General features: G+C 72.4%; 58 protein-coding genes (2 of these 58 only partly in view). 48 read left to right on the top strand and 10 right to left on the bottom strand.

The genetic code is table 11. From position 1 onward, the window contains the following. Together CHF15_RS18695 and cofC are read right to left on the bottom strand one after the other, a co-directional pair. Positions 1-162: the 5' portion of a hypothetical protein gene (locus CHF15_RS18695; protein WP_018562077.1), read on the bottom strand. The gene continues 57 nt to the left of window position 1, outside the view; 162 of the gene's 219 nt are visible here — the first part of the coding sequence; its start codon is at positions 160-162; its stop codon lies off the left edge, out of view. 10 nt (positions 163-172) lie between these two features. Then, on the bottom strand, positions 173-886 hold the full coding sequence (gene cofC, locus CHF15_RS18690; RefSeq protein WP_089224977.1) for a 2-phospho-L-lactate guanylyltransferase: 714 nt from the start codon (positions 884-886) through the stop codon (positions 173-175). A gap of 289 nt (positions 887-1,175) precedes the next feature. Between cofC and CHF15_RS18685 the strand changes: the two genes are divergently transcribed. Genes CHF15_RS18685 through CHF15_RS18675 form a run of 3 tightly spaced genes read left to right on the top strand, consistent with a single transcriptional unit; the run spans position 1,176 to position 4,063 of the window. Then, the gene (locus CHF15_RS18685; protein ID WP_089224976.1) at positions 1,176-1,901 is read left to right on the top strand and encodes a lysophospholipid acyltransferase family protein; all 726 of its coding nucleotides are present in this window, start codon (positions 1,176-1,178) and stop codon (positions 1,899-1,901) included. Continuing rightward, positions 1,898-2,899 (top strand): NAD(P)H-dependent glycerol-3-phosphate dehydrogenase, encoded by a 1,002-nt coding sequence (locus CHF15_RS18680; protein WP_089224975.1) that lies wholly within the window; start codon positions 1,898-1,900, stop codon positions 2,897-2,899. The genes CHF15_RS18685 and CHF15_RS18680 overlap by 4 nt, the downstream gene beginning before the upstream one ends. A gap of 27 nt (positions 2,900-2,926) precedes the next feature. Further along, positions 2,927-4,063: a D-alanine--D-alanine ligase family protein gene (locus CHF15_RS18675; protein WP_089224974.1), complete on the top strand. Its 1,137-nt coding sequence runs from the start codon at positions 2,927-2,929 to the stop codon at positions 4,061-4,063. 37 nt (positions 4,064-4,100) lie between these two features. Here the strand turns inward: CHF15_RS18675 and CHF15_RS18670 are convergent, their stop codons facing one another. Then, the gene (locus CHF15_RS18670) at positions 4,101-4,565 is read right to left on the bottom strand and encodes a DUF3515 domain-containing protein (RefSeq protein WP_245938913.1); all 465 of its coding nucleotides are present in this window, start codon (positions 4,563-4,565) and stop codon (positions 4,101-4,103) included. 50 nt (positions 4,566-4,615) lie between these two features. Beyond that, positions 4,616-4,849, bottom strand: a complete 234-nt coding sequence (locus tag CHF15_RS18665; RefSeq protein WP_018562083.1) for an Lrp/AsnC family transcriptional regulator — start codon at positions 4,847-4,849, stop codon at positions 4,616-4,618. A 155-nt stretch (positions 4,850-5,004) separates the two neighbouring features. Here CHF15_RS18665 and CHF15_RS18660 point away from each other — a divergent pair, with 155 nt between their 5' ends. Further along, positions 5,005-5,964, top strand: coding sequence for a thiamine-phosphate kinase (locus CHF15_RS18660; protein WP_089224972.1), 960 nt, complete (start codon positions 5,005-5,007; stop codon positions 5,962-5,964). Positions 5,965-5,986: 22 nt separating this feature from the next. Beyond that, positions 5,987-6,775 (top strand): bifunctional hydroxymethylpyrimidine kinase/phosphomethylpyrimidine kinase, encoded by a 789-nt coding sequence (gene thiD / locus CHF15_RS18655; protein WP_089224971.1) that lies wholly within the window; start codon positions 5,987-5,989, stop codon positions 6,773-6,775. A 125-nt stretch (positions 6,776-6,900) separates the two neighbouring features. On the opposite strand, the gene rpmB is transcribed toward thiD, so the two are convergent. Then, on the bottom strand, positions 6,901-7,086 hold the full coding sequence (rpmB, locus tag CHF15_RS18650; RefSeq protein ID WP_014628431.1) for a 50S ribosomal protein L28: 186 nt from the start codon (positions 7,084-7,086) through the stop codon (positions 6,901-6,903). A gap of 270 nt (positions 7,087-7,356) precedes the next feature. Here rpmB and CHF15_RS18645 point away from each other — a divergent pair, with 270 nt between their 5' ends. The 12 genes from CHF15_RS18645 (at position 7,357) to CHF15_RS18590 (ending at position 19,037) form a co-directional block, all read left to right on the top strand. Continuing rightward, positions 7,357-9,054: a DAK2 domain-containing protein gene (locus CHF15_RS18645; protein WP_089224970.1), complete on the top strand. Its 1,698-nt coding sequence runs from the start codon at positions 7,357-7,359 to the stop codon at positions 9,052-9,054. Between the two features lie 290 nt (positions 9,055-9,344). Continuing rightward, entirely contained in the window at positions 9,345-10,154 is an 810-nt protein-coding gene (locus CHF15_RS18640) for a calcium-binding protein (RefSeq protein ID WP_322975688.1), read from the top strand. A gap of 175 nt (positions 10,155-10,329) precedes the next feature. Beyond that, complete coding sequence (gene recG / locus CHF15_RS18635) at positions 10,330-12,528, top strand: ATP-dependent DNA helicase RecG (RefSeq protein ID WP_089225226.1); 2,199 nt, start codon at positions 10,330-10,332, stop codon at positions 12,526-12,528. Positions 12,529-12,623: 95 nt separating this feature from the next. Then, a complete protein-coding gene (locus CHF15_RS18630) occupies positions 12,624-13,169 on the top strand; it encodes a helix-turn-helix domain-containing protein (RefSeq protein ID WP_089224969.1) in 546 nt (181 codons plus the stop codon). 68 nt (positions 13,170-13,237) lie between these two features. Further along, positions 13,238-13,819 (top strand): 16S rRNA (guanine(966)-N(2))-methyltransferase RsmD, encoded by a 582-nt coding sequence (rsmD, locus tag CHF15_RS18625; protein WP_089224968.1) that lies wholly within the window; start codon positions 13,238-13,240, stop codon positions 13,817-13,819. Between the two features lie 35 nt (positions 13,820-13,854). Then, positions 13,855-14,334, top strand: a complete 480-nt coding sequence (coaD, locus tag CHF15_RS18620) for a pantetheine-phosphate adenylyltransferase (protein ID WP_220093307.1) — start codon at positions 13,855-13,857, stop codon at positions 14,332-14,334. Between the two features lie 10 nt (positions 14,335-14,344). Continuing rightward, positions 14,345-15,421: an ATP synthase F0 subunit B gene (locus CHF15_RS18615; RefSeq protein ID WP_089224966.1), complete on the top strand. Its 1,077-nt coding sequence runs from the start codon at positions 14,345-14,347 to the stop codon at positions 15,419-15,421. Positions 15,422-15,599: 178 nt separating this feature from the next. Beyond that, a complete protein-coding gene (locus CHF15_RS18610; RefSeq protein ID WP_245938912.1) occupies positions 15,600-16,139 on the top strand; it encodes a YceD family protein in 540 nt (179 codons plus the stop codon). Between the two features lie 2 nt (positions 16,140-16,141). Beyond that, on the top strand, positions 16,142-16,315 hold the full coding sequence (rpmF, locus tag CHF15_RS18605) for a 50S ribosomal protein L32 (RefSeq protein WP_026251550.1): 174 nt from the start codon (positions 16,142-16,144) through the stop codon (positions 16,313-16,315). A gap of 19 nt (positions 16,316-16,334) precedes the next feature. Then, positions 16,335-17,084, top strand: a complete 750-nt coding sequence (gene rnc, locus CHF15_RS18600) for a ribonuclease III (protein WP_089224965.1) — start codon at positions 16,335-16,337, stop codon at positions 17,082-17,084. A 94-nt stretch (positions 17,085-17,178) separates the two neighbouring features. Beyond that, on the top strand, positions 17,179-18,078 hold the full coding sequence (mutM, locus tag CHF15_RS18595; RefSeq protein WP_089224964.1) for a bifunctional DNA-formamidopyrimidine glycosylase/DNA-(apurinic or apyrimidinic site) lyase: 900 nt from the start codon (positions 17,179-17,181) through the stop codon (positions 18,076-18,078). An 86-nt stretch (positions 18,079-18,164) separates the two neighbouring features. Continuing rightward, positions 18,165-19,037, top strand: a complete 873-nt coding sequence (locus CHF15_RS18590; protein WP_220093306.1) for an aminoglycoside phosphotransferase family protein — start codon at positions 18,165-18,167, stop codon at positions 19,035-19,037. 156 nt (positions 19,038-19,193) lie between these two features. Here the strand turns inward: CHF15_RS18590 and CHF15_RS18585 are convergent, their stop codons facing one another. Beyond that, the gene (locus CHF15_RS18585) at positions 19,194-20,102 is read right to left on the bottom strand and encodes a CAP domain-containing protein (protein ID WP_089224963.1); all 909 of its coding nucleotides are present in this window, start codon (positions 20,100-20,102) and stop codon (positions 19,194-19,196) included. A 124-nt stretch (positions 20,103-20,226) separates the two neighbouring features. On the opposite strand from CHF15_RS18585, the gene CHF15_RS18580 reads away from it, so the two are divergent. The 3 genes from CHF15_RS18580 to smc all read left to right on the top strand — a co-directional run bounded on the left by CHF15_RS18580 (position 20,227) and on the right by smc (position 24,842). Continuing rightward, entirely contained in the window at positions 20,227-20,508 is a 282-nt protein-coding gene (locus CHF15_RS18580; RefSeq protein WP_089224962.1) for an acylphosphatase, read from the top strand. Positions 20,509-20,920: 412 nt separating this feature from the next. Then, the gene (locus CHF15_RS18575; protein ID WP_018562974.1) at positions 20,921-21,109 is read left to right on the top strand and encodes a hypothetical protein; all 189 of its coding nucleotides are present in this window, start codon (positions 20,921-20,923) and stop codon (positions 21,107-21,109) included. A 175-nt stretch (positions 21,110-21,284) separates the two neighbouring features. After that, entirely contained in the window at positions 21,285-24,842 is a 3,558-nt protein-coding gene (gene smc, locus CHF15_RS18570) for a chromosome segregation protein SMC (RefSeq protein ID WP_089224961.1), read from the top strand. A 19-nt stretch (positions 24,843-24,861) separates the two neighbouring features. On the opposite strand, the gene CHF15_RS18565 is transcribed toward smc, so the two are convergent. Beyond that, positions 24,862-25,851, bottom strand: coding sequence for an LLM class flavin-dependent oxidoreductase (locus CHF15_RS18565; protein ID WP_089224960.1), 990 nt, complete (start codon positions 25,849-25,851; stop codon positions 24,862-24,864). 100 nt (positions 25,852-25,951) lie between these two features. Between CHF15_RS18565 and ftsY the strand changes: the two genes are divergently transcribed. After that, positions 25,952-27,178 carry a signal recognition particle-docking protein FtsY gene (gene ftsY / locus CHF15_RS18560; protein WP_089224959.1) on the top strand — a complete coding sequence of 409 codons (1,227 nt, stop codon included), beginning with the start codon at positions 25,952-25,954 and terminating at the stop codon, positions 27,176-27,178. 95 nt (positions 27,179-27,273) lie between these two features. On the opposite strand, the gene CHF15_RS18555 is transcribed toward ftsY, so the two are convergent. Further along, positions 27,274-27,948 carry a bifunctional DNA primase/polymerase gene (locus CHF15_RS18555; protein WP_089224958.1) on the bottom strand — a complete coding sequence of 225 codons (675 nt, stop codon included), beginning with the start codon at positions 27,946-27,948 and terminating at the stop codon, positions 27,274-27,276. Between the two features lie 233 nt (positions 27,949-28,181). Here CHF15_RS18555 and nsdA point away from each other — a divergent pair, with 233 nt between their 5' ends. The 7 genes from nsdA (at position 28,182) to ftsH (ending at position 38,536) form a co-directional block, all read left to right on the top strand. Then, positions 28,182-29,696, top strand: a complete 1,515-nt coding sequence (gene nsdA, locus CHF15_RS18550) for a transcriptional repressor NsdA (protein WP_375818149.1) — start codon at positions 28,182-28,184, stop codon at positions 29,694-29,696. A 393-nt stretch (positions 29,697-30,089) separates the two neighbouring features. Beyond that, entirely contained in the window at positions 30,090-31,448 is a 1,359-nt protein-coding gene (locus CHF15_RS18545) for an ammonium transporter (RefSeq protein ID WP_089224956.1), read from the top strand. Next, positions 31,445-31,783, top strand: a complete 339-nt coding sequence (locus tag CHF15_RS18540) for a P-II family nitrogen regulator (protein ID WP_018562967.1) — start codon at positions 31,445-31,447, stop codon at positions 31,781-31,783. The genes CHF15_RS18545 and CHF15_RS18540 overlap by 4 nt, the downstream gene beginning before the upstream one ends. 91 nt (positions 31,784-31,874) lie before the next feature. After that, positions 31,875-34,352 (top strand): [protein-PII] uridylyltransferase, encoded by a 2,478-nt coding sequence (locus CHF15_RS18535; protein ID WP_089224955.1) that lies wholly within the window; start codon positions 31,875-31,877, stop codon positions 34,350-34,352. Positions 34,353-34,436: 84 nt separating this feature from the next. After that, a complete protein-coding gene (gene ffh / locus CHF15_RS18530) occupies positions 34,437-35,975 on the top strand; it encodes a signal recognition particle protein (RefSeq protein ID WP_089224954.1) in 1,539 nt (512 codons plus the stop codon). 74 nt (positions 35,976-36,049) lie between these two features. Continuing rightward, the gene (locus CHF15_RS18525; RefSeq protein ID WP_089224953.1) at positions 36,050-36,565 is read left to right on the top strand and encodes a GNAT family N-acetyltransferase; all 516 of its coding nucleotides are present in this window, start codon (positions 36,050-36,052) and stop codon (positions 36,563-36,565) included. Positions 36,566-36,601: 36 nt separating this feature from the next. Beyond that, entirely contained in the window at positions 36,602-38,536 is a 1,935-nt protein-coding gene (gene ftsH / locus CHF15_RS18520) for an ATP-dependent zinc metalloprotease FtsH (protein ID WP_089224952.1), read from the top strand. 70 nt (positions 38,537-38,606) lie between these two features. On the opposite strand, the gene CHF15_RS18515 is transcribed toward ftsH, so the two are convergent. After that, the gene (locus CHF15_RS18515) at positions 38,607-39,446 is read right to left on the bottom strand and encodes a methyltransferase domain-containing protein (RefSeq protein WP_245938911.1); all 840 of its coding nucleotides are present in this window, start codon (positions 39,444-39,446) and stop codon (positions 38,607-38,609) included. Between the two features lie 216 nt (positions 39,447-39,662). On the opposite strand from CHF15_RS18515, the gene proS reads away from it, so the two are divergent. From proS to CHF15_RS18425, 18 genes are all read left to right on the top strand, one after another. Next, positions 39,663-41,075: a proline--tRNA ligase gene (proS, locus tag CHF15_RS18510; RefSeq protein WP_089224950.1), complete on the top strand. Its 1,413-nt coding sequence runs from the start codon at positions 39,663-39,665 to the stop codon at positions 41,073-41,075. 190 nt (positions 41,076-41,265) lie between these two features. Further along, the gene (locus CHF15_RS18505; RefSeq protein WP_089224949.1) at positions 41,266-41,856 is read left to right on the top strand and encodes a hypothetical protein; all 591 of its coding nucleotides are present in this window, start codon (positions 41,266-41,268) and stop codon (positions 41,854-41,856) included. A 227-nt stretch (positions 41,857-42,083) separates the two neighbouring features. Continuing rightward, positions 42,084-42,515: a 30S ribosomal protein S16 gene (gene rpsP / locus CHF15_RS18500; RefSeq protein ID WP_018562959.1), complete on the top strand. Its 432-nt coding sequence runs from the start codon at positions 42,084-42,086 to the stop codon at positions 42,513-42,515. A gap of 2 nt (positions 42,516-42,517) precedes the next feature. Continuing rightward, positions 42,518-42,757 carry an RNA-binding protein gene (locus CHF15_RS18495; RefSeq protein ID WP_018562958.1) on the top strand — a complete coding sequence of 80 codons (240 nt, stop codon included), beginning with the start codon at positions 42,518-42,520 and terminating at the stop codon, positions 42,755-42,757. A gap of 91 nt (positions 42,758-42,848) precedes the next feature. Further along, complete coding sequence (gene rimM / locus CHF15_RS18490) at positions 42,849-43,373, top strand: ribosome maturation factor RimM (protein WP_089224948.1); 525 nt, start codon at positions 42,849-42,851, stop codon at positions 43,371-43,373. A 4-nt stretch (positions 43,374-43,377) separates the two neighbouring features. Next, entirely contained in the window at positions 43,378-44,187 is an 810-nt protein-coding gene (gene trmD, locus CHF15_RS18485) for a tRNA (guanosine(37)-N1)-methyltransferase TrmD (RefSeq protein ID WP_089224947.1), read from the top strand. A gap of 131 nt (positions 44,188-44,318) precedes the next feature. After that, a complete protein-coding gene (gene rplS / locus CHF15_RS18480; RefSeq protein ID WP_018562955.1) occupies positions 44,319-44,669 on the top strand; it encodes a 50S ribosomal protein L19 in 351 nt (116 codons plus the stop codon). Positions 44,670-44,710: 41 nt separating this feature from the next. After that, a complete protein-coding gene (gene lepB / locus CHF15_RS18475; RefSeq protein ID WP_089224946.1) occupies positions 44,711-45,349 on the top strand; it encodes a signal peptidase I in 639 nt (212 codons plus the stop codon). Then, on the top strand, positions 45,342-46,430 hold the full coding sequence (gene lepB / locus CHF15_RS18470; RefSeq protein WP_089224945.1) for a signal peptidase I: 1,089 nt from the start codon (positions 45,342-45,344) through the stop codon (positions 46,428-46,430). Before lepB (CHF15_RS18475) ends, lepB (CHF15_RS18470) begins: the two co-directional genes overlap by 8 nt. Continuing rightward, positions 46,318-47,241: a signal peptidase I gene (gene lepB / locus CHF15_RS18465; RefSeq protein WP_410169645.1), complete on the top strand. Its 924-nt coding sequence runs from the start codon at positions 46,318-46,320 to the stop codon at positions 47,239-47,241. The genes lepB (CHF15_RS18470) and lepB (CHF15_RS18465) overlap by 113 nt, the downstream gene beginning before the upstream one ends. A 43-nt stretch (positions 47,242-47,284) precedes the next feature. Continuing rightward, on the top strand, positions 47,285-48,052 hold the full coding sequence (gene lepB, locus CHF15_RS18460; RefSeq protein ID WP_179279861.1) for a signal peptidase I: 768 nt from the start codon (positions 47,285-47,287) through the stop codon (positions 48,050-48,052). Next, entirely contained in the window at positions 48,049-48,528 is a 480-nt protein-coding gene (locus tag CHF15_RS18455) for an NUDIX hydrolase (RefSeq protein ID WP_089224944.1), read from the top strand. Before lepB (CHF15_RS18460) ends, CHF15_RS18455 begins: the two co-directional genes overlap by 4 nt. Before the next feature lie 39 nt (positions 48,529-48,567). After that, entirely contained in the window at positions 48,568-48,894 is a 327-nt protein-coding gene (locus tag CHF15_RS18450) for a DUF2469 domain-containing protein (RefSeq protein ID WP_018562949.1), read from the top strand. Positions 48,895-48,986: 92 nt separating this feature from the next. Further along, positions 48,987-49,358, top strand: a complete 372-nt coding sequence (locus CHF15_RS18445; RefSeq protein ID WP_089224943.1) for a YraN family protein — start codon at positions 48,987-48,989, stop codon at positions 49,356-49,358. Further along, positions 49,358-50,971 (top strand): YifB family Mg chelatase-like AAA ATPase, encoded by a 1,614-nt coding sequence (locus CHF15_RS18440; RefSeq protein WP_089224942.1) that lies wholly within the window; start codon positions 49,358-49,360, stop codon positions 50,969-50,971. Before CHF15_RS18445 ends, CHF15_RS18440 begins: the two co-directional genes overlap by 1 nt. A gap of 17 nt (positions 50,972-50,988) precedes the next feature. Then, positions 50,989-52,194: a DNA-processing protein DprA gene (gene dprA / locus CHF15_RS18435; protein WP_089225221.1), complete on the top strand. Its 1,206-nt coding sequence runs from the start codon at positions 50,989-50,991 to the stop codon at positions 52,192-52,194. A gap of 166 nt (positions 52,195-52,360) precedes the next feature. After that, positions 52,361-53,197, top strand: coding sequence for an RNA polymerase sigma factor WhiG (gene whiG, locus CHF15_RS18430; RefSeq protein ID WP_018561721.1), 837 nt, complete (start codon positions 52,361-52,363; stop codon positions 53,195-53,197). Between the two features lie 80 nt (positions 53,198-53,277). Beyond that, positions 53,278-53,835 (top strand): TetR/AcrR family transcriptional regulator, encoded by a 558-nt coding sequence (locus CHF15_RS18425; protein WP_089224941.1) that lies wholly within the window; start codon positions 53,278-53,280, stop codon positions 53,833-53,835. Here the strand turns inward: CHF15_RS18425 and CHF15_RS18420 are convergent. Further along, positions 53,804-54,469 carry a murein hydrolase activator EnvC family protein gene (locus CHF15_RS18420; protein WP_179279860.1) on the bottom strand — a complete coding sequence of 222 codons (666 nt, stop codon included), beginning with the start codon at positions 54,467-54,469 and terminating at the stop codon, positions 53,804-53,806. The genes CHF15_RS18425 and CHF15_RS18420 overlap by 32 nt on opposite strands. 285 nt (positions 54,470-54,754) lie before the next feature. Here CHF15_RS18420 and rpsB point away from each other — a divergent pair, with 285 nt between their 5' ends. Together rpsB and tsf are read left to right on the top strand one after the other, a co-directional pair. Beyond that, on the top strand, positions 54,755-55,660 hold the full coding sequence (gene rpsB, locus CHF15_RS18415) for a 30S ribosomal protein S2 (protein ID WP_089224940.1): 906 nt from the start codon (positions 54,755-54,757) through the stop codon (positions 55,658-55,660). Positions 55,661-55,775: 115 nt separating this feature from the next. Further along, positions 55,776-56,068, top strand: the 5' end (the start) of a protein-coding gene (gene tsf / locus CHF15_RS18410) for a translation elongation factor Ts (RefSeq protein WP_018561725.1). The gene runs 544 nt beyond the window's last position; only the first 293 of its 837 coding nucleotides appear in the window; its start codon is at positions 55,776-55,778; the stop codon falls past the right edge of the window.

Here is a 56,068-nt window from a genome sequence, read left to right as displayed (position 1 = left end):
CCCGCTGCCCTCGGTGCGGATGCGCACCCGCTGCCCGGGCCGCAGCAGCCGCAGGCCCCCGGCGTCGAACGCCGCCGCGTCGAACGGCAGCGGCGTCCCGTCGTCCAGCAGCACGCTGCCTGCGCGGGTCTCGGGGTCGTAGGTGTACGCGGTGGCCTGCATGGGCCTCAGCCTATCGGGCACCGCCGCCCGGGGCCGGTGCCCCCGCGGCCGGGCAACCGGCGGGCCCGGGCCCCGTGGCCCCGTCCCGCGGCGCCGCCCGAAGTGCGGGCCGCAGCAGCACCCGCGTGTGCGGCCCGACCCCCAGCAGCAGGGCGGCGGCCAGGTCCTCTCCCGTATCCACGTCCCGGCGTACGGAGTCCACGTCCGGCAGGACGATCTCATGGGCGCCGGAGGCCCGGTGGCGGGCCCGCGAGGGCCCCCCGAAGGCCGGCGCGAGGGCGGTCCCGGCGGTGGCCGCCAGCAGCGTGGTACCGATTCCGGCCGCGTCGGCCAGAAACGACCGCCCTGGGCGCCGTGCGGCCGCGCGGAGCACCGCGGCCAGTTCGGCGGGCCGCAAGGCCGGGAGATCGGCGTTCAGGGCCGCCACGGCCGCCGCGGGGTGGCGCCGCAGGACCGCTTCGGCGCCGTGCCGCAGCGCCGCGTTGAGGCCGGCCGCGGGGGAGTCCGCCTCGACGCGCGCCCCGAGGGCCGCCAGCACGGACCCGGCGAGCGGGTCATCGGTGACGACCGTCACATTTCGTACCACCTCGCAGGCGAGCGCGGCGGCCACCGTGTCCTGCGCGAAGGCCAGCGCCAGCCCCGGCCGCACGGGGCCGACGGCCTCCGCGAGGCGGCTCTTGGCGGCGGACAGCGGCTTCAGCGGGACGACGAGCGTCCATTCCACGGGTGGCGACACCGAACTATTGTGCTCGGGTCCCCCGGGGCCACCGCCACCCTGCCCCAACCCCCCTTCCCGGCGGCCCGTCTCCGGGTGCACGATCTCCCTGGTGCGTGCCCGGGCCTCCTGGTCCCGGCGCTTCCGTCGGGGCGTACCCCGAGGGCCTTTCGCCCTGGCGTTACGGTGGCCCTTCCGGCGACACTTGTGCGGCCGCACCGGCCGTACGATGCCGCCGACCACAGCAGGCCGCGATCCGGTGACCCCCGGGTCGGCGGCGGAACGAGGAGGAGTTCTGGTGTCCCGCCGCAGAATCGGCTTCTGGTACCGGCTCGCAGCCGTCATCGCCAAACCGCCGCTTGTCGTTCTCTTCAAGCGGGACTGGCGCGGAATGGAGCACATTCCGGGCCAGGGCGGATTCATCACGGCGGTCAACCACAACTCGTACCTCGACCCGCTGTCGTACGCGCATTTCCAGTACAACACCGGGCGGGTCCCCCGCTTCCTGGCGAAGGCGCCGCTGTTCAAGCCCGCCTTCGTCGGCGCCATACTGCGCGGCACCGGCCAGATCCCCGTCTACCGCGAGAGCACCGACGCCGCGAACGCCTTCCGGGCCGCGGTGGACGCCATCAACTCCGGCGAGTGCGTCGCCTTCTACCCGGAGGGCACGCTGACCCGCGACCCCGAGATGTGGCCGATGGTGGGCAAGACCGGTGTGGCACGGGTCGCGCTGATGACCAAGGCCCCCGTGATCCCGGTCGCCCAGTGGGGCGCCAACGAGGTCATGCCGCCGTACGCCACGGAGAAGAAGCTCCGCCTCTTCCCGCGCAGGACCCTGCGGGTCGTCGCCGGACCGCCGGTGGACCTCTCGGCCTTCTACGGGCAGGAGGCCAACGCCGAGGTGCTCAGGGACGCCACCGACACCATCATGGCCGCGGTCAGCGAGCTGCTGGGCGAACTGCGCGGTCAGACGCCGCCCGCCGAGCGCTTCGACCCTCGCAAGCAGAAGGGGAACACCAAGTGACGACGCGCTGCGCGGTCTACGGCGCGGGCTCCTGGGGAACCGCCTTCGCGATGGTGCTCGCCGACGCGGGCGCCCAGGTGACCATGTGGGGCCGCCGCCCCGAGGTGGTCGAGGCCATCAACACCACGCGCAACAACCCGTACTACCTCCCCGGGACCGAGCTGCCCGCGACGATCACCGCCACCACCGACCCCGCCGAGGCGGCCCGGGACGCGGAGTTCGTGATCCTCTCCGTACCGTCGCAGACGCTCCGCGGCAACCTGGCCGAGTGGCAGTCGCTGCTGCCCCGGGACTCGGTGCTGGTCAGCCTGATGAAGGGCGTCGAACTCGGCACGGCCAAGCGGATGAGCGAGGTCATCGAGGAGGTCGCCAAGGCGGGCCCGGAGCGCGTCGCCGTGCTGTCCGGCCCCAACCTGGCCAAGGAGATCGCCGCACGGCAGCCCGCCGCCAGCGTCGTCGCCTGCCGCGACGAGGCCGTCGCCAAGCGGCTGCAGGCCGCCAGCCACACCGCGTACTTCCGGCCGTACACCAACACCGACGTCGTCGGCTGCGAACTCGGCGGCGCGGTGAAGAACGTGATCGGCCTGGCGGTCGGCATCGCCGACGGCATGGGCCTGGGCGACAACACCAAGGGCTCGCTGATCACCCGCGGACTGGCGGAGACCACCCGGCTCGGCATCGCGCTCGGCGCCGACCCGCTGACCTTCTCCGGTCTGGCGGGCCTGGGCGACCTCGTCGCGACCTGCTCCTCGCCGCTGTCCCGCAACCACACCTTCGGCTTCAACCTGGGCAAGGGCATGACGCTCGAGGAGACCATCGCCGTCACCCGGCAGACCGCCGAGGGCGTCAAGTCCTGCGAGTCGGTGCTCGACCTCGCCCGCCGGCACGGCGTCGACATGCCCATCACCGAGACCGTCGTCGACATCGTGCACAACGGCAAGCAGCCGGTCGTCGCGGTCAAGGAGCTGATGTCGCGCTCCGCCAAGTCGGAACGCTGACGTCCGGAACGGTAAGGTCAACGCGACATGAGCATTCAGCCTTCTTCCCGCAAGCCGCGCGTCGCCGTCGTCTTCGGCGGACGCAGCTCCGAGCACGCCATCTCGGTCGTCACCGCAGGCGCCGTACTGAGCGCGATCGACCGCGACAAGTACGACGTGCTGCCGATCGGGATCACCACCGACGGCCGTTGGGCGCTCACCGCCGACGACCCGTCCCGGATGGCGATCGCCGACCGCGCGCTGCCGAGCGTCGAGCAGCTCGCCGAGTCCTCCGACGGTTCGGTGATGCTGCCGGTGGACCCGGCCAGCCGCGAGGTCGTCTACAGCGAGCCCGGCTCGGTGCCCAAGGCGCTGGGCGACGTCGACGTCGTCTTCCCCATGCTGCACGGCCCCTACGGCGAGGACGGCACCCTCCAGGGACTGCTGGAGCTCTCCGGTGTGCCCTACGTCGGCTCCGGAGTGCTCGCCTCGGCCGTCGGCATGGACAAGGAGTACATGAAGCGGGTCTTCATCTCCTTCGGCCTGCCGGTCGGCCCGTACGTGGTGATCCGCCCCCGCGACTGGGAGAACGACCCCGCCGCGGCCCGGAAGACGGTCGTGGACTTCGCGGCCGACCACGGCTGGCCGGTCTTCGTCAAGCCCGCGCGTGCCGGGTCCTCGATGGGCATCAGCAAGGTCAACGACCTCGCCGGCCTGGACGAGGCGATCGAGGAGGCCCGCCGGCACGACCCCAAGGTGCTGGTGGAGTCGCTGCTGCGGGGCCGCGAGATCGAATGCGGCGTCCTGGAGTTCGAGGACGGCCCGCGCGCCTCCGTCCCCGCGGAGATCCCGCCGGTCACGGCGCACGACTTCTACGACTTCGAGGCGAAGTACATCGACTCCGCCGAGGGCGTCGTCCCCGCCCCGCTGACCCCGGAGCAGACCGCCGAGGTGCAGCGGCTCGCCGTGGCCGCCTTCGACGCGGCCTCCTGCGAGGGCCTGGTCCGCGCGGACTTCTTCCTGCAGGACGACGGCGAGTTCGTGATCAACGAGATCAACACGATGCCCGGCTTCACGCCGATCTCCATGTACCCGCGCATGTGGCAGGAGAGCGGCGTCGGCTACGCGGAACTGGTGGACCGGCTGATCCAGGCCGCGCTGCGGCGCCCCACCGGCCTGCGCTGAGCCGCGAACGGCGAGGAGCCGTGCCCCCGGGGGCCCGTCAGAGCTCGGAGGGGATCGCCGTCTCCACGGCGTGCCCGAGGTCGGTCAGCGGATTGACCTCGGGCTTGTAGCGGGCGGGTACGGTCACCTCGACGAAGGCCTTGCGGCCGGTCGTCGTGAAGCGGTAGCCGTCGCCGGTCTGCTCGATGAGCCAGCTCACCCCGTTCACCTCCACCGCCTCTGCGGTGGGGTTGTACACCGGGTTGCCCGGGGTCAGCATCTCGGGTCGCGGCACGCCGCAGCGCAGCACCACCGTAGGATCCCCCCATCCGGCGGTGAGGTCGGAGACGGGGCTCACCGACCGCTTCGACAGGCCGTCGACCTTCCCGGGCAGCGCGTCGTGGAGGGCGCCGCACATCCGGGCGGCGGAGGCGGAGGGCGACGGCACGGCGACCCCGCCCGCGGCAGTGCCGGAGGCGGAAATCCAGACCGCCGCCGCGGACAGGCACGCGACGGCGGACACGGAGACTAGCGCTACCCGGCGGTACATCACCCGCCGAGCCTACAGGGGGCCTACAGATGGACGACCGGACAGGTCAGGGTGCGGGTGATCCCCTCCACCTGCTGCACCTTCGCCACCACGAGGCGCCCCAAGTCGTCGACCGTGTCGGCCTGGGCACGCACGATCACGTCGTACGGGCCGGTGACGTCCTCGGCCTGGATGACCCCCGAAATCTTGGAGATCACCTCAGCTACTGCCGAGGCCTTTCCTACCTCGGTCTGGATCAGAATGTACGCCTGTACCACGGAACCTCCAGGGCGGCTACGAGGATCATGTGGGAGGGAACGTCACGGTACCGCGTCGCCGCATGCCGCGGGGAGACCCGCGCGGTACCGGCCGTGCCGAAGCCGCCGCGCAAGCGCACACAGAAGGGGACCGGCCAGGTGAAGGGGACAGTCAGATGAAGGGCACCGTGGGCGAACTGGGGGAGTTCGGGCTCATCAGGGAGTTGACCGCCCGGCTCACCTCCAGCCCCGCCGTCCGGCTCGGACCGGGTGACGACGCCGCCGTGGTCGCCGCCCCGGACCGGCGGGTGGTGGCCACCACCGACGCGCTCGTGGAGGGGCGGCACTTCCGCCGCGACTGGTCCACCGCCTACGACGTGGGCCGCAAGGCCGCAGCGCAGAACCTCGCGGACATCGCCGCCATGGGCGCCGTGCCGACCGCGGTGCTGCTCGCCCTGGTCGTCCCGGCCGACCTGCCGGTGACCTGGCCGGTCGAGCTGATGGACGGCATCCGGGACGAGTGCCAGGTGGCCGGCGCGGCCGTGGTCGGCGGCGACGTCGTCCGCGGTGACACGATCATGGTCTCCATCACCGCACTGGGTGATCTGCGCGACCGAGAACCCATCACCCGATCCGGTGCCCGCCCCGGCGACGTCGTCGCCGTCACCGGCTGGCTGGGCTGGTCCGCGGCGGGACTCGCCGTCCTCTCCCGGGGGTTCCGCTCCCCGCGCGCCTTCGTCGAGGCCCACCGCCGCCCCGAACCGCCGTACCACGCGGGTCCCGCCGCCGCGGAACTCGGCGCGACGGCCATGACGGACGTGAGCGACGGGCTCGTCGCCGACCTCGGCCACATCGCCGCCGCGAGCGGCGTCGCCATAGACCTGTCCTCCGCGGACATCGACATCCCGGCGCAGATGGCCGACATCGGGCAGGCCGTGGGGGTCGACCCGCTGCACTGGGTGCTGACCGGGGGAGAGGACCACGCGATAGTCGCCGCCTTCCCCCCGGACACGAAGCTCCCCGCCCGCTGGCGGGTCATCGGCCGGGTGGTGAAGGCCACCACGGCGCCCCAGGTCACCGTGGACGGCGCCCCCTGGGACAAGGCGGGCGGCTGGGACCACTTCGGGGCCGAGTGACGGCGGCGACTAGATTCGCCGTATGACGATCCCACCACGCGTGCTCACCGTCGCCGGCTCCGACTCCGGCGGCGGCGCGGGCATCCAGGCCGACCTGAAGACCATGCTCGCCCTCGGCGTCCACGGGATGAGTGTGGTCACGGCCGTCACGGCGCAGAACTCGCTGGGCGTCCAGGGCGCCTGGGAACTCCCGGTGGAGGCCGTACGGGCCCAGTTCCGCAGTGTCGTGGACGACATCGGCGTCCAGGCGGTCAAGACCGGGATGCTCTCCTCGGCCGGGCTCGTCACCGCCGTCGCCGAACTCCTCGCCCCGCTCGACGTCCCCGTGGTCGTCGACCCCGTCGGCGTCTCCAAGCACGGCGACCCGCTGCTCGCCGCCGACGCTGTCGAGGTCGTCCGGACGCGGCTGCTGCCGCTGGCCACCGTCGCCACCCCCAACCTGGACGAAGTGCGCCAGATCACGGGAGTCGTCGTGGACGGCGAGCCCGCCATGCGAGAGGCCGCGGCGGCCGTCCTCAAGTGCGGACCCCGCTGGGTCCTGATCAAGGGCGGCCACCTGAGCGGCGACGCCGTCGACCTGCTCACCGACGGCAGCAGCGAGCACTGGCTGCGCGCCCCGCGCCATGACAACCGTCACACCCACGGCACCGGCTGCACCCTGGCGTCCGCCGTCGCCTCGTTCCTGGCACGGGGGCTGGACGTCCCGGAGGCGGCCCACGCCGCCAAGGAGTACGTCACCGGGGCCATCGAGGCGGGCTTCCCCCTGGGCGGCGGCATCGGCCCCGTGGATCATGCCTGGCGGCAGCGCTGACGCATGCCGGTGGATCCCGGTGGGATCCACCGGAATCCGGTGGGAGAGCACACCAGAAAGCCGGTCCACCACGAGGGTGGACCGGCTCAAGTAGCCGCAAAGGCTGCGCTACGACGTCCTATGCGTCAGCGCGCGACCTTGCCGGCCTTGATGCACGAGGTGCAGACGTTGAGGCGCTTCGGCGTCCGACCGACCACAGCACGCACCGTCTGGATGTTGGGGTTCCAACGACGGCGGGTACGGCGGTGCGAGTGCGAGATGTTGTTGCCGAAGCCCGGCCCCTTGCCGCAGACGTCGCAGTTGGCAGCCACGGGTCACTCCAAAGACTTCAGATGCACTAACGGATAAATCCCGGCGGCGCCCGACGTCCGTCCAAGTGCATGAAGGAAGAGCCGGTGGTGCCGAGGGACGGCCCGGGACAGCCCCGGGCAACCGGAGCAGCATACTACGTCCGCTCCTGTCCCTCGAAATTACCATGGTCAGCGGTACGGGGCGGTCGCCCGGAGGGCCCCGGCCCTCAGTACGCTGCGTGCGGACACCTCCCCACCCCAGGTCCCCGGCCGCCCCCGCAGGAGGAACACGTGCCGCCGACGCTCGACCCTCCCGCGGTCCGCGCATGGTGCCGGCTGTCCCTCCAGGCGCTCGGGCGGGCACGCGAGGAGATCGACGCGATCAACGTCTACCCCGTCGCCGACGGGGACACCGGCACGAACCTCTTCCTGACCGTGGAGTCCGCCGCCCAGTCCGTGGACGCGGTCTTCGAGGGCCACGCCGCCTCGGGCGGCACCCCGGACCTCACCTCGTGCCTGCGCTCCATGGCGCACGGCGCGCTCATCGGGGCGCGCGGCAACTCCGGGACGATCCTCGCCCAACTCCTGCGCGGCATGGCCGAGGTCCTCACCGAGGACGCAGGCGACCTGCGGCCCGCCCTGCGCCGGGCCGCCGAGTCCGCGTACCAGGCGGTGGCGCACCCGGTCGAGGGCACGATGCTGACCGTCGCCACGGCGGCCGCGGAGGCCGCCTCCGTGGTGAACGGCGACGTCCACGAGGTCTCCCGGGCCGCGTACGAGGCGGCGCGCCTCGCGCTGGCGGCGACCCCGCGGCAACTGGCCGTCCTCGGCGACGCCGGGGTCGTCGACGCCGGCGGCCGCGGCCTCGTCGCCGTCCTGGGTGCCCTCGCGGACGCGGTCTCCGGCCAGGCCCCCATGGGTCCGCTCGACGACGTCCTGCGGGTGCCGCTGCCCCGGAGCGCGTCCCAGGTCGTGCCGTACGGCTGCGCGACCGGTGAGGACGGTACGGAGGGCGGCGACCCCCACGCGGTGCCCGGGGGGCCGGGCTTCGAGGTGATCTATCTCCTGGAGGCACCCGACCGCGCCGTAGCCGCGCTGCGCACACGGCTGGACCGGCTCGGCGACTCCCTGGTGGTCGTCGGCGGGGACGGGCTGTGGAACGTCCACGTCCACGTCGACGACGTGGGCGCCGCCATCGAGGCCGGGATCGAGGCCGGACGGCCGTACCGCATCAAGGTCACGCACTTCGGCGACCAGGCGCGGGCGCTGGAGCAGGGCCGCCGCGGGACGGCCGGCCCGCACGGTGCGGGCGAGCGGGGGGAACGCGCGCTGCGCGCCGTCGTCGCCGTGGTGCGGGGCGACGGGCTCGCCGGACTCTGCGCCCAGGCCGGCGCCACGGTGGTCGCCGTACGGCCCGGGGAGCCGCCCGCGAGCGGCGACATCGCCGAGGCCATCCGCCGCGCGCACGCCGACGAGGTCGTCCTGCTGCCCAACGAGGTCGAACTGCGGCACGCGGTGGGCGCCGCGGCCGAACAGGCGCGCGCGGAGGGGGTCCGCGTGGCCCTCATCCCCACCCGGTCCGCGGTCCAGGGCATCGCCGCCCTCGCCGTCCACGAGCCCACCCGGCGCTTCGACGAGGACGTCGTCGCCATGACCTCCGCGGCCGGCGCCACCCGCTACGCCGAACTCGCCGTCGCGGAGGCCAGATCCTGGACCATGGCCGGCGTCTGCCAGGCCGGGGACGTCCTCGGCCTCATCGACGGGGACGTCGCGGTGATCGGCGGCAACCTCGTGGAGACCGGGATCATCGTCCTGGACCGGATGCTCGCGGCGGGCGGGGAGATGGTCACGCTCGTCATCGGGGCCCACGCGCCGGCGGATCTGGCGGACCGCCTCGAGGCGCACGTCCGCGACAGCCACCTCGCGGTCGACACGGTCGTCTACGACGGCGGCCAGGAGACATGCCCCCTCCTGATCGGCGTCGAGTAGCCCTGCCGGTCAAGCCGCCGATCTCGCGAAATCGGCGGGCCGCGGCCACGTCCGGCCGTGTTTTCACCGCGAATTCATCAGCCCGCAACCCGCCGGCCCTGCCGTCGCCACCTGCGACGATGTCGACGCCAACCGGTCCCGCCGCGCACGTGTGTACGTCACACGAATGCATTTCCGAACCATGAATGCCGCCCGTACGATGCTTCGACCATTCATGATTCCTGCCAGGGGGAAACGCGGCGGGGGTCTCATCGATGTGGGGGCTCATACACATGCGCATTCGCGCCACAGTGGCAGCCGTTTCGGGCGCCCTGGCTCTGTCCGCACTGGCCGTGCCGGCCGCGCACGCCGACGGCACCGCACATGGTTTCTCCTTCCCGTCCCTCACCAAGCGGACGGCCGCCCCGGCCGACGACGCGGAGGGTGACACGACCATCTCGAGCGTCGTCGTCAACGCCGGGAAGCCCGTCGTGCTCGGCACGACCAGCAAGCTGACCGTCAAGGTCACGCTGACCGCCAACGACCCGTCGGGCATCTACGACGCCGACGCGCTGCTCTACCACGGCACGTACCCCAACGCCGTCGACGGCGCGGAGACGTCCGTCAAGGCGTGCGGAGCGAAGAACGCGGCGACGTACACCTGCACGCTCACCTACAGCTTCACGTCGAAGGAAACCGTCTACAAGAACGGACTGGCGGGCACCTGGAAGGTCGCCGCCTACGCGGTCGGACAGGACGGCGATTTCGTCGAGAAGGACGCGCTCAAGACCTTCAAGGTCCTGCGCACCTCGAAGGTGACGGTCAACGCCGCTCCGGAGCCGGTGAAGAAGGGCAGGACGATCACGGTCACCGGCTCCCTGACCCTGGCGAACTGGGAGACGCACAAGTACGGCGGCTATGCCGGCCAGAAGGTCGCGCTGCAGTTCCGCAAGGCGGGCACGACCAACTACGTGAACGTCAAGGGCATCACGTCGAGCAGGACGGGCTCGCTGAAGACCACGGTCAAGGCCGCCCAGGACGGCTACTACCGCTTCAACTTCATCGGTTCGCCGACCGCCGCCCCCGTCGTCGCCGCGGGCGACCACGTCGACGTCAAGTGACCGGATGACCACGGTGTGCCGGGCCGGGCGCGCGCCTCAGGCGTCCGCCCGGCACACCCCGTGCCGGGCTGAAGGGAAGACGGAGGCGGCCCCAGGTCGGCCGCCGGCACAGCGGCGGCGCCGCACGCGACACACAGGCACCACATTGTCCGCGGGGTGCGCAAAGATGGACGCGATGTCTGCTGCCCTTGACGAACCGCTCGCAAAATCCGTCGGCGGCCGCACCGCAAAGGTGTTCGCCGACCACCTCGACCTGCGCACGGTCGGTGACCTGCTGCACCACTACCCGCGCCGCTATGCGGAACGCGGCGAGCTGACCCGCCTGTCCGACCTTCCGCTCGACGAGCACGTCACCGTCGTGGCCCGCGTCGCCAAGGCGACGAAGAAGACGTACGGCCCAGGCAAGGCGCGCCTGGAGGTGGTCGTCACCGACGGTAGCGGCTCGCTGACCCTGGTCTTCTTCGGCCGGGGGGTCTTCAAACCCGAGCACGACCTCCTCCCGGGCCGGCGCGGCATGTTCGCCGGCAAGGTCTCCGTGTTCAACCGGGCCCTGCAGCTGGCGCATCCCGAGTACCAGCTGCTGGACGCGGAGGACGGCAAGGAGGCCGTGGACGCCTTCGCGGGCCGGCTGATCCCGATCTACCCGGCGTGCAAGCAGGTCAACTCGTGGACGATCGCCAAGACCGTGGACACGGTGCTGACCTCCCTGGGGGCCACGCAGTGGTCCGGCACGGGTGAGCCGCTGCCCGCCGCGCTGCGGGAGTCGCGCGGGCTCGCGGCGCTGCCGGAGGCGCTGGAGAAGATCCACCGCCCGCGGTCCAAGGCGGACATCATGATCGCCAAGGAGCGCCTCAAGTGGGACGAGGCCTTCGTGCTGCAGGTGGCCCTCGCGCGGCGCCGCGCCGCGGACGACGCGCTGCCCGCCGTGCCGCGCGCACCGGCGGAGGACGGCCTGCTGAAGGCCTTCGACGCACGGCTGCCGTTCACGCTCACCGAGGGCCAGCAGAAGGTGTCGGCGGAGATCTTCGCGGACCTGGCGACGGACCACCCGATGCACCGGCTGCTGCAGGGCGAGGTGGGTTCCGGCAAGACGATGGTGGCGCTGCGCGCCATGCTCGGGGTGGTCGACGCGGGCGGTCAGGCCGCGATGCTGGCGCCCACGGAGGTGCTGGCGCAGCAGCACCACCGGTCGATCACGGAGATGATGGGCGACCTCGCCGAGGGCGGCATGCTCGGCGGCTCGGACCTGGGCACGAAGATCGTGCTGCTGACGGGTTCCATGGGGGCCGCCGCCCGCCGCCGGGCGCTGCTGGACCTGGTGACCGGCGAGGCCGGGATCGTCGTGGGCACGCACGCGCTGATCGAGGACAAGGTGCAGTTCCACGACCTGGGTCTGGTCGTGGTGGACGAGCAGCACCGTTTCGGCGTCGAGCAGCGCGACGCGCTGCGGGGCAAGGCCAAGCAGCCGCCGCACCTGCTGGTGATGACGGCGACGCCGATCCCGCGGACCGTGGCGATGACGGTCTTCGGCGACCTGGAGACCTCCGTGCTGGACCAGTTGCCGGCGGGCCGTTCGCCGATCGCGACGCACGTCGTGCCCGCCAAGGACAAGCCGCACTTCCTCTCGCGCGCCTGGGAGCGGGTGCGCGAGGAGGCCGAGAACGGGCACCAGGCGTACGTGGTGTGCCCGCGGATCGGCGACTCGGACGACGAGGCGGACGCGCCGAAGAAGAAGTCCGCGGAGGACGAGGCGGAGCGGCGGCCGCCGCTGGCCGTGCTGGACACCGCCGAGCAGCTCGCCAAGGGGCCGCTGGCGGGGCTGCGGGTGGAGGTGCTGCACGGGCGGATGCAGCCGGAGGCGAAGGACGACGTGATGCGCCGCTTCGCCGCGGGCGAGGTCGACGTCCTGGTGGCGACCACGGTGATCGAGGTCGGCGTCAACGTGCCGAACGCCACCGCCATGGTGATCCTGGACGCGGACCGCTTCGGCGTCTCGCAGCTGCACCAGTTGCGCGGCCGCGTCGGCCGCGGCTCGGCGGCGGGTCTGTGCCTGCTGGTGTCCGAGATGCCGGAGGCGACCTCGGCCCGCGCCCGGCTGGACGCCGTGGCCGGGACGCTGGACGGCTTCGAGCTGTCCCGCATCGACCTGGAGCAGCGTCGTGAGGGCGACGTGCTGGGGCAGGCCCAGTCCGGGACGCGCTCGTCGCTGCGCATGCTGACGGTGATCGACGACGAGGACGTGATCGCCGCCGCCCGCGAGGAGGCCACCTCGCTGGTCGCCGCGGACCCCGAACTGGCGGGCCAGCCGGATCTGCGCAGCGCGCTGGAGAGCCTGGTGGACGCGGACCGCGAGCAGTATCTCGACAAGGGCTGACGGGCCGTCATTGTCAGTGCCCCCTGGGAGAATGGACACAGTCCGCGCCGATCCGCTCGGGAATCGGCGTAGTTGGACCTTTGGGGGCTGATTTCATGTCGTTCCGTCATCTCAACGAACTGCCGCTCGGTGAGAAGGTCTTCCGGATCGAGCTCTCCAGCGACGACGACACCACCGTCACCCTGACCCTGGCCGGCTGGTCCGAGGACGACCCGGACACCCTCCTCGCCTCCGGCACGCTCACGCTGCCGCTGACCGACGTCCCGTCCCTGCGCATCGCCCTCAACCGCGCCCTGCGCGCCCTCGCGCTCGTGGCCGACGTGTCCGAGCCCATCCCCGACCGCGACGTGCTGCGCGAGCTGTTCCCGGGGCACGGCGCGCCCTGGGTGCCGCAGCACGAGGAGGAACTGCTCCGCCGGTTCCACGACGGCGAGTCCATCGCCCGCATAGCCGCGCGCTTCGGCCGCACGCCCGACTCCGTCCGGACGAAGCTGCGTGAGCTCGGTCACGACCCGCGCCGCCCCGAGCACTGCCCGCCCGACGGCTGCCTGTCCTGGTCGCGCTACGCCTCGCCGGCGCTCGTGGGAGGCGTGCCGGGCTCCGCCCTGCCGGAGGCCGGGGGCGAGCAGGGCCGGGACTGACCTACGTATCGTGGGGGAGCGGCGCCGCGCAGGCGCCGTTCCCCGCCCACGAGACGAGTGAGCCGAAGATGACCCGCGTGATCGCCGGAGCCGCCGGTGGCCGCCGCCTGGCCGTGCCGCCGGGCAACGGAACCCGACCCACCTCGGACCGCGCGAAGGAGGGGCTGTTCTCCACCTGGGAGTCGCTGCGCGGCGCCCTGCACGGGGCGCGGGTGATCGACCTGTACGGGGGATCGGGCGCCGTCGGACTGGAGGCGCTGTCGCGCGGTGCGGCGCGCGTGCTGCTGGTCGAGTCCGACCCGCGGGCCGCCCGGGTCATCCGGGAGAACGTCCGCGTCCTCGGGATGCCCGGCGCCGAGGTGCGGGCCGGCAAGGCCGAGAAGGTGATCGCGGGAGAGCCCCCGGCGGAACCGTACGACCTGGTGTTCCTGGACCCGCCGTACGCCGTCACGGACGACGAGCTGCGCGAGATCCTGCTCACACTCCGCACGCGGGGGTGGCTCGACGCGGATGCCGTCGCCACCGTGGAGAGGAGTACCCGAGGCGGGGAATTCCGCTGGCCCGAGGGGTACGAAGGGATCAGGGCCCGTCGGTACGGCGAAGGGACGCTTTGGTACGGTCGCGCCGCCGACGTCGCCGACGCGTCATGAGCCACCCGCAGAACCCTCAGAGCGAGGAGTCACCGTTGCGCCGCGCAGTCTGTCCCGGGTCCTTCGACCCCGTCACCAATGGACACCTCGACATCATCGCCCGCGCCTCGCGCCTGTACGACGAGGTGTACGTGGCCGTGATGATCAACAAGTCGAAGCAGGGCCTCTTCTCGATCGAGGAGCGCATCGCCCTCATCGAGGAGGTCACCGCAGAGTACGGAAACGTGCGCGTGGAGGCCTTCCACGGCCTCCTGGTGGACTTCTGCAAGCAGCGCGACATCCCCGCCATCGTGAAGGGCCTGCGCGCGGTAAGCGACTTCGACTACGAGCTGCAGATGGCCCAGATGAACAACGGGTTGTCCGGTGTGGAGACCCTGTTCGTCCCCACCAACCCCACCTACAGCTTCCTGTCCTCCAGCCTCGTCAAGGAGGTGGCGCAATGGGGCGGCGACGTCGCCCACTTGCTGCCCCCCGTCGTGCTGGAGGCCCTCAAGAAGAAGCTCGCGCAGCAGTAGAGTCTGGGACGTGGACGTCCAGAAGAAGCTCGACGAGATCGTGGCCGCCGTGGAGGCCGCCCGGTCCATGCCGATGTCGGCCTCCTGCGTGGTCAACCGTGCCGAGCTGCTCGACATGCTCGAAGACGTGCGGTCGGCGCTGCCCGACTCGCTCTCCCAGGCCCAGCAGCTGCTGGGCGGGCGGGAGCAGATGGTCGAGGAGGCCCGGGCCGAGGCCGACCGGATCATCGGGGCCGCGCACGCGGAACGCGGTTCGCTGATCTCCGACACCGAGATCGCCCGCCGCTCCCAGCAGGAGGCCGAGCGCATCGTCACGGAGGCGCAGCGCGAGGCCACCGAGATCCGGGCCGAGGCCGACGACTACGTCGACAGCAAGCTCGCCAACTTCGAGGTCGTGCTGACCAAGACCATCGGCTCGGTGGACCGCGGCCGCGAGAAGCTGCTGGGCCACGGCCCGGCGCTCGACGAGAACGGCTACCCGTACGAGGACGACGACGCGCCGGAGCGCAGCGGCGACCCCGAGACGCTGCGCCGCCGCGCCGACGAGTACGTGGACGCCAAGCTGGGCGCCTTCGAGGCGGTCCTCAGCAAGACCCTGGAGGCCGTCGGACGGGGCCGCCTGAAGCTGACCGGCCACCGCCCCGTCGACGAGCTCGGCGCCGGCCTGGCCCACGACACGGACGGCGAGGGCCATGTCCCCGGGCAGTCCGACGCCGAGTACCTCGCGGGCTTGGCCGCCCCCGTGGCCCCCGGCGACTACCAGTACGACCCGAACGCCGTGCAGCAGCCCGACTACGGCTACCAGCAGCCCGACCCGTACCAGCAGCAGGTCCAGCAGCCCGACCCCTACCAGCAGCAGGGCCAGTACGCCGACCCGTACGCCGCGCAGCCGCAGCAGGCCTACTACGACCCGAACTACGGCTGGCAGCAGCCGCAGCAGACCGGCTACGAGCAGCAACAGCAGTACATGCCGCAGCAGCACCAGCAGGGCCAGGGCGCGGCGCTGGACGAGACGAGCTTCTTCGACACCAGCATGATCGACCTGAACCGGCTGCGGGAGCTGGAGCAGGAGCGCGGTTTGGGCTGAGCCCGGGGGACCGGTATCCTGATCCCTCAGCCGTGTGATCCCCGGCGCTTTGGCGTGCCCGCCGTCGCACCGGAGGGCACGCGCCGAACCGAAGAAAGCAGGAGCCCTGGACACCCGCCTCGACCACCGCAACCCGCTCGTGTTCGACACGCACGAGCTGGGTCGTCGTCCTGGGGCGATGAAGAAGGTCTCCCGTTCGGTGCCGGCCCCCAAGGACATGGGCATCGAGGTCATCGGTGTCCGCGAGGGCGCGGAGATCACGCTGGACCTCCGCCTGGAGTCGGTGATGGAGGGGGTGCTCGTCACGGGCACCGCCCGCGCACCGCTCTCGGGGGAGTGCGTAAGGTGTCTGGAGCCGGTCGAGCGCGAGCTCGAGACGGACTTCCAGGAGTTGTACTCCTACCCCGACGCCGACACCCGGACCGGTGGGCACCAAGGTGCCGCCGACGCCGGTGACGACGCCGAGGAGGAGGACACTCTCTTCCTCGAGGGCGACCTGTTCGACCTCGAGCCCGTGCTGCGGGACGCGGTGGTTCTCGAACTGCCGCTGCAGCCGGTGTGCCAGGACGACTGTTCCGGCTTGTGCCCCGATTGCGGGGTACGGCTGGCGGACGACCCGGACCACCACCACGAGGTCACCGACATCCGTTGGGCGGCCCTGCAGGAAATCCAGCTGAGCGGTGCCGAGGACGGCGCCGACGAGAACCAGGAGAAGTAGCCGTGGCTGTTCCCAAGCGGAAGATGTCGCGCAGCAACACGCGCCACCGCCGTTCGCAGTGGAAGGCTGCGCCCGTGAGCCTGGTGGCGTGCGAGCGCTGCCACGAGCCGAAGCAGCAGCACATCGCGTGCCCGAGCTGCGGCACCTACAACCGTCGTCAGGTCCTCGAGGTCTGATCGGCGGGTGAGGGGCTCCATGTCGTCAGACGGCGCAACGTCGACGGACGCCGGTAGGGCAGCCTCGTCCCCCGCGGTTCTGGAAGGGCGGCTCGGGTACACACTCGAACCCGCCCTTCTGGTGCGTGCGCTGACCCACCGCTCGTACGCGTACGAGAACGGTGGTCTGCCCACCAACGAGCGCCTGGAGTTCCTCGGGGACTCCGTGCTCGGCCTGGTGGTCACGGACACGCTCTACCGCACCCACCCGGACCTTCCGGAGGGCACGCTCGCCAAGCTGCGGGCCGCGGTGGTCAACTCCCGGGCCCTGGCCGATGTCGGCCGCGGCCTCGACCTGGGCAGCTTCGTCCGCCTCGGCCGGGGCGAAGAGGGCACGGGCGGCCGGGACAAGGCGTCGATCCTCGCGGACACCCTCGAGGCGGTGATCGGCGCGGTCTACCTGGACCAGGGCCTGGACGCCGCGTCGGAGCTGGTGCACCGGCTCTTCGATCCGCTGATCGAGAAGTCGTCCAACCTCGGTGCGGGACTGGACTGGAAGACCAGCCTCCAGGAACTCACCGCGGGCGAGGGCCTCGGTGTCCCGGAGTACGTGGTCTCCGAGACCGGACCCGACCACGAGAAGACCTTCACGGCTGCCGCCCGCGTCGGTGGTGTCGAGTACGGCACCGGCACCGGCCGCAGCAAGAAGGAAGCAGAGCAGCAGGCCGCCGAGTCGGCGTGGCGCGACATCCGCGCCAAGCGCGACGCGAACGGCGCTGTCGCCGGCTGAACCCGTCAGGCCCGTCCGGCCGGCCCCCGAGGCCGCCCGGGCGGGCCTTGCGGTTCCCCGGGCGGGGAACCGCCGTCCGAGAGGAGCGCCCCGAGTGCCGGAGCTGCCCGAGGTCGAAGTCGTACGCCGCGGCCTGGACCGCTGGGTGAGCGGGCGCACGGTCGCCCGGGCCGAGGTGCTGCACGCCCGTTCCGTGCGCCGCCACCTCGCCGGCGGCGCGGACTTCGCCGCCCGGCTGGAGGCGCAGACCTTCGGCCCCGCCCTGCGCCGCGGCAAGTATCTGTGGCTGCCGCTCCACGACTCCCCGCTGGCCCTCCTCGGTCACCTCGGCATGAGCGGCCAGCTCCTCGTCCAGCCGGAGGACGCGCCGGCCGAGGCCCACCTGCGGATCCGGATCCGCTTCGAGGACGATCTCGGGACGGAGCTGCGCTTCGTCGACCAGCGCACCTTCGGCGGCCTGTCGCTGCACGAGTGCGTGCCCGGCGACCCCGAGCGGCTGCCGGTCCCCCTGTCGCACATCGCCCGCGACCCGCTCGACCCCCGCTTCGACGACGCGGCCTTCCACACCGCGCTGCGCCGCCGCCGCACCACGATCAAGCGGGCACTGCTGGACCAGTCCCTGATCAGCGGGGTCGGCAACATCTACGCCGACGAGGCGCTGTGGCGCACCAGGCTGCACTACGAGCGGCCGACCGCGACCCTGACCCGGCCGGTCACCACCGAGCTGCTCACCCACATCCGCGAGGTCATGACCGACGCCCTCGCCGCCGGCGGCACGAGCTTCGACAGCCTGTACGTCAACGTCAACGGGGAGTCCGGCTACTTCGACCGCTCCCTGGACGCCTACGGCCGCGAGGACGAGCCCTGCCGCCGCTGCGGCACGCCGATCCGCCGCCGCCCTTGGATGAACCGCTCGAGCTACTTCTGCCCGCGCTGCCAGCGACCGCCGCGCGGCCCGGCCGGCACGACCGCCCTCGCCGTCCGCTCGTCGTAGCGGCCGGCGGCCGTGGTCGCAACGGTGACGACAGGGCCGCCGTGAACCCCCGGCGCGGACGGGACCGTACGGCGCACAATGGGCGGATGCCTCTCGACGGCCCACCCTCCCCGCCCGCCGCCACGTACGCCGAGACCGCGGAGCCCCAGCCGGAGATCCCCCTGATCGGGGGTGACGTGACCGAGGGCGTCGTCCGCGTCGGTGACACGGTCCGCCGCCCGACCGGCGCGCACAGCCCCCTGGTGCACGCCCTGCTCCGGCACCTGGAGCACGTCGGATTCCCCGGCGCCCCGCGCCTCCTCGGCATCGACGCGGCCGGCCGCGAGGTGCTGACCTACGTCACGGGCGAGGTCGCCGGACGTCCGCGTCCGGCCTGGATCGCCGACGAGGCCCGCCTCGTCTCGGTCGGCCGCCTGGTCCGCGCCTACGACGACGCGGCCGCCGGCTTCACCCCGCCCGACGGCGTCCGGGCCCCTTCCGGCCCGGCCCCGCACCCGGAGACGCCTCCCGCGCCCGCCCATCCCGCCGAGGTGATCGGGCACATGGACTTCACGCCGGACAACATCGTCTTCCGGGACGGCCGGGCCGCCGCGCTCATCGACTTCGACCTGGCCAGGCCGGTCCCCAGGGTCGAGGAGATCCACAACGCGATGCTCTACTGGGCCCCCATCGGCGACCCCGCGGACGCCGACCCCCACCTGCGCGACGTCGACGTCCCCCGCCGCTGCCGCCTGCTCGCCGACGCGTACGGCATGTCCGGCACCGATCGCGGCCGCCTGCTGGAGGTCGCCGTGCTGCGGACCCGCCGCGCGTGGTTCTCCATGAAACGCATGGCCGAGACCGAGGGCGGCGGCTGGGCCCGCATGTGGCACGAGGGGGTCGGCGACCAGATCAAACGCCGCGAGGTCTGGCTGGAGCGCCACGGCTCCTCGATCGAGGCGGCGCTCACCGCTCCCTAGCGCCGGGGGAGTGCCCCTCACCACCGGCTCCGTCGGTTCCTCCACCGCGCCCCACCCCACTCAGCCCCGATCCGGGCCGACGGCGTGCGGCCACGCCCACCTCTACGTCCCCGGAGCCGCCCCCGTTCAACGCGGCACCGGCGGCCGGCGGCTGCCTCAGTAGCCGAAGTCCTGCGTCCACCAGGGGCCGCCCTCGCCGAGGACGGCGCCGACGCCGATCTTCTTGAAGTCGCAGTTGAGGATGTTGGCGCGGTGCCCCTCGCTGTTCATCCAGGCGTCCATGACCTCCTCGGGGGTGGCCTGGCCGCGGGCGATGTTCTCGCCGCCGAGGTTCTTGATGCCGGCCTGGGCGGCGCGGTCCCAGGGGTCGTCGCCGTCGGGGTCGGAGTGGTCGAAGAAGCCCCGGGCGGCCATGTCGGCGCTGAAGTCGGAGGCGAGCTCGGAGAGCTTCTTGTCGGAGTGCAGCGGCTGGCAGCCGGCGGTGGCCCGGACGGTGTTCACCAGGGCCAGGACGGAGGTCTCGACGACGCTCTGGTCGCCGTCCTGCACCTCCTCGTCGCCGCCCGGCACGAGGGTGGCCGCGGGCGGGGACGGGACGTCGGTGGGAGTGGAGGACGCCGAGGGCTGCGGCGCGGCGGGAGTGGTCGCGCTTTCCTCCGGGGCCGAGGCCGGGGCGGAGGGGGTCGGCGTCGCCGAGGTCGCGGGCGCCGACGGGGCCGCGGGGGGCGCGGTCGTACGGGCGTCGCCGCGGCTGGCGGGGGCCGAGGTGTCGCGGTCGGCGGGCACGGCGCCGACGTCCTGGGGGCTCGCGGTGTTCGGCAGCCCGGCGGCCTGGACCTGACCGGGGGCATCGTCGTGGTACGCGAACCCGCCGGAACCGTCCGGCGAGGGCAGCAGCCCGCTGGAGACGCCGATCGCGCCGACGGCCAGCGCGGCGGACGAGGCCAGCAGCCCGGTGCGCACCGGGTTCTGCTTGCGCCGCCGGGCCCTGTTGGTCTGCCCGCGGTGGCGCGGCGCCTCCGAGAACGGCGCCGGCTCGGAGGCTGTACGGCTGTGGCGGCCCATCCGGTGCAGTCCTTTATGTCGACGGTGTTCACCCGAACGGGTGAGTCCTGTTGCGGCGCGACTGTACCGAAAGACAGGCGGGGCCGGTGTGAACCCTGTGCAACTGGCGGGTTAGCGTGCTTCCATGAACGACGCTGTCCGACTCACGGCCTGGGTGCGAGGCCGAGTACACCAAGTGGGTTTCCGCTGGTGGACGCGGGTGAACGCACTGGAGATCGGTGGGCTCGACGGCTATGTGAGCAATCTCTCGGACGGACGCGTGCAGATCGTGGCCGAAGGCGACCGGTCGCACTGCGACCGACTGCTCGACTCGCTGCGGACCGGCGACACGCCCGGCCGCGTCGACGGCGTCACCGAGATCTGGGGCGAGCCGCGCGGCGGCTACGAGGGCTTCGCGATCCGCTGAACCGGCGCCCGGCGCACCGCGCCGTCCTCGCAGGTGAGGGGCGAGGTCACAGATCGCCGGCAATCTCACCTGGCAAGAGCGGCAAGGAGGTTGCCATTTCGCGCCTCGCGTGCAAGGCTGCCGACATCGAGGACGCGGTGATCTTCGGGGAGTGATCGACGGCCCCGTCCTCCAGCCACGCGGGACGCCCGCGGCGCCTCTCTCGCGCCGTGTTTTCTTAGGCGTACCCGACGAGCGGGCTGTGATCGTGTTGACCGTCCAACCATTTGGTGAGACGCTGGAAGCCCCGCGCACCGCAGCTGTAGGCATGGCAAAGGGCAGCTTCGGCGCACACGGCGCGGGTGCCTACAACCCCTCACAAACGACCCACACCGCTCCCCGGTCGGTCACTCAGCGTGGAGGACCATCCATCATGGCAAAGGCGCTTCTCGGTTACGTCGGCGGCCCCGACCCTCGACTCCTCGCCGAGATGCGAAGGCTGCAGCAGCGTGTACAGGACCTGGAAACCGAACTCGTACGGATCCAGGCCGAGAACGACACGCTGGCCGCCGCCTCGCGCGAGCTCGTCGACGTACCTCACGCGGAGCCGGTTCTCGCCTGATCCGGCCTTTCGGCCGATCAAGTGGAAACGACTCCGTCTGGGAATGTGCAAGGGACGCCCCGGCGTCCCTTCGTCGTTTTCCGCCCCGTTGCCCTCCCATGATCTCCGCCCTTGCATTGCATGTGCCCCCCGCATTCCTCGGTGAAACCGAGAGCGGGAGGTAGAGTCCAACGGCGTGCACCTCAAGAGCCTGACCCTGCGCGGGTTCAAGTCATTCGCCTCGGCGACGACGCTGCGGTTCGAACCCGGAATCACCTGCGTCGTCGGCCCGAACGGTTCCGGCAAGTCCAACGTCGTGGACGCGCTGTCCTGGGTCATGGGCGAACAGGGCGCCAAGTCGCTGCGCGGCGGGAAGATGGAGGACGTCATCTTCGCCGGCACGACGGGGCGGCCGCCGCTCGGCCGTGCCGAGGTGTCGCTCACGATCGACAACGGCGACGGTGCTCTCCCGATCGAATACGCCGAGGTCACCATCACGCGGATCATGTTCCGCAATGGCGGCAGCGAATACCAGATCAACGGCGACACCTGCCGGTTGCTGGACATCCAGGAACTGCTCTCCGACTCCGGTATCGGCCGCGAAATGCACGTCATCGTCGGTCAGGGACAGCTGGATTCGGTCCTGCACGCAGACCCGATGGGCCGCCGCGCCTTCATCGAGGAGGCGGCCGGCGTCCTCAAGCACCGCAAGCGCAAGGAAAAGGCGCTGCGCAAGCTGGACGCCATGCAGGCCAATCTGGCCCGCGTCCAGGACCTGACCGGTGAGCTGCGGCGTCAGCTCAAGCCACTGGGACGGCAGGCGCAGGTGGCGCGCCGGGCGGTGGTCATCCAGGCGGATCTGCGCGACGCCCGGCTGCGGCTGCTCGCCGACGACCTGGTCACCCTGCGGGAGGCGCTGCGCGCCGAGGTCGCCGACGAGGCGGCGCTCAAGGAGCGCCGCGACGCCGTCGAGACGGACCTCGCGGCCGCCGTACAACGAGAGGCGCGGCTGGAGGAGCAGGTCAGGGAGCTCGCCCCGCGGCTCGCCGACGCCCGTGCCACCTGGTACGGGCTGTCCCAGCTGGCCGAGCGGGTCCGCGGCACCATCGGCCTGGCCGAGCAGCGCGTACGGCATGCCACCGCGCAGCCCGCGGAGGAACGGCGCGGCCGCGACCCGGAGGAGATGGAACGCGAGGCCGCCCGTATCCGCGAGCAGGAGGCGGAGCTCACCGACGCACTGGAGGCCGCCCAGCGCGCCCTGGACGACACGGTCGACCACCGCGCGGAACTGGAACGCCGCCTGGCGGAGGAGGACAAGGCCCTCAAGGCCGCCGCCCGCGCCATCGCCGACCGCCGTGAGGGACTGGCCCGGCTGCAGGGTCAGGTCAACGCCGCCCGCTCCAAGGCCGGATCCGCCGAGGCCGAGATCGGCCGGCTGACCGCCGCCCGCGACGAGGCGCGGGAGCGCGCCGAGTCCGCCCAGGAGGAGTACGAGGAACTCCGCACCCGGGTCGAGGACCTGGACGCCGACGACTCCGAGCTCGACGAGCGCCTCGAGGCCGCCAAGGACGAGCAGGGCCGTGCCGACGAGGCCCACTCCGCCGCCCGCGAGGCCGCCACCGCCGCCGAACGCCGGCGTGCCGCCCTGTCCGCGCGCCACGACGCCCTCGCCCTCGGCCTGCGCCGCAAGGACGGCACCGGTGCCCTGCTCGCCGCGGGCGACCGCCTGTCCGGGCTGCTCGGCCCCGCCGCCGAACTCCTCACCGTCGCACCGGGCCACGAGGTGCCCGTGGCCGCCGCGCTGGGTGCCGCCGCCGACGCCGTGGCCGTCTCCGGTCCCTCCGCCGCCGCCGAGGCGCTGCGGCTGCTGCGCAAGGACGACGCGGGCCGCGCCGCGCTGCTCGTCGCCGGTGACGCCGTCCCGCAGCAGGCCGCCGAGGTGCCCGCGGGCGCGCGTGCGGCGGCCGCGCTCGTCGGCGGTCCCGACGAACTGCTTCCGGCCGTGCGCCGTCTGCTGCGGGGCTACGTCGTCGTGGAGAGCCTCGCCGACGCCGAGTCACTGGTCGCCGCCCATCCGCGGCTGACCGCGGTGACCGCGGAAGGCGACGTCCTCGGCGCCCACTTCGCCCACGGCGGCTCGGCCGGCGCCCCCAGCCTGCTGGAGGTCCAGGCCGCCGTCGACGAGGCCGCCGCGGAGCTGGAGGCACTCGCCGGTCGCTGCGAGGCGCTCGCGGAGGAGCAGGCCGCGGCCAGGGAACGCAGGGCGGCCGCCGCCCGGGTGGTCGACGAGCTGACGCAGCGTCGCCGGGCCGCGGAGAAGGAGAAGTCGGCCGTGGCCCAGCAGCTGGGCAGGCTGGGTGGGCAGGCACGTGCCGCGGCGGGGGAGGCGGAACGTTCTGCCGCCGCCGTGGGCCGCGCCGAGGAGTCGCTGGCGGCCGCGATAGAGGAGTTCGAGGAGCTCTCCTTCCGGCTGAGCGAGGCGGAGGCCGCCCCCGCCGACGAGGAGCCGGACACGGCCGTGCGCGACCGGCTCGCCGCCGACGGCGCCAACGCCCGCCAGACGGAGATGGAGGCGCGGCTCCAGGTCCGTACCCACGAGGAGCGGGTCAAGGGCCTGGCCGGCCGCGCCGACGGCCTGGACCGCGCCGCCCGCGCCGAGCGCGAGGCCAGGGCGCGGGCCGCCCGCCGCAAGGCGCGTCTGGAGTACGAGGCGCAGGTCGCCTCCGCCGTGCTGAAGGGCGCGCAGGGCCTGCTGGCGTACGTCCAGGTCTCGCTGGGGCGTGCGGACGAGGAGCGGGGAGCGGCCGAGCGGATCAAGTCCGAGCGCGAGGCGGAACTGGACACCGCGCGCCGCCGCGGCCGGGAGCTGAAGTCCGAACTGGACCGGCTGACCGACTCCGTCCACAAGGGTGAGGTGCTCGGCGCGGAGAAGAGGATGAGGACCGAGCAGCTGGAGGGCAAGGCGCTGGAGGAGTACGGCGTCGAGCCCGCGGGCCTGGTCGCGGAGTACGGACCCGACCAGCTCGTGCCGCCGTCCCCGCCCGCCGAGGGCGAGGTGCTGCCGGAGGACCCGGAGCACCCGCGCAACAAGCCGCGCCCCTACCACCGGGGCGAGCAGGAGAAGCGGCTGAAGGCGGCGGAGAAGGCATACCAGCAGCTGGGCAAGGTCAACCCGCTGGCGCTGGAGGAGTTCGCGGCGCTGGAGGAGCGGCACAAGTTCCTCTCGGAGCAGCTGGAGGACCTGAGGAAGACCCGGGCCGACCTGCTCCAGGTGATCAAGGAGGTCGACGAGCGGGTCGAGCAGGTCTTCACCTCCGCCTACCACGACACCGCGCGGGAGTTCGAGGGCGTGTTCTCCCGGCTCTTCCCCGGCGGTGACGGCCGGCTGATCCTCACCGACCCCGAGAACATGCTCACCACCGGTGTGGAGGTGGAGGCCCGTCCGCCGGGCAAGAAGGTCAAGCGGTTGTCGCTGCTGTCGGGCGGCGAGCGCTCGCTGACCGCGGTGGCGCTGCTGGTGTCGATCTTCAAGGCCCGGCCGAGCCCGTTCTACGTGATGGACGAGGTCGAGGCCGCGCTGGACGACACCAACCTGCAGCGGCTCATCGGCATCATGCGGGAGCTGCAGGAGAGCTCCCAGCTGATCGTCATCACCCACCAGAAGCGGACCATGGAGGTCGCCGACGCGCTGTACGGCGTGTCCATGCAGGGCGACGGGGTGTCGAAGGTCATCAGCCAGCGCCTCAAGTCCTGACCGGCCCGGCCGGGCCGGGTCATTCCTTGAGCCGGGGCAGCACCTGCTCCGCGAACAGGCGCAGGCTCCGCCAGCCCTCCTCGACCGGCATCCCCCCGCACAGCGGGTGCAGCACGAGGGCGGCGGCCGGGTCGGTGGCCGCCTCCGCGAAGGCGACGCACTCGTCGGGGGTGACCACGCGGTAGACGCCCTCGCGGCGCAGTTCCTCCGGGGAGGCCGCCGTGGAGCGCACCGCCGAGCGGATGCCGGCGGACTGCCACGAGGCGTAGGTGGCCGCCTCGTGGAACAGGTGCCGCCCGTACTCGGTCCAGGTGCGGTCGGGGTCCTCGGACAGGTGGAGCAGCGGCACCTGCGGCGGGGGCATCAGGCACCAGCCCTCCGTGCCGTGCTCGGCGAGCTGCTCCCGGTAGTAGGTCTCCAGCTCCGGCAGATGGGCGCTGGGGAAGAACGGCAGTCCGAACCGCGCCGCCCGGCGCGCCGCGGCGCGCGAGCTGCCGCCGACGATCAGCAGCGGGTGCGGGGAGCTGTGGGGGCGGGGCGTGACCCGGACGGTCCGGCCGCGGAATTCGAAGGGCTCACCGGTCCAGGCCTTCAGGAGGGTGTCCAGCAGTTCGTCCTGGAGGGCGCCGCGCCGGTGCCAGTCGACCCCGAGGGCCGCGTACTCCTCCGGGCGGTAGCCGATGCCGGCGACGGTGACCAGCCGTCCGCCGCCGACGTGGTCGAGCACGGCGAGGTCCTCCGCCAGCCGCAGCGGGTCGTACAGCGGTCCGATCAGGGCGGAGACGGTGACCGCGATCCGGCGGGTCGCGCCGAGGGCGGCCCCCGCGAAGGTGAGGGGCGAGGGCAGCCAGCCGTCGGGGGAGCCGTGGTGCTCCTCGGTCTGGAGGGTGGCGACGCCGTGCTCGTCGGCGTACGCGGCCATTTCCAGGGCCGCCCGGTAGCGGTGGCTCAGCGGCCCGGGCGAGGCCGCGGGGTCGACGAGGTTGAAGCGTACGACAGTGGCGGGCATGCGCCGACGTTAGCTGACGAACCGTCAGATTAACAGAGTCGCGGACGCCCGCCGGGTGGCTCCCGGGAGGGCGGGCCGCGTGACCGATACTGGACGGGTTATGGAAACCGTCATTCTTGCCGTAGTCATCGCCCTGGTCGTGATCCTGGCGGCCGGCGGGCTGGTGGTGGGCAGCCGCCGCAGGAAGCAGCTGCCCCCCGCGCCGCCCACCGAGCAGCCGACGATCACCGCGCCCCCCGCCGAACCGCACATCGGCGACGAGGCCGAGGCCCCGCGGGACGAACCCCGCCGGACCATCGAAGAGGTCGAGCTCCCCGAGTCGGAAGACGCCTCCGCAGGCGGCGTCCTCGTCGAGGAGCGCCCGGCCGCCCCCGAGATCGAGCAGCCCGAGCCCACCGCCGGCCGCCTGGTGCGGCTGCGCTCCCGCCTCTCGCGCTCGCAGAACGCGCTCGGCAAGGGGCTGCTCACCCTGCTCTCGCGCGAGCACCTCGACGAGGACACCTGGGAGGAGGTCGAGGACACCCTGCTCACCGCGGACGTCGGTGTCGCCCCCACCCAGGAGCTGGTGGAGCGGCTGCGCACCCGGGTGAAGGTGCTCGGCACCCGCAGCCCCGCGGACCTGCGGCAGCTGCTGCGCGAGGAACTGCTGACCCTGGTCCGCACGGACCTGGACCGCACGCTCCACACGGACGGGCTGCCGAACGCGGACGGTGCCGACCAGCCGGCCGTGCTGATGGTCGTCGGCGTCAACGGCACCGGCAAGACCACCACCACCGGCAAGCTCGCCCGGGTCCTGGTGGCCGACGGCCGCAGCGTCGTGCTGGGCGCCGCCGACACCTTCCGTGCCGCGGCCGCGGACCAGCTGCAGACCTGGGGCGAGCGGGTCGGCGCCCGGACCGTGCGCGGGCCCGAGGGCGGCGACCCGGCGTCGGTCGCCTTCGACGCGGTCAAGGAGGGCATCGCCGAGGGCGCGGACGTCGTGCTCATCGACACCGCCGGCCGGCTGCACACCAAGACCGGCCTGATGGACGAGCTCGGCAAGGTCAAGCGCGTCGTGGAGAAGCACGGCCCGGTGGACGAGGTCCTGCTCGTCCTGGACGCCACGACGGGCCAGAACGGCCTGGTGCAGGCCCGGGTCTTCGCCGAGGTCGTCGACATCACCGGCATCGTGCTCACCAAGCTCGACGGCACCGCCAAGGGCGGCATCGTCGTCGCCGTCCAGCGCGAGCTGGGCGTCCCGGTCAAACTGATCGGCCTGGGCGAGGGAGCGGACGACCTCGCGCCGTTCGAGCCCGAGGCCTTCGTGGACGCGCTGATCGGCTCGTAGCCGACGGCATCCGCGGAAGCGGACAAGCGGACGAGCCGACAGACGGGCAAGGGGCGCACTCCCGGGAGTGCGCCCCTTGCCCGTTGCTCACGTGCTCACGCGTACGCGCGGTCGCGGTGGCAGACGTACGCCAGCGTGCCGAGCAGCAGCCGGGCCTCCGGGGGCTGGCGGGCGGCGTCCAGCGCCGGCGGCCGCAGCCAGCGGACCGCGCCGAGGCCGCCGAGGTCGGAGGGGGGAGCCGTCACATGGTCGCCCGGCCCGAGGCAGCGCAGGTCGAGGTCGGCGTCGTCCCAGCCCATCCGGTACAGCAGATGCGGGAGCTCGGCGGCGGCACCCGGCGCGACGAAGAACTGCGCCCTGCCGTCCGGGGTGGCGACGACCGGGCCGAGACGCAGCCCCATCCGCTCCAGGCGCACCAGAGCGCGTACGCCGGATCGTTCCGCCACGTCGATCACGTCGAAGGTGCGCCCCACGGGAAGCATCAGCGCCGCGCCCGGCACGCGCTCCCAGGCGGCCACGGCCTCCTCGAGGGTCGCCCCGGCCGGCACCTCGCCGGCGAACTCCAGTGCGTGGGCGCCCGGCGCCTCGCACCCCGGGTCACCGCAGGAGCACTGGCCGCCCCCGCGCGTGGCGCGCGCACCCGGCGCCACCGCCCATCCGCACAACCCGGTGTACTCCGCCACGGTGGTGCACGCCGAGGCGTGCGTCCGGCGGCGCGCGCCGGAGCGGATGTGTCGCATCTCCCGCATGCTGCCGATCGTGAAGCCCATGACACCCCCAACGGGTCGCAGTTGCCGATGGTTACGCCCGTGCCTGATCGGCATGTGTCAAGTGAATCGCTCCGCGTGCACATGTAGTTCATTCGAAGGGGTGGCGAATGGTGGCGTTTTCGCTGCAGGCATCGCCGGATGGGTGATCGTAGGATTACTTTCGGTTTGCAAGCCCCGGAAGTGTGCGGGCCGGCGGGTATGCCGGAGGCAAGACTCGTAGGACACTGAGGCACATGGGGGCCAGGCAGGCAACGGCCCTCATCCCCGGAGGTGTTGGGCGACGGAATGGGGGCGTCACGGTGGGCGGCACACAGGACAAGCAGCCCAACGCGCAGTTGACCTCTTGGTTTGTGCGCAGTGGCTGGTCCAAGGGCGAACTCGCCCGTCAGGTGAACCGCAGAGCGCGCCAGATGGGGGCGCTGCACGTCAGCACGGACACCTCGCGGGTGCGCCGCTGGCTGGACGGCGAGCAGCCGCGGGAACCGATCCCGCGGATCCTGTCCGAGCTGTTCTCCGAACGCTTCGGCACCGTCGTCCCGGTAGAGGACCTGGGGCTGCGTCCCGCCCACCAGCCGCCCGCCTCGACCGGAGTGGACCTGCCGTGGGCGGGGCCGCAGACGGTCCAGATGATCAACGAGTTCTCCCGCAGCGACCTGATGCTCGGCCGCCGCGGCTTCCTCGGGACCTCCCTGGCGCTGGCCGCCGGCCCCGCCCTCGTCGAGCCGATGCAGCGCTGGCTGGTGCCCACCCCCGCGTCCGGCCCCGACATCCCGCCGCCTCGCGACTCCCGCGTCAGGGCCCGGCTCTCCGAGCCCGAGCTGGAGCTGCTGGAGGCCACCACGGTGATGTTCCGGCAGTGGGACAACCAGTGCGGCGGCGGCCTGCGCCGCAAGGCGGTGGTCGGCCAGCTGCACGAGGTCACCGACCTGCTCCAGGAGTCCCATCCGCACTCCGTCGCCAGGCGGCTCTACCGCGTCACCGCCGAGCTTGCGGCGCTCGCCGGCTGGATGTCGTACGACGTCGGCCTGCACCCCACCGCGCAGAAGTACCTGGTCCTGGCCCTGCACGCGGCAAAGGAGGCCGACGACCGCCCGCTCGGAGCCTTCGTCCTGTCCAGCATGAGCCGCCAGATGATCCACCTGGACCGGCCCGACGACGCACTGGAACTCATCCACCTGGCGCAGTACGGCAGCAGGGACAGCGCGAGCGCCACCACCCAGGCGATGCTGTACGCGATGGAGGCCCGCGCCTACGCCAACATGGGTCAGGTCAGCAAATGCCACCGCGCCGTGCGGATGGCGGAGGACTCCTACACCGATTCCCGGCCCGCCGAGGACCCGGACTGGATCAGCTTCTTCAACGAGGCCGAGCTCAACGCCGAGAACGCCCACTCCTACCGTGACCTGGCATACGTGGCCGGCCGCAGCCCCACGTACGCCTCGCTGGCCCACCCGGTGATGCAGCGGGCCGTCGACCTGTTCGCGCAGGACAGCGTCCACCAGCGCGCCTACGCCCTCAACCTGATCGGCATGGCCACCGTGCATCTGCTGCAGCGCAGCCCGGAGGAGGCCGCGGGGCTCACCGTCCAGGCGATCGACGTCGCCAAGCACGTGCGCTCCGAGCGGGTGAACACCCGCATCCGCAAGACCGCCGACAGCGCCCTGCGCGACTTCGGAAAGGTCGCCGAGGTCGCCCAGCTCAGCGAGCGCCTCGCCGCCGACCTCCCCGAGGTCGCCGAGACCGCCTGATCCGGCGGTCCGCCCCGCACCCCGGCCGCGGCCGGCCATCCCGACAGCCCGACTCGGCTCCCCCATGCCAGGTCAACCGGGTGGCTCGCCGCGGCCGGTCCTCGTTCACCGGCGCGTCCCCTCGACGGCGTGGCGAGGTTTGTACACCCCGGCCCGTGCGGCACGTATACAGCTCGTCGGCCCGTCCGAGGGGTCGTGGCGTCATGAGGGCGTCGTCATGGCGGCGCCCGCTGGGGCGGCGGTTCATCGCGACGTAACACGGACGACTTCTTCGTCACGGTGACGAAACACCCGATGGCGTCGACGGAAACCCGGCTGGGACAACCTCATGGCGAAAACCGGCCCACCGAGCCCGCATCCCGCACGGGCCGTTCGGATGACGAGGAGACGCCGATGGCAGCAGGCTTTCTGACGCTTGCCGCAGACACGCCCACGCTCGACAGCGGTAGCACGGCGTTCATGCTGCTGAGCGCGGCACTGGTGCTCGTGATGACCCCCGGTCTGGCCTTCTTCTACGGCGGCATGGTCCGGGTCAAGAGCGTCCTGAACATGCTGATGATGAGCTTCATCGCCATCGGCATCGTCACGGTGCTGTGGACGCTCTACGGCTTCAGCGTCGCGTTCGACTCCGGGAACGCCTTCTTCGGCGGCTTCGAGTGGGCCGGCATGCGCAACATCGGGATCGCCCAGCTGTGGGACGGCTACACCATCCCGGTCTACGTCTTCGCCGTGTTCCAGCTGATGTTCGCGATCATCACACCGGCCCTGATCAGCGGTGCCCTGGCGGACCGGGTGAAGTTCACCGCCTGGTCGCTCTTCGTGGCCCTGTGGGCGACGGTCGTGTACTTCCCGGTCGCCCACATGGTCTGGGCGTCCGACGGCTTCCTCTTCACCCGCGGCGTGATCGACTTCGCCGGCGGTACGGCGGTGCACATCAACGCCGGTGCCGCCGCGCTCGGCGTGATCCTCGTCATCCGCAAGCGCGTGGGCTTCAAGAAGGACCCGTTCCGGCCGCACAACCTGCCGCTGGTCATGCTGGGCGCCGGTCTGCTGTGGTTCGGCTGGTTCGGCTTCAACGCCGGCTCCTGGCTCGCCTCCGACGGCGTCGCGGCCGTGGCCTTCACCAACACCCAGGTCGCCACCGCCTCCGCGATGCTCGGCTGGCTCGCCTACGAGAAGATCAAGCACGGCTCCTTCACCACCCTGGGCGCCGCCTCCGGCGCCGTCGCCGGCCTGGTCGCCATCACCCCGGCCTGCGGCTCGGTCAGCCCGCTCGGTGCCATCGCCGTCGGTGTCATCGCCGGTGTGGTCTGCGCTGCCGCGGTCGGCCTGAAGTACCGGTTCGGCTTCGACGACTCCCTCGACGTGGTCGGCGTCCACATGGTCGGCGGCATCATCGGCTCGCTGCTCATCGGCTTCTTCGCCACCGGCGGGGTCGGCCAGACCGCCAAGGGTGTCTTCTACGGCGGCGGCTTCGACCAGCTGTGGAAGCAGTTCCTCGGCGTCGGCGTGGTCCTGGCCTACTCGCTGGTCGCGTCGGCGATCCTTGCCAAGCTCATCGACCTGGTGATCGGATTCACCGTCAGCGAGGACACCGAGGTCGCGGGCATCGACCAGGCCGAGCACGCGGAGACCGGCTACGACTTCGCGGGCGTGGCCGGCGCGGTCCGCTCCGCCCTCTCCTCCCTGGACAGCAGCAGTGGCACCGGCACCCAGGTGACCGACGCCCCGTCGAAGAAGGTGGACGCGTGAAGCTCATCACCGCGGTCGTGAAGCCGCACCGGCTGGACGAGATCAAGGAGGCCCTGCAGGCCTTCGGCGTCCAGGGCCTGACGGTCACCGAGGCCAGCGGCTACGGCCGCCAGCGGGGCCACACCGAGGTGTACCGCGGTGCCGAGTACACCGTCGACCTCGTGCCCAAGATCCGCATCGAGGTGCTCGTCGAGGACGGCGACGCCGACCAGCTGATCGACGTCATCGTCAAGGCGGCCCGCACCGGCAAGATCGGTGACGGCAAGGTCTGGAGCATCCCGGTCGAGACCGCCGTACGGGTCCGGACCGGGGAGCGCGGCCCGGACGCACTCTGAGGACGCGGGGGCGCGGCCGGGACTCCGGCCGCGCCCCTTCGCACCACCGAACCCGAGCAGTTCCACCGCACGGCCTGCGACTGGAGACAGTGTGACGGAGAACGTCGACGCGAAAGCCCGCGACGGACACGCCCCTGCAGGCTATGCGGCGGCCCGGCTGGCCCTCCTGAACGGCGAGGGCCCGTCCGGGCCGCCGCGGCGCAAGGCGCTGGCCGCCCTCACCGACACATGGCTCGCCGACCTCGCCCGCGGCGCGGCCGACCGGACCGGGACCAGGGGCTGGTCCCTGGTCGCCGTCGGCGGCTACGGCAGGGGCGAGCTCTCCCCGCGCAGCGATCTCGACCTGCTGCTGCTCCACGACGGCTCGGCCGGCCCCGCGGACGTCGCCGGCCTCGCCGACGGGATCTGGTACCCGGTCTGGGACCTGGGCGTCGCCCTCGACCACTCCGTCCGCACCCCGGTCGAGGCCCGCAAGACCGCCGCCGAGGACCTCAAGGTCCAGCTCGGCCTCCTCGACGCCCGCCACATCGCCGGGGACACCGCCCTCACCGCGTCCCTGCGCACCGCCGTCCTCGCCGACTGGCGAAACCAGGCCCCCAAGCGGCTCCCCGCGCTCCACGAGCTGTGCCTGGAGCGCGCCGAACGCCACGGCGAGCTCTCGTACCTGCTGGAGCCCGACCTCAAGGAGGCCCGCGGCGGCCTGCGCGACGCCACCGCCCTGCGCGCCGTCGCCGCCTCCTGGCTCGCCGACGCGCCCCGCGAGGGACTGGAGGACGCCCGCACCCGGCTGCTCGACGCCCGGGACGCGCTCCACCTGGTGACCGGCCGCGCCACCGACCGGCTGGCCCTGCAGGAGCAGGACCAGGTGGCCGGCGCACTCGGCCTGCTGGACGCCGACGCGCTGCTGCGCCAGGTGTACGAGGCCGCCCGGACCGTCGGCTACGCCTTCGACGTCACCTGGCGCGAGGTCGCCCGGGTCCTGCGCTCCCGCCAGTCGAGGCCCCGCAGGCGCGGGCTGCTCGGCCGCTCCCGTCCCGATCAGGCGAACGCGCCCGAGCGCACCCCGCTCGCCGAGGGCGTCGTGGAGCACGAGGGCGAGGCCGTCCTCGCCCTCACGGCCAGGCCCGAGCGCGACCCGGTGCTGCCGCTGCGCGCGGCCGCGGCGGCGGCCGAGCACGGCGTACCGCTGTCGCTGCACGCGGTCCGCCGGCTGGGCGTGGCCCAGGCGACCCGGCCGCTGCCGGTGCCGTGGCCCGCCGAGGCCCGCGAACAGCTCGTCACGCTGCTGGGCGCGGGGGAGTCCACCGTGCCGGTGTGGGAGGCCCTGGAGGCCGAGGGCATGATCACCCGGCTGCTCCCCGACTGGGAGCGGGTCCGCTGCCGCCCGCAGCGCAACGCCGTGCACATCTGGACCGTCGACCGGCACCTCATCGAGTGCGCGGTGCGCGCCTCGCGCCTGACCCGCCGGGTCGGCCGTCCCGACCTCCTGCTCATCGCCGCCCTGCTGCACGACATCGGCAAGGGCTGGCCCGGTGACCACTCCGAGGCCGGCGAGGTCATCGCCCGCGACGTCGCGGCCCGCTTCGGCTTCGGCCGCGCCGACGTGGAGACGCTGGCCCTGCTCGTCCGCCACCACCTGCTGCTGATCGAGACCGCGACCCGGCGCGACCTGGACGACCCCGCCACCGTGCAGAGCGTCGCCGACGCCGTCCGCGACTCCGAGACGCTGGAACTGCTGCACGCGCTGACCGAGGCGGACGCCCTCGCCACCGGCCCCGCGGCCTGGAGCGCGTGGCGGTCCTCGCTCGTCGGCGACCTGGTCAAGCGGGTCGCCGCCGTCCTGGCGAGCGGGGCGGTGCCCGAGCAGGCCGACCGCGAGCCCACCGCCGAGGAGGAGCGCCTGGCCGTCGAGTCGGCTCGCACCGGGGGCCCGGTCATCGCGCTGCGCGCCCACGCCGAACCCGACCCCGACGGCACCGCCCCGCGGACCGCGGACGACGAACCCGAGCCCGTCGGCGTGGAACTGCTGCTCGCCGTTCCCGACCGCCCCGGGCTGCTCGCCGCGGCGGCTGGCGTGCTCGCCCTGCACCGGCTCACCGTCCGCGCCGCCGACCTGCGCACGGTCGACCCCATCGGCGACGGCCCGGTGACCCTCCTGCGCTGGCGGGTGGCCGCCCAGTACGGCTCGCTGCCCGAGGCGGCACGGCTGCGCAACGACTTCGCCCGGGCCTTCGCGGGCTCCCTCGACATCGAGTCCCGGCTGGCGGAGCGCGAGTCCGCCCATCCCCGCCGCCGCGGGGTCTCCTCCCCGCCGCCCAGGGTCACCGTCGCCCCCGGCAGCTCCACCGCCGCGACCGTCATCGAGGTCCGCGCCCACGACGCCCCGGGGCTGCTGCACCGCATCGGCCGGGCCCTGGAGTCCACCGGCGTGAACGTCAGGTCCGCCCGCATCAGTACGCTCGGCGCCAACGCGGTGGACGCGTTCTACGTCACCGACACCGCCGGCGCTCCGCTCCCCGACGTACGCGCGGCCGAGGTCGCCGACCAGGTGGAGCGGGCCCTGCGCTGACGCGGTGGAGACCATTCGCGGGCCGGGCGGATACCCTTGAGGACGACCTATCACCCGCCCCCGACCTGAGGATCCGCGACCGACGTGTTCGACACCCTTTCCGACCGCCTCGCAGCGACGTTCAAGAACCTCCGGGGCAAGGGCCGCCTCTCCGAGGCGGACATCGACGCCACGGCGCGCGAGATCCGTATCGCGCTGCTGGAGGCGGATGTCGCGCTGCCGGTGGTCCGCGCCTTCATCAAGCAGGTCAAGGAGCGGGCGAGCGGGGCCGAGGTGTCCCAGGCCCTCAATCCCGCCCAGCAGGTCATCAAGATCGTCAACGACGAGCTGGTCGGCATCCTCGGCGGTGAGACCCGCCGGCTGCGCTTCGCCAAGCAGCCGCCGACCGTCATCATGCTCGCCGGTCTGCAGGGTGCCGGCAAGACGACCCTGGCGGGCAAGCTCGGCCGCTGGCTGGCGAGCCAGGGCCACACCCCGCTGCTGGTCGCCGCCGACCTCCAGCGCCCCAACGCCGTCAACCAGCTCCAGGTCGTCGCGGAGCGGGCGGGCGTCGCGGTCTACGCGCCGGAGCCCGGCAACGGCGTGGGCGACCCGGTCCAGGTCGCCAAGGACTCCCTCGAGCACGCCCGCACCAAGCAGTACGACGTCGTGGTCGTCGACACCGCCGGCCGCCTCGGCATCGACGCCGAGATGATGCAGCAGGCCGCGGACATCCGCGACGCCGTGCGGCCCGACGAGATCCTCTTCGTCGTCGACGCCATGATCGGCCAGGACGCGGTCAACACCGCCGAGGCCTTCCGCGACGGCGTCGGCTTCGACGGCGTCGTGCTCTCCAAGCTCGACGGCGACGCCCGCGGTGGTGCCGCGCTCTCCATCGCGCACGTCACCGGCCGCCAGATCATGTTCGCCTCCAACGGCGAGAAGCTGGACGACTTCGACGCCTTCCACCCCGACCGGATGGCCTCGCGCATCCTGGGCATGGGTGACGTCCTCAGCCTGATCGAGAAGGCCGAGCAGACCTTCAGCCAGGCCGAGGCCCAGAAGATGGCCGAGAAGCTGGCCAAGGGTCCCAAGGAGTTCACCCTCGACGACTTCCTCCAGCAGATGGAGCAGGTCCGCAAGATGGGTTCGATCTCCAAGTTGCTCGGCATGCTCCCGGGCATGGGCCAGATCAAGGACCAGATCAACAACCTCGACGAGCGCGACGTGGACCGCACGGCCGCGATCATCAAGTCGATGACCCCGGGCGAGCGCCAGGACCCGATGATCATCAACGGCTCCCGCCGTGCCCGCATCGCCCGCGGTTCCGGTGTGGACGTCAGCGCCGTGAAGAGCCTGGTGGAGCGGTTCTTCGAGGCCCGCAAGATGATGTCGCGGATGGCCCAGGGCGGCATCCCCGGGATGCCCGGCATGCCGGGCCTGGGCGGCGGCGCCCGCCAGAAGAAGCAGCAGAAGAAGGCCAAGGGCAAGCGCCAGAGCGGCAACCCGCTCAAGCGCGCCGAGCAGGAGAAGGCCGACGCCGCCCGCCGCGAGCAGCAGGCCGGCGGCGCCTTCGGGATGCCGGCGGCCCAGGAGGGCCAGAACTTCGAACTGCCCGACGAGTTCAAGAAGTTCATGGGCTGATCCGGTCCCGTGTCCGTACGGCGGCGGCGCTTCCCGGGAGGGAGGGGCCGCCGCCGCGCGTGCATCATGGACCCATGCGCGTACACATCCGTGCCCCGGAGCCGGCCGACGCCCCCGCGTACCGGGAGGCGGTCCTGCGTTCCGCCGAGCACGTCGGCCGGTGGAACCCGGTCGAACCGGACGGGCTGCCCGAACTGCTGCGGCGCCAGGGGCCCGTGCTGCGGACGTTCCTGATCCTCGACGAGGACACCGGCGGGATCGTCGGCAAGTGCAACGTGGCCAACATCGTCATGGGGCGCTTCCGCAACGCCAGCCTGGGCTACGACAGCTACGTGCCCTTCGCCGGCACCGGGCGGATGAGCGAGGGCCTGCGGCTGGTCGTCGACCGCTGCTTCGCCCGCGAGCCGCAGGGCCTGGGCCTGCACCGGCTGGAGATCAACGTCCAGCCGGAGAACGAACGGTCGGTCGCCATGGCCAAACGCCTCGGCTTCCGCCACGAGGGCTTCACCCCCCGCATGCTCTACCTGAACGACGCCTGGCGCGACCACGAACGCTTCGCGCTCACCGCCGAGGAGTGGCCCGGGGCCTGAGGGGCGGCGGAGCGGCGCTGTCCTTATGGTCGGGGTATGGGCAATTCCGTACCGCCCCGGCAGAATCCGGACGACCCATGGCGGACGGAGGGCGCGCCACCCTCCTCGCCCACCCGGCGTCGGCGCCGTATGGGCGGCTGGGGCGGCATGATCCTGACGGCGCTCGCCGTCTTCCTCATCACCGACCTGGTGCTCTCGTTCTTCACCGGGTCCCGGCCGACCACGATCTCGTACACCGAGTTCGGCCGGCAGCTCGCCGCGGACAACATCTCGAAGATCTACTCCAAGGGCGACTCCATCGAGGGGCAGCTCAAGCGGAAGCAGGACGTGCCCGGGGCGGACGAGGGCACGTTCATGCAGTTCAAGACCCAGCGGCCGGTCTTCGCCGACGACGACCTGTGGGCGACCCTGACGAAGAACAAGGTCACCGTCACCGCAGAACCCGTCGTCCAGCAGCGCGGACTGCTCTACAACCTGCTGCTCTCGCTCGCCCCGGTCCTGCTGCTGGTCCTGCTGTGGCTCTACGTCTCCCGCCGGATGAGCAAGCTCGCGGGCGGGCTCGGCGGCCTGGGCGGCATCGGCCGCCGGGCCCCGCCGCGGCCGGTCGTCCCCGAGCTGGGCCGCCGCACCACCTTCGCCGACGTGGCGGGCATCGACGAGGTGGAGGCCGAGCTCAACGAGGTCGTCGACTTCCTCAAGCGCCCCCAGGCCTACCGGGCGCTCGGGGCGCGGATGCCGCGCGGTGTGCTGCTGGCCGGACCGCCCGGCACCGGCAAGACCCTGCTCGCCCGGGCCGTGGCCGGCGAGGCCGACGTGCCGTTCTTCTCCGCCTCCGCCTCCGAGTTCATCGAGATGATCGTGGGCGTCGGCGCCGGCCGGGTGCGCGAGCTGTTCGCGGAGGCCCGCAAGGTCGCACCGGCGATCATCTTCATCGACGAGATCGACACCATCGGGCGCGCCCGCGGCGCCGCGGGCGGCATCGGGGGCCACGACGAGCGGGAGCAGACCCTCAACCAGATCCTCACCGAGATGGACGGCTTCTCCGGCTCCGAGGGCGTCGTCGTCATCGCCGCCACCAACCGGCCCGACGTCCTGGACCCCGCCCTGACCCGGCCCGGCCGCTTCGACCGCGTCGTCCACGTCAGCCCGCCCGACCGCACGGGCCGCGAGGCCATCCTCGGCATCCACCTGCGCCAGGTCCCCCTGGAGGGCGGCATCGACCTGACCGCCGTGGCCCGTGCGACGCCCGGGATGACGGGCGCGGAATTGGCCAACCTCGCCAACGAGGCGGCCCTGCTCGCCGTCAAGCGCGGCAAGGGCGCCGTCGGGCAGAGCGAGCTCTCCGACGCTCTGGAGAAGGTGCAGCTGGGCGCGGCACGCCCGCTCGTGATCCCCGTCGAGGAGCGTCGCCGTACCGCCTACCACGAGTCCGGGCACGCCCTGCTCGGCATGCTGCACCCGGGCGCCGACCCCGTACGCAAGATCACCATCGTCCCGCGCGGCCGCGCCCTCGGCGTCACCCTCTCCACCCCCGACTCCGACCGCTACGCGTACACCGAGGAGTACCTGCGCGGCCGGATCATCGGCGCGCTCGGCGGCATGGCCGCCGAGCACGTCGTCTTCGGGGTGATCACCACCGGCGCCGAGAACGACCTGGAGCAGGTCACCAACGTCGTCCGGGGCATGGTCGGCCGCTGGGGCATGAGCGAGAAGGTCGGCCCGCTCTCCGCGATCCCGGCCGACTCCCAGCAGCCCTACGGACTGTCCGCCGCCCCCGCCACCCTCGACGTGATCGACGCCGAGATGCGCAGGATCGTGGACGAGTGCTACGGGACGGCCTGCCGGCTGCTGGGCCGGCACCGCGAGCAACTGGACGCCCTCGCGGAGCGGCTGCTGGAGGCGGAGACGCTGGAGGAGGGCGAGGCCTACGAGGCGGCGGGCATCCCGCGTCTGGCGAAGGCCGCCGAGTAAGCCACCGCCGGGCAGCCGCCGCGGGGTCGGGGCAGCGGTCGCGGTCGCGGTCGCACCGGGAACGTCCCGGCTACACCCGGGCCACCAGGTACCGGAACACGTTCTCCATCCGGATCGTGCCGTCGGCGCGCCGGTACGCGTGCAGCGCCTCGCGCAGTTCCTTGCGCACCTGGTCCTCGTCGGTGGCCGCCACGGCCGCGTCGAAGAGCCCGGTCGAGACCAGGCCGCGTACCGCGCTGTCCATGTCGGGGTAGCCGAAGGGGCAGGACACCCGTCCCGAGCCGTCCGGGCGCAGCCCCGCGTCCCGCGCCAGGTCCTCCAGATCGTCCCGGCCGCTGAGCCGGACCGCGGCCGCGGCCGCGGCGGTGGCGTCGCGCGGCTCGGCCAGCCGGGCCGCTACCCGCAGCACCCGCCCCGTCGCGCAGCGCTCGGGCGGCCCCCAGCCGGCCAGCACGACCGGGCTGCCCCGTTCGGCCAGGCCCGCCGCGGCCCTGAGCGCCGGGACCAGCTCACCGTGTGCCGTCCCCGGGTCGAGGGCGGTCACCATCGTGAACGGCGGCCCTTCCGTGCCGGGCACCTCCTCCGGGCCGCCCGGCACGAGCCGGGTGCGCCCGTCGGACCGCACCGGCGCGCCCCACTGCGGCTCGGGCAGCAGCCGCTGCCGGGCCAGCGCGAGACGCCGTTCGTCCGGATCGCATCCCGTGACCGCCGCGCCCCGCGCCGAGGCCATCAGCAGCGCGAGTCCCGATCCGCACCCGATGCCGAGCAGCCGGGTGCGGGGGCCGACCTCCAATCGCGCGTGCACCGCCTCGTAGAGCGGTACGAGCATCCGCTCCTGGATCTCCGCCCAGTCACGCGCCCTGCCGTCGGTCCGGTGTGTTCGTGGGTGCCGTGCGAGCGTAGGTGTCATCGAGCGCCCCAATCAGCCGCGTCGCTGTCTCGCCGAAAGCCTTCCTCGTACGCCCCCCGGTTACGCCGCGCACCGTCGCCGTCACGCCGCGCATGCCCCCGGAGTCAGCCAACTCCCCTTCCGGGCCGTAGTCCAGAGGTTTGAAGGTGAGGATTGGGCCGATTCCCGGACCCGCCGATTCACGTCCGGCGCCCCTGTCCCCGTACCATCTGCGGCATGGCAAAGGCTCCCGTACTCACGCCCCAGGCGGACGACTTCCCGCGCTGGTACCAGGACCTGATCAACAAGGCCGAGCTGGCCGACAACGGCCCGGTGCGCGGCACCATGGTCATCCGGCCGTACGGGTACTCGCTGTGGGAGCGGATGCAGCAGGAGATGGACGCGCGGATCAAGGAGGCGGGCGCCCAGAACGCGTACTTCCCGCTCTTCATCCCGCAGTCCTACCTGACCCGGGAGGCCGAGCACGTCGAGGGCTTCGCGCCGGAGCTGGCCGTGGTCACCCACGGCGGCGGCAAGGAGCTGGAGGAGCCGGTCGTCGTCCGGCCCACCTCCGAGACGATCATCAACGAGTACTTCTCCAAGTGGGTGCAGAGTTACCGCGACCTGCCGCTGCTCATCAACCAGTGGGCCAACGTGGTCCGTTGGGAGATGCGTTCGCGGCTCTTCCTCCGCACGAGTGAGTTCCTGTGGCAGGAGGGCCACACCGCGCACGCCACCTACGAGGACGCCCGCGAGTACGCGGCGATGATCCACCGCGACGTCTACGGCGACTTCATGACCGAGGTCCTGGGGATCGACGTCGTCCTCGGCCGCAAGACCGCCCGCGAGCGCTTCGCCGGCGCCATCAACACCCTCACCCTCGAGGGCATGATGGGCGACGGCAAGGCGCTGCAGCTGGGCACCAGCCACGAGCTGGGCACCAACTTCGCCAAGGCCTTCAACACCTCCTACCTGTCGAAGGAGGGGCAGCAGGAACTGGTCTGGCAGACCTCCTGGGGCGTGTCGACCCGCATGGTCGGCGGCCTGATCATGTCCCACGGCGACGACAACGGACTGCGCGTGCCGCCGCGGCTGGCCCCGGTGCAGGCCGTCGTCCTGGCGATCAAGGGCGACGACGCGGTCGTCGCCAAGGTCCGCGAGATCGGCGACCGGCTCAAGGCCGCGGGTGTGCGCGTCCAGGTCGACGTGCGCACCGACACCCCCTTCGGCCGGCGCGCCGTGGACTGGGAGCTCAAGGGCGTCCCCGTCCGCGTCGAGGTCGGCCCGCGCGACCTGGAGAACGGCACCGCGATGCTCGCCCGCCGTGTCCCCGGGGGCAAGGAGCCGGTGGCGATCGACGAGCTGGCCGCGCTGCTGCCCAAGGTGCTGGAGGAGGACCAGGCCACGCTGCTGCGCCAGTCCCGCGAGCGCCGCGAGTCCCGCACCGTGGACGTCAAGACGATCGCCGAGGCCGCCGAGGCCGCGACCACCGGCTGGGGCCGTATCCCGTGGGCGGACCTGGGCCCGGAGGGCGAGGCCAAGCTGGCCGAGCAGGGCGTGTCCGTACGCTGCCTCCTCACCGAGGACGGCGCTGTTCCGGAAGCGGACGACGCGCCGGGTACCGTCGCGCTCGTCGCGCGGGCATACTGACCGTCAACTGACTGAAAAGCGACGTACGTAATCGGCAGTACGTCCACGCTTGAGGCGGGTGCGTGACTTCTCCACTGTCCTCCGCACCCGCCCTCAGCCGTACGCATCATCCGGAACTGACTAGTACGTGCAAAATATTTGGGATGGCCCGGTATCGGAACACAGGGCGCCCCCGGCTCGTTGTCACGACGTGAGCACGACACCACCAGTCCTCGCCGCCGAGCTGGCAGTCGCATGGGCCGACATTCAACGGCACCATCCCGAACTGCCCGACCTGGCCGCCCCCGAGTCCCTGATCGGAGAGTCCTCGTCCGCGTGCGGCACGGAGCTCTCCTTCGAGCGCCTGCTGCACGAGGCCGTCCACGGAGTCGCCGCCGCACGCGGCGTCCGGGACACCTCGCGGGCAGGTCGCTACCACAACCGTCGATTCCTGGCCATCGCCGACGAGCTCGGCCTGGACCACTCCGAGGAGCCGCACCCCAGCAGCGGCTTCTCCCTGGTCCAGATGCGCCCGGACACCAAGAAGCGCTACCGGGCGACGATCGACCGCCTGCAGCGCGCGCTCAGAGCGCACACCGTGGCGACCGCCGCCGACACCGCCCGCAGTTTCCGCGGGCCCGCCGCCCGGCACGGGTCCTCGGGCGGAGGCGTACGGGTGAAGGCGGTCTGCGACTGCGGACGCAACGTCCGGGTCGTGCCCTCCGTGCTCGCGCAGGCGCCGATCGTCTGCGGGGCGTGCGGTACGCCGTTCCGGATTCCGGAGGCCGCGGCGGTCGCGTGAGCGCCCGCCGCGGCACGGGGGCGGCGCCCTACGGGGGACAGCGCCGGTGGGGTCACCGGCGTGCGGCGGCATGCCCGCCGTATGGCAGAATGGTCAGCTGAGCACTCGGCAGCCGTGCAGGACCCCTCTCTCCTTCGGCTGACGCGTCCGTCGGGCAAACCGGCTCCACAACCCCACGTGGCGGTCTGTTCTGCCCAACCACGTCAACACCAGGAGAACCCACTCCCGTGGCAGTCAAGATCAAGCTGAAGCGTCTGGGCAAGATCCGTTCGCCTCACTACCGCATCGTCGTCGCCGACTCCCGTACCCGCCGTGACGGCCGGGCCATCGAGGAGATCGGTCTGTACCACCCGGTCCAGAACCCTTCGCGCATCGAGGTCAACGCCGATCGCGTCGCGTACTGGCTGGGTGTCGGCGCGCAGCCGACCGAGCCCGTGCTCGCCATCCTGAAGAAGACCGGCGACTGGCAGAAGTTCAAGGGCGAGCCGGCTCCGGCCCCGCTCCTGGTCGCCGAGCCCAAGGCCGACAAGCGCGCCCTCTTCGAGGCCGCCGCCAAGGACGCCGGTGACGAGCCCAAGGGTGAGGCCATCACCCAGAAGGCCAAGAAGTCCGACAAGAAGGACGAGGCCGCCGAGGCGGCCGAGTCGACCGAGGCCTGATCGTGCTCGAGGAGGCCCTCGAGCACCTGGTCAAGGGCATCGTCGACAATCCCGACGAGGTGCAGGTCGCCGCGCGCACCCTGCGTCGCGGGAAGGTCCTCGAGGTCCGGGTGCACCCCGACGACCTCGGCAAGGTGATCGGCCGCAACGGCCGCACCGCCCGCGCCCTGCGCACCGTCGTGGGCGCGATCGGCGGACGGGGTGTACGCGTCGACCTCGTCGACGTGGACAACGTCCGCTGAGGTACACAGCACCGGCACGGGCCGGGGGTGGCAATCGGGCCGCCCCCGGCCCGTGGTCTTATCCGACACGTGAGCACAGGAGCGCGAACAAGTGCAGCTGGTAGTGGGACGCATCGGCCGCGCCCATGGCATCAAGGGCGAGGTCTCGGTGGAGGTGCGCACCGACGAGCCGGAACTGCGGCTCGCCCCGGGCGCCGTGCTCGTCACGGACCCGGCCTCGGCCGGCCCGCTCACCGTCGAGACCGGCCGGGTGCACAGCGGCCGGCTGATGCTGCGCTTCGCGGGTGTCAAGGACCGCACCGGCGCCGAGGCACTGCGCAACGTCCTGCTCATCGCCGACGTCGACCCGGACGAGACGCCGGAGGACCCCGAGGAGTTCTACGACCACCAGCTGGTCGACCTCGACGTGGTCACCACCGACGGGACCGAGGTCGGCCGGATCAAGGAGATCTCCCACCTGCCGTTCCACGACCTGCTGGTCGTCGAACGGCCGGACGGCACCGAGGTCATGGTGCCCTTCGTCGCCGAGATCGTCCCCGAGATCGACCTGGAGCAGCAGCGGGCCGTCATCGACCCGCCGCCCGGCCTGCTCGACGAGGCCGAGGCGGAGCAGTAGGACCATGCGCATCGACGTCGTCACGATCTTCCCGGAGTACCTGGAGCCGCTGAACGTCTCCCTGGTCGGCAAGGCCCGGGAGCGAGGCCTGCTGGACGTACGCGTCCACGACCTGCGCGAGTGGACCCACGACCGGCACAACACGGTCGACGACACCCCGTACGGCGGCGGCCCCGGCATGGTCATGAAGCCCGAGCCATGGGGAGAGGCCCTGGACGCGGTCCTGGAGTCGGGCGAGGGCTCGCCCGTACTGGTGGTGCCCACCCCGAGCGGCCGCCCCTTCACCCAGGAACTCGCGGTCGAGCTGTCCGGGAAGCCCTGGCTGGTCTTCACCCCGGCGCGCTACGAGGGCATCGACCGGCGGGTCATCGAGGAGTACGGCGACCGGCTCGACGTCCGCGAGGTCTCCATCGGCGACTACGTGCTGGCCGGCGGCGAGGCCCCGGTCCTGGTGATGGTCGAGGCGGTCGCCCGCCTGCTGCCGGGCGTGCTCGGCAACGCCGAGTCCCACCGCGACGACTCCTTCGCCCCCGGCGCGATGGCCGACCTGCTGGAGGGCCCGGTCTTCACCAAGCCCCCGGTCTGGCGCGACCGCGGAGTGCCGGAGGTGCTGCTCAGCGGCCACCACGGCAAGGTCGCCCGCTGGCGCCGCGACGAGGCCTTCCGCCGCACCGCGCAGAACCGTCCCGACCTGATCGAGCGCTGCGACCCGGCGACGCTCGACAAGAAGGACCGCTCGATGCTCGCCGCACTCGGCTGGGTGCTCGGCGAGGACGGGCGATTTGGGCGAGCCGTGGAGTCCGTGGAAGAATAGGCGGCTGCCGTAGTGCGTCCGGCGTGCGCCCCTGCCACAGGGGGTCATGACGACCGTCCGACGGGCCGGCATTCGTATCACCACCACAATCCGCCGATGACCTGTGGCATGGGCGAAGAAAGCAGACGAACATGTCTCACCTGCTCGACACCGTCGACGCCGCATCGCTGCGCAGCGACGTCCCGGCCTTCCGCCCGGGTGACACCGTCAACGTCCACGTCCGCGTGATCGAGGGCAACCGCTCCCGTATCCAGCAGTTCAAGGGCGTTGTCATCCGTCGCCAGGGTTCCGGCGTCCGTGAGACCTTCACGGTGCGCAAGGTCTCCTTCAGCGTCGGCGTCGAGCGTACCTTCCCGGTGCACAGCCCGATCTTCGAGAAGATCGAGCTCGTGACCCGCGGTGACGTGCGTCGCGCCAAGCTGTACTACCTCCGTGAGCTGCGCGGCAAGGCCGCGAAGATCAAGGAGAAGCGCGAGCGCTGAGCCCGCCGGGCACAAGCGGAGCCCTATAGGCTCTGCGCTCGATGGACACAGAGGTACACCTTCCGGAGCGCGACCGCGCCGATGCCGCCCAGCGGCGGGATGAGCGGTCGCGCTTCGGCGTACGTACACAGCGGTATGCGCTCCTCGTCGTGGCGGCCGCCGCCGTGGTCGCGCTGGTCAACGTGTTCGTCGCGCAGCCCTTCGAGATTCCCAGCGGGTCGATGGAGAACACCCTGCGGGCGGGGGACCGCGTGCTCGTCAACAAACTGGCGTACCGTTTCGGCAGGATGCCCGCCAGGGGCGACGTCGTGGTGTTCGACGGCAGGGGATCCTTCGTGCAGGGCTCCGGCGGGACCGACTTCGTCAAGCGTGTGGTCGGTGTGGGTGGGGACCGGGTGACCTGCTGCGACGACCGGGACAGGATCACCGTCAACGGGCGCCCGCTGGACGAGACCTATCTTTACCCCGGGGACACGCCGTCCCGGGTAGCGTTCGACATCGAGGTTCCGAAGGGGAGGCTGTGGGTGATGGGTGACCACCGTGCCGACAGTCGCGATTCCCGTGATCATCTCGGTGACCCCGGAGGGGGCACGGTCCCGGTGGACGAGGTGATCGGCCGGGCGGAGGCGACCATATGGCCGCTGGGCCGCCGCCGGTCCCTGGACGGCGCCCATGGGTAGCCGCGGCCGGGAACACGCCGGCCAGCCGCGCCGCGCCGAGTACCTGGGCGAGGAGCCGGCGGGCCCGCGCAGGGGCGGCGGCCGGGCCGATCGGCGCAAGCTGGCGCGGAAGGTCAAGCGCAGGCGGCGTCGTTCCGCCGCCAAGGAGATACCCCTGCTCATCGGGGTCGCGCTGCTGATCGCGCTGGTGCTCAAGACCTTCCTGCTGCAGGCCTTCGTCATCCCGTCGGGTTCGATGGAGCAGACGATCAGGATCGGCGACCGCGTGGTCGTCGACAAACTCACGCCGTGGTTCGGCTCTCGTCCCCAGCGCGGCGACGTGGTGGTGTTCAAGGACCCGGGCAACTGGCTGGACGGCGAGCAGGCCCAGTCCGGCGAGGACCCGGTGGTCGTCAAGCAGGTCAAGGAGTTCTTCACCTTCATCGGGCTGCTGCCGTCCGCGGACGAGCAGGACCTGATCAAGCGGGTGGTCGCGGTCGGCGGCGACACGGTGAAGTGCTGTGACGCCCAGGGCAGGATCACCGTCAACGGGACCCCGCTGAACGAGCCCTACATCCATCCGGGGAATCCGCCGTCGGAGATCAAGTTCACGGTGAAGGTCCCGCCGAACCGGCTCTTCGTGATGGGCGACCACCGTTCCAACTCCGCGGACTCCCGCTTCCACCTCAAGGACGCCGGCGACGGCACCGTGCCCGAGAGCCTGGTGGTGGGCAGGGCCTTCGCCGTGGCCTGGCCCATGGGGCACTGGGCCGGACTGAAGGAACCGGCGACGTATTCCGGCGTCGCGGCGCCGGGGGGTTCGGGCGCGTCTGCCGCGAGGGCGGGTCCCGGGGTGGCAACATCCAACAATCGGCAAGGAATGACCCCGCTCCCGACTCCTGCGGAACTCCCGCTCGTTATGGGGGTGGTGAGCTTGCGCCGCATGTGGCGCGGGCGGCAGCGCGTGGCAAGCGGAATAGGGAGTGGATGTGGGGGACCTGGTGGTCGGCGCAAGGTCCGGACGCGAAGAGCCGGAGGATCGGGGCCCCACGTCGAGCGGTTCGTCGGGCGGTTCGTCAGGCGGCGGCGAGGCGCCGATTGACGCGAACGACCGTGACGGCGGCGGGGGCAAGAAGCAGCAGCGTTCGTTCTGGAAGGAACTGCCCCTGCTGATCGTCATCGCTCTCGCGCTGGCCTGGCTGATCAAGACCTTCCTGCTGCAGGCGTTCTCCATCCCCTCGGCGTCGATGGAGAACACCCTCAGGATCGGCGACCGGGTACTGGTCGACAAGCTCACGCCCTGGTTCGGCTCCGAGCCCGAGCGCGGCGAGGTCGTGGTCTTCCACGACCCGGGCGGCTGGCTCGGCGAGACCGTCCCGGTGGACACCAACCCGGTGACGGGCGCGATCCAGAAGGGCCTGAGCTTCGTCGGCCTCATGCCGTCCGCGGAGGAGAAGGACCTGATCAAGCGGGTCATCGCGGTCGGTGGCGACACGGTGGAGTGCAAGGGCACCGGCCCGGTCAAGGTGAACGGCAAGGCGCTGGAGGAGCCGTACATCTACCCCGGGAACACCCCGTGCGGTGACCGTCCCTTCGGTCCGATCAAGGTCCCGCAGGGCCGCATCTGGGTCATGGGCGACCACCGGCAGGACTCCCTGGACTCCCGTTACCACCAGAACCTGCCGGGCAACGGCACTGTCTCCGTGGACGAGGTCGTCGGCCGCGCGGTCGTCGTGGCCTGGCCGATCAGCAACTGGTCCACCCTGTCCGTGCCCAGCACCTTCGACCAGCCGGGTATCAACGCGGCGGCGGCGGGTCTGCCCGCCACGGCTCTGCCGGCCGCGGGCGGACTGGCCGGCGCGGCCCCGCTGGTGATGTGGCGGCGGCGCCGTCTGATCAACCGGGCCGGGTGACGGGGCTGCCCCCGGTCCGTACCCCCGGGTAGGGTGCGGACGCATGAGCACGAGCACACGCACGGGCACGCGGACGGCGACGGGGCGAGCGGGCGAACAGGGCGGCGGACGGATCGGGCGGATAGCCTCCGGTCTGGCCGTCGCCCTCGGCTGCGTCCTCTTCCTGGGCGGTTTCGTCTGGGGGGCGCTGCTCTACCGGCCATACACCGTCCCCACCGGATCCATGACCCCGACCGTGGACGCGGGCGACAAGATCCTCGCCCAGCGGATCGACGGCTCCGAGGTGCGGCGCGGGGACATCGTGGTCTTCACCGACCCGCTCTGGGGCGACGTCCCCATGGTGAAGCGGGTCGTGGCGGTCGGTGGTGACAAGGTGGCCTGCTGCGACAAGCAGGGGCGCCTCACCGTCGACGGCAAGCCGGTCGACGAGCCGTACCGCCTGGACACCGAGGGCCCGGCCTCGCCCATGCCCTTCTCGGCCACGGTGCCGCAGGGCAACCTGTTCATGATGGGCGACAACCGGGCGACGTCCGAGGACTCCCGGCTGCGCCTCGGCGATGCCGACAACGGTTCCGTGCCGCGCGGCACGGTGTCCGCGCGGGTCGACGGTGTGGCCTGGCCGTTCGGCCGCGCGGGCATGGTCGACCGGACCGGCGCCTTCGCCGCCCTGCCGGGCGGGGGTCCCTCCGATCACGGTCCGCTGCGCACGGTGGGTGTGGCGATCGCGGCCGGCGTGGTCCTGATCTTCGCGGGTGCGGCCTACGGCCCGGTCGCGGACCGGGCCCGGCGCCGGGCGGCGCGACGGTCATGAGACGGCGCGCGGCCCGGGTCATCCTGCTCGACCCCTCCGACCGGATCCTGCTGCTGCACGGGTACGAGCCGGACGACCCGTCCGTCACCTGGTGGTTCACCCCGGGCGGCGGCGTCGAGGAGGGCGAGAGCCTGGACGTCGCCGCGCGCCGGGAGCTGGCCGAGGAGACCGGCATCACCACGGCCCTGCTGGGTCCCGTGCTGTGGGAGCGCTCGTGCGCCTTCGACTTCGACGGCCGGCGCTGGGAGCAGGACGAGTGGTACTACCTGGCCCGCACCGACGACGTCCGGGTGCACACGGGCGGCCTCACGGAGCTGGAGCAGCGCAGCGTGGACGGCCTGCGATGGTGGACCTGCGAGGAACTGCTCGCCTCGCATGAGACGGTGTACCCGACCAGGCTCGCCGAGCTGCTGCGCAGGCTGCTCGACGAAGGTCCCCCATTGTCCCCGATTCACCTGGGGACGGAGCGTGACTGACGCACAATGGGGGGACGTACGGCTGAAGGGGAACATGCCATGAGCGCCGAGGACCTCGAGAAGTACGAGACCGAGATGGAGCTGAAGCTCTACAGGGAGTACCGGGATGTCGTCGGCCTGTTCAAGTACGTGATCGAGACGGAGCGTCGTTTCTACCTCACCAACGACTACGAGATGCAGGTGCACTCGGTCCAGGGCGAGGTGTTCTTCGAGGTCTCCATGGCTGACGCGTGGGTGTGGGACATGTACCGGCCGGCACGCTTCGTCAAGCAGGTGCGCGTGCTGACGTTCAAGGACGTGAACATCGAGGAGCTGAACAAGGCCGACCTCGACCTGCCCTCGGACGACTCCGGCTTCAACGGCTGAGGCCGCCCGGGCCGGCGGGTTGTCCACAGGCCCCGATCAAGATCATCTCGCGGGCGCCACCTCCCTCACAGTGAGTGACGGAGGTGGTACGGATGAACGCCCGAGGAGCTTTCGGACGCTACGGCGAGGAACTGGCGGCCCGGTCGCTGACCGACGCCGGGATGATCGTGCTGGAGCGGAACTGGCGGTGCCGGCACCGCGAACGCCACGGCGAGATCGACATCGTGGCGGCGGACGGGGACGCGCTCGTGGTGTGCGAGGTGAAGTCGCGCGCCGAGACCAGCGGTGAGCACCCCATGGCCGCCGTCACACCGCGCAAGGCCGAGCGGCTGCGTCAGCTGGCCGAGTGCTGGCTCGCCGACCACGGCGGGCCGCCGCCGGGCGGCGTGCGGATCGACGTGGTGGGCGTGGTGCTGCCGGCACGGGGCGCCGCCCGCGTCGAGCACGTGCGGGGGGTGGAGTGATGGGCTTCGCCCGTACGTGTTCGGTGGCGCTGCTGGGCGTGGAGGGTGTCGTCGTCGAGGTCCAGGCGGACCTGGAGGCGGGGGTGGCGGCGTTCACGCTGGTGGGGCTGCCCGACAAGAGCCTCAGCGAGAGCCGTGACCGGGTCCGTGCCGCCATCGTGAACAGCGGTGAGGCCTGGCCGCAGAAGAAGCTGACGGTCGGCCTCAGCCCGGCCTCCGTCCCCAAGGGCGGCAGCGGCTTCGACCTGGCGGTGGCGTGCGCCGTCCTCGCCGCGAACGACCGCGTCGCCCCGCGCGACATCGCCGACCTGATGATGATCGGCGAGCTCGGCCTCGACGGCCGGGTCCGCCCGGTCCGCGGTGTGCTGCCCGCGGTCCTGGCCGCGGCCGACGCCGGGTACCGCCATGTCGTGGTGCCCGAGCGCACGGTCGCCGAGGCCTCGCTCGTGCCGGGGGTCTCCGTGCTCGGGGTCCGCAGCCTGCGGCAGCTGATCGCGCTGCTCAACGACGAGCTCGCCCCGGAGGAGGACGAGGAGCCTGCCGACGGGCGGCCGGACCCGATGCTGGCCGGCCTCACCCTGCCCGGCGTCGGCCACGGCACGGGGCTCGCCGACACCGGCACCCCGGACCTGGCCGAGGTCGCGGGTCAGGGCGCCGCCAGGACCGCCCTGGAGGTCGCTGCCGCGGGCGGCCACCACATCTACCTCAAGGGGCCGCCGGGCGCGGGCAAGACGATGCTCGCCGAGCGGCTGCCCGGGCTGCTGCCGCCGCTCACCCGCCAGGAGGCGGTGGAGGTCACCGCGGTGCACTCGGTCGCCGGGATCCTGCCGCCGGGCCGGCACATGGTGGAGCAGCCGCCGTACTGCGCGCCGCACCATTCGGCGACCATGCAGTCCCTCGTCGGCGGCGGGAACGGGCTGCCGCGGCCGGGCGCCGTCTCACTCTCGCACAAAGGGGTCCTCTTTCTGGACGAAGCACCCGAATTCAACGGTCAGGCTCTGGACGCACTGCGTCAGCCGCTGGAGTCCGGGCACGTGGTGATCGCCAGGGCCGCCGGAGTCGTCCGCCTTCCCGCACGGTTCCTGCTCGTCCTCGCCGCCAACCCCTGCCCCTGCGGGCGGTACGGCTCGCCCGGCGGCATGTGCGACTGCACGCCGAGCATGATCCGCCGCTACCAGGGGCGGCTGTCCGGGCCGCTCCTGGACCGGGTCGACCTGCGGGTGGACGTGGAGGCCGTCGCCCGTTCCGAGCTGATCGGCGGCGCGGGCTCCGCCGAGACCACCGCGGTCGTCGCCGCGCGGGTGCGGGAGGCCCGCGAGCGCGCCGCCGCCCGGTACGGGGACACGCCGTGGCGGCTCAACAGCCAGGTCCCCGGCCACGAACTGCGCACCCGCTGGGCCGTGGCGCCCGGCGCCCTGCGCGCGGCCGAACGGGACATGGAGCGCGGACTGCTCACCGCACGAGGGCTCGACCGGGTCCTGAGGGTGGCCTGGACGGTCGCCGACCTCGCGGGCCGCGACCGGCCGGCCGGCGTCGACATGGAGCGCGCGCTGGAGCTGCGCACCGGTGTGCGCCGCGGAATGGCGGCGGCAGTGACGGGAGACAAGCGATGACGCAGATGCTGCCCGGCATGGACGACGACGCCGGGCCGGACCCGGAGGAGGAGCCGCCCCCGACGCCCGAGGAGCGCCTGGCCCGGGCGGCCGTGACGCGGATCGCCGACCCCGGCGACGGGCTGGTCGGCGCCTGGCTGCGCGAGTTCGGCCCCGTCGAGACGGTACGGGCGCTCACCGCCGAGGAAGCGCTGCCCGGGGCGGGGCAGCAGCGGACGGCCGGGTACGCCCTGCGGGCCCGCAGGGTGCGGCCGGAACGGGATCTGGCGGCGGCCCGCGCCACGGGCACCCGCTTCGTGTGCCCCGGTGACCCGGACTGGCCCCGGCAGCTCGACGACCTCGGCGCCGAGCGCCCCTACGGGCTCTGGGTGCGCGGCGGTGCCTCGCTGAGGATGTGGGCGCTGCGGTCGGTCGCCGTCGTGGGCGCCCGGGCGTGCACCGACTACGGCTCCCACATGGCGGCGTCCCTCGGCGCCGACCTGGCGGAGGCCGGCTGGGTCACCGTCTCCGGGGCCGCCTACGGCATCGACGGCGCCGCCCACCGCGGCGCGCTGTCCGTGACGGGCGCCACGGTGGGTGTCGTCGCCTCCGGGGTGGACGTGCCGTATCCGCCGGGTCATGCCGAGTTGATCGGACGCATCGCCGAACAGGGGCTGCTCATCGGTGAATTGCCACCCGGCTCGCACCCCACCCGCAGCCGCTTCGTGCTCCGCAACCGTGTGATCGCGGCACTCACCCGGGGCACCGTCGTGATCGAGGCCCAGTTCCGCAGCGGCTCCCTGATCACCGCCCGCCGGGCCCGCAAGCTGGGGCGTTTCGTCATGGGCGTCCCAGGCCCCTGCACCTCCTCGCTGTCCCGCGGGGTCCACGAGCTGCTGCGCGCCGACGGGGTCCTGGTCACCGCCGCGGCAGACGTCATCGAGCTCGTCGGGCGCATCGGCGAGGACCTCGCGCCCGAGCGCCGCGGTCCCGTGCTGCCGCGGGATCTGCTGCCGCCCGCGACCGCCCGGGTGCTGGAGGCCCTGCCCGCCCGAGGCGGGGCCTGCCGCGAGGAGCTCGCGGTCGCCGCGGGCGGCACCCCCGACGACACCCTCACCAGGCTTCATGAGCTGCACGCCCTCGGTTTCGTCGAACGTGACGGACCGCGCTGGAAGTTGGCGCGAGGCGGCGGGACCGCTCCCACGCCGGAGGGAGACCGCCAAGCCGACACGCTCTCCCGGTGAACACACCATCAGGTGACAGGACGGTTCTTGACCTGGGACCCCCTGGATGGCGAGGTTATGGGGACGCCCGAACGTCGCCCTGAGCGACGGCCCCGTCACGCTACGCTCAAGGAGGTTCGAGTCCCGCCCGTCCCTCAGGTCAACGCAGAACGGCTCAGATCGACGCATGCACCGGCACACACCCGGGCACGAAGGCAGCACGGCGGCGACCGCCGTCACCGGAAACCCCCGCCCGCCCGCCCCCACCTCGCTCGACGCGCTGTGGCGGACCTACAAGGCCACGGGGGACGCGCGTCTGCGCGAGCAGCTGATCCTGCACTACTCGCCCCTGGTGAAGTACGTGGCGGGACGCGTGAGCGTCGGCCTGCCCGCAAACGTGGAACAGGCGGACTTCGTCTCCTCCGGGGTCTTCGGGCTCATCGACGCCATCGAGAAGTTCGACCCGGAGCGCGCGATCAAGTTCGAGACGTACGCGATCACCCGGATCCGCGGGGCCATGATCGACGAGCTGCGCGCCCTGGACTGGATCCCGCGCTCGGTGCGCCAGAAGGCCCGCGCCGTCGAGCGCGCCTACGCCACCCTCGAGGCCTCCTTGCGCCGTACCCCGAGCGAGTCGGAGGTCGCCGCCGAGATGGGCATCGCCCTGGAGGAGCTGCACGGAGTCTTCAGTCAGCTCTCCCTGGCCAACGTCGTGGCCCTGGAGGAGCTGCTCCACGCGGGCACCGACGGCGGCGACCGGCTCACCCTGGTCGACACCCTGGAGGACACCGGCGCCGACAACCCCGTCGAGGTCGCCGAGGACCGCGAGCTGCGCCGGCTGCTCGCCCGCGCGGTCAACACCCTGCCCGAGCGGGAGAAGACCGTGGTCACCCTCTACTACTACGAGGGGCTCACCCTCGCGGAGATCGGTCAGGTGCTCGGGGTCACCGAGAGCAGGGTCAGCCAGATCCACACCAAATCCGTGCTGCAACTGCGCGCGAAACTGGCCGACGTCGGCCGTTGACGCCGCATTGCCGACGGGTGCGCCCGGCGGGCACGCCACTTCCGTACAGTGGTGAGGTGCCCAAGATTCGAGCGGCCTCGGTGGCCGAGCACCGGTCGATGCAGCGCGACGCCCTGCTGGACGCCGCCCGCAGTCTGCTCTCCGAGGGCGGGACAGAGGCCCTGACCTTCCCCGCGCTGGCGGAGCGCACCGGGCTGGCCCGGTCCTCCGTCTACGAGTACTTCCGCTCCCGGGCCGCCGTCGTCGAGGAGCTGTGCGCCGTCGACTTCCCCGTCTGGGCGGCCGAGGTCGAGGCGGCCATGGAGGCCGCCCCGTCCGCCGAGGCCAAGATCGAGGCCTACGTCCGCAGCCAGCTCACCCTCGTCGGCGACCGCCGGCACCGGGCCGTGGTCGCGATTTCCGCGGGCGAACTCGACGCCGGCGCCCGCGAAAAGATCCGCGCCGCCCACGGCGGACTGATCGCCATGGTCGTCGAGGCGCTCGCCGCGCTCGGCCACCACGAGCCGAGGCTCACCGCGATGCTGCTCCAGGGCGTCGTCGACTCCGCCGTCCGCCGAATCGAGCTCGGCGCCGCCGAGGAGCCGGACACCATCGCCGACGCGGCCGTCACCATGGCCCTGCGCGGGGTTCTGGGCTGACCCTCGGGCTGGCCCGCGGGGCGTCCGCCTCCCCGTCCGCTCCCTCCGGCAGGGGGACCCCGAAGACCGGCAGCAGCCGCGAAGGCCCTCCGCGCAGCATCGCCAGCGGCAGCAGCGACAGCGGGTCGAGGTAGGCGTCCCCGCGCAGCAGCCCCCAGTGCAGGCAGCCGCCCGGGCAGTGCCACGGGCCCTCATCGAGCGCCCCCACCACCTGCCCCGCGCCGACCTCGTCTCCCACCGCGACGGACGCCCGCACCGGCTGGTACGTGATGCGCAGACCGCCGGCGAGCTCGATCGCGACCACCCCGCGCCCCGCCACCTGCCCGGCGTACGACACCCTCCCGGGCGCCGCCGCGCGCACCGGTGCGCCGGGTCCCGCGCGCAGGTCCACGCCCCGGTGCCCACTCGCCCACGGAACCGCCGGCGAATCGAACCCCCGCTCCACGACCGGCCGCCGCCCTCCGTCGCCCGGCATCACGGGCCAGGCCCGGTCCGCGCCCCCGCCGCCCCCGCCGCCCCCGCCGACCGGGACGACCGGCGTCCGGACGGCAGCCTCCACCGGGCGCACGAGCCACCCGAGCCACGTCAGTACCGTCGACACCACCGCCAACACCACCGCCACGTATGTCCTCATGCTCCAACGGTGACGCCTCCCGCCACTTCCGGACGATCATGGAACCGGCCTGTGGAAAACCCCGGACGGCCTCCGCCCCCAGGCACGATGTCGCCCGCCGCTCCGGCGGTCCCGTACACTTTCCATGGCGATCCGGGTCACCGGGTCGACTTCGCACGCCCCGCCACCGCCCGACAGTGAGCGGTGGACGCGTTCCTCGGTCCCTTGTGGCACGGCGCGTTCGGGGCGTCAGGCGCGGCCGCCGTCCGGCGACCGCGGAAACCGAGTACCCCTAGGAGTACGGCCATGGCCGTCGTCACGATGCGGGAGCTGCTGGAAAGCGGCGTCCACTTCGGGCACCAGACCCGCCGCTGGAACCCGAAGATGAAGCGCTTCATCTTCACCGAGCGCAACGGCATCTACATCATCGACCTGCTCCAGTCGCTGTCGTACATCGACCGCGCCTACGAGTTCGTCAAGGAGACCGTCGCGCACGGCGGCACCATCCTCTTCGTCGGTACGAAGAAGCAGGCCCAGGAGGCCATCGCCGAGCAGGCGACCCGGGTCGGCATGCCCTACGTGAACCAGCGCTGGCTGGGCGGCATGCTCACCAACTTCTCGACCGTCTACAAGCGCCTGCAGCGCCTGAAGGAGCTCGAGGAGATCGACTTCGAGGACGTGGCCGCCTCCGGCCTCACCAAGAAGGAGCTCCTGGTCCTCTCCCGTGAGAAGGAGAAGCTGGAGAAGACCCTGGGCGGCATCCGCGAGATGCAGAAGGTGCCGAGCGCCGTCTGGATCGTGGACACCAAGAAGGAGCACATCGCCGTCGGTGAGGCGCGCAAGCTGCGCATCCCGGTCGTCGCGATCCTCGACACCAACTGCGACCCCGACGAGGTCGACTACAAGATCCCGGGCAACGACGACGCGATCCGCTCCGTCACCCTGCTGACCCGTGTGATCGCCGACGCCGTCGCCGAGGGCCTCATCTCCCGCTCGGGTGCCGCCTCCGCCGGTGACAAGGCCGAGGGCGAGCCGCTGGCCGCGTGGGAGCGCGAGCTGCTCGAGGGCGACAAGGCGAAGGCCGAGGAGACCGCTGCCGAGGCCGCTCCGGCCGAGGCCGCCGCTGAGACCGCTCCGGTCGAGACCGAGACTGCTGCCGAGGCTCCGGCCGAGGCCGCCGAGGCGCCCGCCGCCGACGCCGAGCAGGCCTGAGCCTCAGCCCGCCTTCCGACGCGTGTGAGGACGGCGGGGGCTCCGGCCCCCGCCGTTCGTCCGTAGAACCACCGCTCACCGGATTCACCGACTTCCGAAGAGAGACTGACAGACCATGGCGAACTTCACCGCCGCCGACGTCAAGAAGCTCCGCGAGCTGACCGCCGCGGGCATGATGGACTGCAAGAAGGCGCTCGAGGAGGCCGAGGGCGACCTGGACAAGGCCGTCGAGATCCTCCGCGTCAAGGGCCAGAAGGGCGTCACCAAGCGCGAGGGCCGCTCCGCGTCCAACGGCGCCGTCGTGTCCCTGATCGCCGGTGACAACAGCGAGGGCGTCCTCGTCGAGCTCAAGTGCGAGACCGACTTCGTCGCCAAGGGCGACAAGTTCATCGCCGCCGCCGACGCGAT

It is taken from the genome of Actinacidiphila glaucinigra, from assembly GCF_900188405.1.
GTDB lineage: Bacteria > Actinomycetota > Actinomycetes > Streptomycetales > Streptomycetaceae > Actinacidiphila > Actinacidiphila glaucinigra.
The sequence above is the reverse complement of the archived record's forward strand: the minus strand, read 5'-3'. Positions and strand labels throughout refer to the sequence as shown.

Coding starts and splice junctions, on each gene's coding strand:
- CHF15_RS18675 (WP_089224974.1), top strand. CDS start 2,927: ATGAGCATTCAGCCTTCTTCCCGCAAGCCGCGCGTCGCCGTCGTCTTC.
- CHF15_RS18660 (WP_089224972.1), top strand. CDS start 5,005: ATGAAGGGCACCGTGGGCGAACTGGGGGAGTTCGGGCTCATCAGGGAG.
- thiD (WP_089224971.1), top strand. CDS start 5,987: ATGACGATCCCACCACGCGTGCTCACCGTCGCCGGCTCCGACTCCGGC.
- recG (WP_089225226.1), top strand. CDS start 10,330: ATGTCTGCTGCCCTTGACGAACCGCTCGCAAAATCCGTCGGCGGCCGC.
- CHF15_RS18630 (WP_089224969.1), top strand. CDS start 12,624: ATGTCGTTCCGTCATCTCAACGAACTGCCGCTCGGTGAGAAGGTCTTC.
- rsmD (WP_089224968.1), top strand. CDS start 13,238: ATGACCCGCGTGATCGCCGGAGCCGCCGGTGGCCGCCGCCTGGCCGTG.
- CHF15_RS18610 (WP_245938912.1), top strand. CDS start 15,600: ATGAAGAAGGTCTCCCGTTCGGTGCCGGCCCCCAAGGACATGGGCATC.
- rnc (WP_089224965.1), top strand. CDS start 16,335: ATGTCGTCAGACGGCGCAACGTCGACGGACGCCGGTAGGGCAGCCTCG.
- CHF15_RS18590 (WP_220093306.1), top strand. CDS start 18,165: ATGCCTCTCGACGGCCCACCCTCCCCGCCCGCCGCCACGTACGCCGAG.
- CHF15_RS18585 (WP_089224963.1), bottom strand. CDS start 20,102: ATGGGCCGCCACAGCCGTACAGCCTCCGAGCCGGCGCCGTTCTCGGAG.
- CHF15_RS18580 (WP_089224962.1), top strand. CDS start 20,227: ATGAACGACGCTGTCCGACTCACGGCCTGGGTGCGAGGCCGAGTACAC.
- CHF15_RS18575 (WP_018562974.1), top strand. CDS start 20,921: ATGGCAAAGGCGCTTCTCGGTTACGTCGGCGGCCCCGACCCTCGACTC.
- CHF15_RS18565 (WP_089224960.1), bottom strand. CDS start 25,851: ATGCCCGCCACTGTCGTACGCTTCAACCTCGTCGACCCCGCGGCCTCG.
- ftsY (WP_089224959.1), top strand. CDS start 25,952: ATGGAAACCGTCATTCTTGCCGTAGTCATCGCCCTGGTCGTGATCCTG.
- CHF15_RS18555 (WP_089224958.1), bottom strand. CDS start 27,948: ATGGGCTTCACGATCGGCAGCATGCGGGAGATGCGACACATCCGCTCC.
- nsdA (WP_375818149.1), top strand. CDS start 28,182: ATGGGGGCCAGGCAGGCAACGGCCCTCATCCCCGGAGGTGTTGGGCGA.
- CHF15_RS18545 (WP_089224956.1), top strand. CDS start 30,090: ATGGCAGCAGGCTTTCTGACGCTTGCCGCAGACACGCCCACGCTCGAC.
- CHF15_RS18525 (WP_089224953.1), top strand. CDS start 36,050: ATGCGCGTACACATCCGTGCCCCGGAGCCGGCCGACGCCCCCGCGTAC.
- ftsH (WP_089224952.1), top strand. CDS start 36,602: ATGGGCAATTCCGTACCGCCCCGGCAGAATCCGGACGACCCATGGCGG.
- CHF15_RS18515 (WP_245938911.1), bottom strand. CDS start 39,446: ATGACACCTACGCTCGCACGGCACCCACGAACACACCGGACCGACGGC.
- proS (WP_089224950.1), top strand. CDS start 39,663: ATGGCAAAGGCTCCCGTACTCACGCCCCAGGCGGACGACTTCCCGCGC.
- trmD (WP_089224947.1), top strand. CDS start 43,378: ATGCGCATCGACGTCGTCACGATCTTCCCGGAGTACCTGGAGCCGCTG.
- rplS (WP_018562955.1), top strand. CDS start 44,319: ATGTCTCACCTGCTCGACACCGTCGACGCCGCATCGCTGCGCAGCGAC.
- lepB (WP_089224946.1), top strand. CDS start 44,711: ATGGACACAGAGGTACACCTTCCGGAGCGCGACCGCGCCGATGCCGCC.
- lepB (WP_089224945.1), top strand. CDS start 45,342: ATGGGTAGCCGCGGCCGGGAACACGCCGGCCAGCCGCGCCGCGCCGAG.
- lepB (WP_179279861.1), top strand. CDS start 47,285: ATGAGCACGAGCACACGCACGGGCACGCGGACGGCGACGGGGCGAGCG.
- CHF15_RS18455 (WP_089224944.1), top strand. CDS start 48,049: ATGAGACGGCGCGCGGCCCGGGTCATCCTGCTCGACCCCTCCGACCGG.
- CHF15_RS18450 (WP_018562949.1), top strand. CDS start 48,568: ATGAGCGCCGAGGACCTCGAGAAGTACGAGACCGAGATGGAGCTGAAG.
- CHF15_RS18445 (WP_089224943.1), top strand. CDS start 48,987: ATGAACGCCCGAGGAGCTTTCGGACGCTACGGCGAGGAACTGGCGGCC.
- CHF15_RS18440 (WP_089224942.1), top strand. CDS start 49,358: ATGGGCTTCGCCCGTACGTGTTCGGTGGCGCTGCTGGGCGTGGAGGGT.
- dprA (WP_089225221.1), top strand. CDS start 50,989: ATGGACGACGACGCCGGGCCGGACCCGGAGGAGGAGCCGCCCCCGACG.
- whiG (WP_018561721.1), top strand. CDS start 52,361: ATGCACCGGCACACACCCGGGCACGAAGGCAGCACGGCGGCGACCGCC.
- CHF15_RS18420 (WP_179279860.1), bottom strand. CDS start 54,469: ATGAGGACATACGTGGCGGTGGTGTTGGCGGTGGTGTCGACGGTACTG.
- rpsB (WP_089224940.1), top strand. CDS start 54,755: ATGGCCGTCGTCACGATGCGGGAGCTGCTGGAAAGCGGCGTCCACTTC.